Here is a 57,671-nt window from a genome sequence, read left to right on the forward strand (position 1 = left end):
CCATGAAATCGAATGATACGTTCGAATTATGCGTTTATTCCGCTGTCGAATTATCAATATCTTAGCCTGATTAGAACATTAATTTTATAAAACAATCTCACCTAAAACAAACAAGTTGCGACATAAAAATGTCCGCTTATTCTGAAAAAATAATCAAAAATCTGTAAAAGACAAAAAACGTTGCGATAAACAGTGCAATAAGGCTTATCGAATTATTTACTTAGTCTCGCCTTAATGATAAAGTTCTTTAAAGAATAAAGAAGATTCTGTATAAAATAATTAACTTAGGAACTATCAAAATGTTAAAAATATTCAATGTAAACTACAATCTACTGTCTGATAACAGATCCGAAGAGTTATTTACGCTGAGAAAGAAAACATTTAAAGACCGCCTGAACTGGTTAGTTAATTGTGAAAATAATATGGAGTTCGATGAGTATGACAATGCGCATACTAACTACTTATTTGGTGTTTATAAAAACATGGTGATTTGTAGCATTCGATTTATTGAAACTAAGTATCACAATATGATAACCGGAACATTTAAATCTTATTTCAATAATATAGAATTGCCGAAGGGAAACTATGTCGATGCCAGCAGATTATTTATCGATAAGCAGCGCGCCAGGGATCTGGGCATCAGTCAGCAACCGATCAGTACATTACTTTTCTTATCGATGATTAACTACAGTCGGCATGCCGGGCATAAGGGAATTTATGCAATCGTCAGCCACCCGATGTTTATTATATTCAAACGCTCAGGATGGCTTATTTCAGTGGTTGAGAAAGGCTTATCAGAGAAGAATGATACTATTTACTTAATTTTCATGCCGGTAGATGCCAGGAATCAACGCATTCTTATTGAGCGGATAATTAAAGAAAACCCATCATCATTCAATGAGTTAACTTCATGGCCATTATCGTTTAGCGTCGGGCAGCACCGGCCTGATCAGCTGCAACTCAATGCCCAGCCTTATAGCGTGCTTGGCGTTAGTAACACCTAATTTTTTAACAGCATTGCCGATATGGAACTTCACTGTGCTCAGTTTTATCCCAAGGATAAGTGCAATTTCCTGATAGGTTTTGCCCATACTTGCCCAGTAGATAATTTCATTTTCACGCTTTGAAAATATCTCTTTATCTACTTTTTCATTTTCGGCGATGCTGTTCACTTCCTGATAGAGTAACAACAGTTTCTCATGGGCTGTAATTAGCAGCATCTGCAATTCAGATTTGTTCTTAATAATTTTCTCTTCGGTATTATTACCGCTGTGCTTATCGATAATAATAGAGAGTACCACCAGATTATGATTCTGATCGTGCAGCACAAAGGTATAGCCGTTGATAAAATCATAATTGCGTGCCATGTCGAAGATCTTGGGTATTTTCAGACCGGATTTAATGGCAATATTTTCGTCCCATGAAAATGGCGACACTCTGTGCGAGGCAGTGATAAGAACCGGATCGATAAACTGATAATTATTTTCCGTATAAATCTGGAACCATTCCATCCGATTGGAAATGATGGTGAACTGTGCCGGGTTCTTCTTATTCATAATGGCATAGGCGTACTCGATGTTCTGATAGCCATCCAGCTTCCTTTCCAGATAATCCTTTATCGTATTGTTAATAAATTCATTATTGAAGAATAGATTAGACACTCACTCCTCCGCTTATCGCCCATGACAGTCCTTAACAAGGAGGTGGAGTATATCATAAACAAAACTTTAGTATATTAAAAAAATTACATATAATTTGACATGCAATATTTTAAATTAAAATTATATTCATAAAATATATAATCGCACAAAAGTGATTAATTATTACTGGCGAAGAAAAAATACAATTGATATAATTTAATGCCATAATCGTTTAGCTACTCATCCAGCTCACATTGATTAATCGCAAACATTGAAAACAAACTGGACCCGGTTACGCCAGAAAATGATTATCTGCCTTGCGAAGATTTACCTTCTTCAATGCTTGTTCCCTGTCGATTAGCAAGTTGCGGCCAGATTAGCTTTCTGCCCCACTGTGGCGCGCTCCCAACTGACCTGCGCTGAAAGTTTCGGAAGATAATCACATCTGATTCACTTTAATTCGACAATTAAGCAACTTATCAATCCGTCAGCGAAAAAGGATGAAAAAACAAGCAAAACAATGCCACTTCTCCACGTTGAATGGCTGGGTTTATTCTTTATTTTTCAATCACTTGAATGTATCACTTCTCACTCTGTTATTGATCATCGATATTTCCCTTGTGTCAAAATCTCACCGCATTTATAGCTTTTAAGCTTAATACACCGGAAGCAGTTTAATACCTGACTAATCATTTCATATTAAATTGAAGTACCCTCTGATCTATTGCTGCTGTTAATGCTAATTAGTCGCGCACCGTGCACAAATAAAAGTACAGTGCTCACCTATACCTAAGTCCAACTGGTTTTAATCCTTAAGATCATTTAAAGTCTTTACCTATAGACAGCCAGTCAGATTATAAAGCTGCAGGTAATCACCATTGTCAATTTGTCGATGTTGGAGCAGATTGACGGACAAGCCTTCACCAGGGAAATCTTTGTCCATTGTTTTATTTGTCGCTGGTCTGGAGCTGCTGATATAAAGCGTTAACGCTTAAAAAAATATAAAAGCTCCGGACTAACGACCTCTTACTTTGTTGCGTTTTTAATCAATTACTTCATTCTTTTTACTCTCTGTTACATATCACCTACTGCTGACTTCCCCCCTGTACAGCAAACTGGCTCTCCCCCACTGCGGGAAAAGCCAGTATTCCTCTACTTCAAATCAACCTGATAGAAGATATGCTTACCAAAGGGATCAATTTCATAACCTGATACCTCTTTGCGTACCGGCTCGAAGATGGTTGAGTGTGCAATCATCACCGCCGGCATCTGTTCATGCATGATCTTCTGTGCCTGCAAATACAGAGCGGTACGTTTGTTTTGATCCTGCTCTGCACGTGCTTCGGTAATCAGCTGCTCAAAAGGCTGGTAGCACCATTTCGACGAATTTGAACCGCCATTTGCCGATGTGCAGCTAAACAGCGGGCCAAAGAAATTATCCGGATCGCCCGTTGCGGTTGTCCAGCCCATCAGTGCCGCCTGATGTTCACCATTTTTGACTCTTTTCAGGTATTCGCCCCACTCAAAGCTAACGATATTGGCCTTGATACCCACTTTACCCCAGTCCGCCTGGATCATCTCCGCCATCCGGCGCGCATTAGGGTTATAGGGACGCTGCACTGGCATTGCCCAGAGATCGATAGTGGTTCCTTCAGGCAGGCCCGCAGCTTTCAGCAGCGCTTTAGCCTGTCCAGGATCGTAGTCGTAATCTTTCAGACCTTTATCCGCACTCCAGACGCCCGGCGGCAGCAAATTTTTTGCTACCGTGCCGGTTCCCTGAAATACCGCCTCGATAATTGCTGGCTTATTGATCGCCATTGCCAACGCCTGGCGGACTTTAACGTTATCCAGTGGTGGCTTCTGGGTGTTAAACGCGAGGAATCCAGTATTCAGCCCCGCTTTCTGCATCAGCGCAATGTCTTTATTTTGCTCCATGCGCTTCAAATCTGCCGGATTGGGGAATGGCATCACCTGGCACTCATTTTTTTCCAGTTTGGCATAGCGCACCGAGGCATCTGGCGTAATGGAAAACACGATGCGATCCAGCTTCGCCTTGCCCTGCCAATATTCCGGGAAGGCTTTATACAAGATGCGCGAATCTTTCTGATATTGCGCCAGCTGGAATGGTCCGGTACCAATCGGCTCCATATCCACTCTCTCCGGCGTACCGGCTTTCATCATTGCATCAGCATATTCTGCTGAATGAATCGAGGCAAAGTACCAGGCGAGGTCAGCAAGGAAGGGAGCTTCGGCATGCGATAAGGTAAAACGCACCGAATGATCATCCACTTTATCTATGGCGCTAATCAGTGAGCCAAATTCCAGACTTTCAAAGTTGGTGTAAGCACCGCCAGAAATTTTGTGATAGGGGTTGTTCTCATCCTTCTGGCGCATAAAAGAGAAAATCACATCATCAGCATTAAAATCACGCGTTGGCTTAAAGTTTTTATTGCTGTGAAACTTCACGCCCTGGCGCAGATGAAAGGTATAGACCTTACCATCCGGGCTGATATCCCAGCTTTCCGCCAGGCTCGGAGTCAGTTCAGTAGTACCAACTTTAAAATCCACCAGCCGGTTAAACACCGGAACCGCGCTGGCATCAACGCTGGTGCCGGATGTGTAAATTTGTGGATTAAAATTTTCTGGCGATCCTTCCGAACAAAAAACCAGCGTTTTTGCCGAAGCTGTTGACGCCAGCGTCAGCGTCAGTGCCGCCAGCGCAAACCGGCTAACCATTTTTTTCATCATTATCCTCGCTTTTTATTGACTTGAACACGACCTGGTGAGTAAAACAAATTCACATCTGTTTAATAAATAACATGATTTGCTAACATACTGAATAACTCATCGGTTTCACCTGATAAGGAAGCGTTATGAATCACCATCTGGCCAGCCAGTTAACCCAACGTTTTTACCGTTATCTCGCGGTGTCCAGCCAGAGCGACGCCAAAGCGACAGTGCTTCCGAGCACGCCGCAACAACATGACATGGCCAACATGCTGGCTGAAGAGCTGCGCGCACTGGGCATGCAGAATGTGGTGATCGATGAATTTGCTACCGTGACTGCGGTTAAGCCAGGTAATTGCCCTGCCGCACCGCGCATCGGTTTTATCACCCATATTGATACCGTTGATGTTGGTTTATCCCCCGATATACACCCGCAAACGCTGCGCTTTGAAGGTCATGATCTCTGTCTGAATGCGCAGCAGGACATCTGGCTGCGCACAGCAGAACACCCGGAGATCCTCGCCTACCACGGTCAGGAAATTATTTTCAGCGACGGTACCAGCGTGCTGGGTGCAGATAATAAAGCCGCAGTGACAGTAGTGATGACGCTGATGGAAAATCTCAGCGGTGAGCACGGTGATATCGTGGTGGCGTTTGTACCCGATGAAGAAATTGGATTACGTGGCGCAAAAGCTCTGGATTTGAAAAACCGTTTCGACGTCGATTTCGCTTATACCATCGACTGCTGCGAATTGGGGGAAGTGGTGTACGAAAATTTTAACGCGGCTGCGGCAGAGATTCGGCTAACTGGCGTGACCGCTCATCCGATGTCCGGCAAAGGAGTGCTGGTCAATCCGTTACTGATGGCCCATGACTTTATCAGCCATTTCGATCGGCTGGAGACACCGGAGCATACTGAAGGTCGTGAAGGATATATCTGGTTTAACGATCTGATTGCCAACTCTAATGAAGCGCAGCTGAAAGCATCGATTCGTGATTTCGATCTGGAAAGTTTTGCCCGGCGAAAGCAAAAAATTGCCGATGTGGCGGCGATGATTGCCGGGCAGTATCCCACCGGTAAAGTCGAGTTCACCATCACTGATACCTACAGCAATATCAGCAATGCCATTGGCGAGGATCGCCGGGCGATCGATCTGATCTTTACGGCGCTGGCGCAGCTGGACATTGAGCCGAAGGTGATTCCGATGCGCGGCGGTACCGATGGTGCAGCGCTGTCGGCAAAAGGCTTATTGACGCCGAACTTCTTCACTGGCGCGCATAATTTTCATTCTAAGTTTGAATTCTTACCGATACCGTCGTTTGTGAAGTCGTATCTGCTGGCCGAAAAACTCTGCCTGCTGGCAGCGAAATAAACTGATTACGGGCGGCAGTCCATATCTTGCCGCCCCTGCCGATTAATCTCAGAAAGAAACCCACTGATTGCGGCTTTTATCAGCGCCACCAACCTTTAATTGTGCGGATGGCTTACCGATCTCTGGTGTGACTGCGCCCTGGCTGGCTGACAGGCGAAATTTAGCGACTGAACTTTGCAGCTCTTCCGTCTGACGTTCCAGCGCACTGGCAGCAGCAGAGACCTGCTCGACCAGCGATGCATTTTGCTGAGTCACGCTGTCCATCTCAGAGATTGCGGTGCCCACCTGCGAAATACCTTTGCTCTGCTCTTCTGAGGCGGCAGCAATTTGCTTCATGATCTCAGTGACATCCGTTACTGCACTCAGGATTTCACTCATGGTAGCACCCGCCTCATTGACCAGCCGTGAACCGCTGTCTACACGCTGCACCGAATCAGCAATCAGCCCTTCTATCTCTTTAGCTGCGCCCGCACTGCGTTGCGCCAGATTGCGCACTTCGCTGGCGACCACCGCAAACCCCCGGCCTTGTTCGCCAGCACGTGCCGCTTCCACCGCCGCATTAAGTGCCAGAATATTGGTCTGAAAGGCAATACTGTTAATCACATGGGTAATTTCAGCAATTTTATGTGAACTGCCGGAAATTCCCTGCATGGTGGTTACTACATTACTGACCAGCTTGCCGCCTTTTTCGGCGGTAACTGAGGCGTTATCCGCCAACTGGCTGGCCTGACGTGCATTATCGGCGTTAAATTTTACCGTTGCGGTCAGTTGTTCCATACTGGCGGCGGTTTGTTCCAGCGCCGCCGCTTGCTCCTCGGTACGCGACGAGAGATCGTTATTTCCGGCAGAGATCTCAGCCGCGCCGCGCCAGATATTTTCTGTACCGCCGCGAATCGCATCTACCGCATCGCGCAGGCTATCCTGCATTGCCCGCAATAGTGGCACCAGCTTGCCAACGCAGTTACGCCCGATATCACTGACCGGCTGGCTAAGATCGCCTTCAGCAATGATGCGGAAATGCTCACGAATACCATCCAGCGGACGCACCAGCATGGTGACCAGATAGCGATCGGTAAACAGCAGAATCAGCAGCCCGATAATCACGGCGACGACAATAATGATTTTGGTCATAAAGGTCAGACGATCGACGGTTACCCGGGTATCATCCAGCATCTCTGCTGCCGCGAGGTTGAATTTCTCGGCACTGGCACCAAAACTGCGGCTCAGCGCTGGCGTGACATGACGCGATTGCTGACGATAAGCATCCAGTGTCGGCTGCTGCGCGGCCTGCATCTGCGGTTTCACTCCGTTTTCAAGCAGTTGCTGCCAGCTGTCGCTAACCGCCTTCACCACCCCGGCGTCAATCGGTCCCGGTGACAACTGCCGAAAATCGTCCAGCAGCGCACGCATGTTATCGAGGGATTTTTGTACCGAAGCCAGATCGGCAGGGTTATCAGCCACCCCACTCTGCCTGGCATCAATCAACCGCGACAGGCGGGTGATAAAGCGAAAATATTGATCGTTGCCCTTACTCAGCACATTCATCTGGCTGACAATATGCCGATCGACTTCATTACCTTTTGCCAGCGCGCTCAGCGAGTAAACGCTGTACATCGCGACCCCTATCCATAACAAGCAGAACAGGCCGAGAATCCACAGCATCACCGCGCGAATGGTGAAATTTTTTAAAATGTTCATAACTGCTCCAAATCGGTAATTACCGGTTATTTCAGCCCCTGATGAGCGGGCTCGAGTAACCGTTATCGGCAGTTACAGCAGAAAATTTTAGAAAATTATCACGAAAAATTCTTGTGTATCAAAACCTTACTTTCATTGAGGTGTTGAGTAACCTGTTGCTATAAAACAACTTTTTACTAACGGGCATTGATAATTCATTGACTGAATTAATCAATTCAGCCAACGGATGATATTTAATGGAAATAATACTAATTAAGCCGCACCAGCGTGCGCATCATCAGTCGGAAGATTTGCATTCTGCGCTTCATAAAGTCTTTCTCGATACGAATATCTGCCAGATGAAAGTCGCCAAAGCGCAGCGTGCTGTCCCTGGCGGGATGCCACGCCGGCCACGCCACTTCACCGGTAATATGTCGCGAGTGCGGTGTGACATTACGGGCAAAATTTAGCCAGTATTCACTGACCTGCCAGGCAAACTGACGATCGTTAGCGGTAAATGGACGGTCGCTGCCGGCATTCATACTGTTCAGAGTATCCAGCACATACGGCACTTCATTGCCATGCCAGGTGCCATCAGGATAGAGGTCGCGCGCATTTTCGGAAACATAATCAAAATAGTAGCGCCAGCCTGGCACACCTGCACGATGCTGTGCCATCGCCGCCACATAGCCCATAGTGGTAAACGCAATATCACGCGCCACCTGACGTCCAAGCGACTCATCATCAGCCGCCGGATAGAGCCATTTTATCACTCGCCAGGCCAGCTTATGTTGACGACGAATCATCGCGATTGACTGCGCGGCATCAACACCAAAAAATGCCAGTACGCTGGCTTCATCACTGTTGCTGCCGATCATTAACGGACATTTATGCTGACGCGCACGATTAAACGTCTTAAGCGAGGCAACCGGCAGCACCCGATCGCCTGCAATTGGCACCGGGCCAGGCGCGAGTGGATGCTCCAGCGGCCAGAAATTTTCTGCGGGTATTGCACGTAGCTGCTCTGCCGTTGCGCCACTAAGGCTGAAATGGCTGGCAACCGCCTCACCCATCTTCAGCGCTTTGTTACGCGGCATATCCGGTAATGAATAGGCGCTCTGTACAATGCCCTTATGGAATAATCCTTCCGCCAGCGGCGAACAGAATAGCGACAGTACGCTGCGCCCACCGGAAGACTCTCCCATAATGGTGACGTTAGCGCTGTCGCCGCCAAAAGCAGCAATATTACGCTGAACCCATTGCAGCGCGGCAATCTGGTCCAGCAGCGCAAAATTGTTAATCACCTCACCTGAAGCGTATTCCGCATCCAGCGCCGGATGAGCAAAAAAGCCCAGATGACCAAGGCGATAGTTCAGCGTAACCAGCACGACTCCGCGAGAAGCCAGCGGCGCGCCGCTGTAGGGGGCCAGCCCACCGGCACCGATAGTAAAACCACCGCCGTGTATCCAGACCATCACCGGCAGCGGCTGCGTCGGCTGGACATCAGGCGTCCAGACATTCAGATACAGACAATCTTCACTGAATACTCCCGGATCGCCGCCGCCTGCTGCCAGGCAATACTCGCGATTTTGCCAGCTTGAGTTCCCCCACTGTGTCGCATCGCGCAGTTGTTGCCAGGGTTCCACCGCTGCCGGTGCTCGCCAGCGCAGTGGGCCTACTGGCGGGGCCGCGTAAGGTATGCCTCTGAATACCGAAATGTCATCTTCAACACTGCCGCGCAGTTCACCTTCTGCTGTTTTTATGCGTACTCGTGAGTCATTAATCATTAAATTTTCCGTGGCCTTTGCGCATCTGATATGGGCAACTCACCGATATTCTCCACATTCTGTGGCGTCACGCGACTAAAATAGGGTATGAATCAACTTGCTGAATGAGTTAAGCAAGGAAACTGCGTATTATCCAGGCACTACAGTGTCAGGATTCTTCATCACACGAAAAAGGAATAAATCATGTTTAGCGCGATCAATAACGCTTTTACCCGCATTTTTGATCATCCGGACTTAGGGAAGCTGCTTCTGCGACTGACCTTTGGCATTTTATTGCTGTTTCATGGCGAGGCGAAAATTCAGAATGGTGTCGGCTGGATAGCCAATATGCTGGCCGCTCATGGTTTACCTGGATTCATCGCCTGGGGTGCATGGATAGGGGAAATAGTTGCACCGGTGATGGTGATTATCGGTCTGATGACGCGTCCTGCGGCGTTCATTATCGCGGTGAACATGGTGGTAGCAACATTGCTGGTGAAAACCGGCGCTTTCTGGTCACGCACTGATGTTGGCGCGTGGGCACTGGAAACGGAAGCGCTTTTTTTCTTCGGCAGCGTGGTTATCATGCTGCTCGGTGCGGGGAAATATACGTTAATTCGTAACCCGCGCCTGCAATAGTTATCATTAAAAAGGGTCAGTTACTGACTGACCCTGTTAATGCCACGCTATAACAGCCCGCAGCGCAATTTACTTGCACGTTCGCGCAGCGCGTAAAGTTCAATTTCATCATACACCTTCGCGCCCAGCGCCTGCTCGAACTGCTGACGACTGGCCTGCCCCTGCGAGCGCGCTTTACTTTCACTGCCCAGGTTAGACTGGAAAATCCCGGCAGCGCTGACCGGCAAAAAGTCTTCATAGATAATCGGATCGGCTTGCAGTATCCCCTGTGACAGTAAACTTTCAATATCACTGCTGGGGGTTATCGGCTGGTTTTCTCCGGCAGACGTGCGGCGGTACTCAAACCACGCCAGCTGCTGTTGGCGCAGACTGACTTCATCATCCGGGAAGGCGCTGAATATCTCACTGAGATGCTGCTGATGTTGCAGATTATCACTGCCGCTTCCGGCTTGCGCCAGCAGACGATCATACAGCTCGCGCCCCTTATGAGTCAGCGCCACGCCGCGCTGCTCAATCTCGCCAAACCGTGCAGTGTGCGTCCCCTGGTGGCGGTCACGAAAACGCACCGGCTCATCCAGCGCTTTAAAACTGGTCTGGCGTAACAGAATCGGCACCGCACGGCGAGGTGGGCCTTCAATAATGGCTTTTGGCGTAATGCCATTCTGCGGCATCAGGGTCTGCACGCGATCAATATCCAGCGTACGCGGCGTCAGATGATTAATATGGCAACCGGGGAAGCACACCACATCGGCAACCAGCCGATGCTGATCGCTGAGTGCCTGATAAGTCGCACTGTCGACGGTGGTTTGCTGATGCCAGCGAAATGTTTCCAGCGCCTGCTCAACGAACTCTGCCGCCTGTTGCGTATCAAATCCGCCCTGCTGCTGATGCAGCATCACCAGTTGGCGACAGCGTGCGGTAAAAATATCCCGCGCCGCAAGGATCTCGCTCGCCTGCTGGCGCAGCGCCGGATCTTCAATCAGCTCGATACGTAGCAAGGAAGTAAACAGTCGGAACGGGTTACGCCGCAGCGCACTGTCGTCTATCGGGCGAAAGGCAGTGGAATGCACCGGCACGCCGGCCTGCGACAGGTCGTAATAGCCCACCGGGTACATACCCATGATAGCAAACAGCTGGCGCAGCATACTCAGCTCGGCAGCAGTACCGACGCGGATTGCACCATGCCGCTCAACGCTCAGCCGCGCCAGTTCGTCGCTCTCTGTCAGACGCTGTGCCAACAGCGGATCAGCCTGCAATTGCTGCTGATTTACCTCCGCTACCAGCCTGAGCAAGGTGCCATATTGCGGAACTTCCTGCTGATACATCGCCGACATCGCCTGTGAAAAGTGCTCACGGATGCTGTCTGCACTGACCCAACGGTTTTCCATCATCATTACCCTGTTGCCGTATTTACCAGCAAATGTAATGGATTGGCGAGGTTGCGGGGAAAATTATGCAGAATTTGTGATCGACTGCGAGAAAGTCATGGCGGGCGACCAATGTCACCCGCAAATCGGTGGTTATTCTTTACGCTGGTAGCCGAAAACACTTTTGACCAGTAGCATCACCGAGGTCAGCAGCGCCGGAATCGCCAGCAGCAAAAATACCTGAGTAAAGCTCCAGCCTAATGACAACATTTCAGCACCGGCAAAGGCGCTGAGGATTGCACCAATACGCCCCACGCCGTGCATCCAACTGGAACCCGTGGCGCGTGCATGAGTAGGGTAATAGCTGGCAGAAAGTGCATTCATTCCGGTGTTGGCACCGTTCAGGCAAAAACCGCTACAGAAAGCGATGCCGCTCATTACCAGCGCGTCGGCTGGCGCGAAGCCGATCGCCACGGTAAAGATGGCGCCGCAAGCGTAAATCGACGCCAGCGCCAGGTTGGCATTAAAACGGTCCATCAGCCAGCCGGCAAATAGCGAACCAAGGGTGCCACCGGCCTGATACATCGCGGTAACCAGCGCCGCCTGGGTCACCGTCATGCCAATATCTTTTATCAATGATGGCAGCCAGCTGCCAATCAGATAGACCAGAAACAGCCCCATAAAGTAGCTGCCCCACAGCATCAGACTGCCGGTCAGATACTTCCGTGAGATAACCGTACGCATCGCGCCCTGCTGCTGCACCTGCGCAGGTAACAGGAAACGCGCATCGGGCGGCGTACGCCCCGGCATCATCTTCTCGACAATTGCGCGGATTTTTTCCGCTGGCGCACCACGACTTAGCAGAAAGCGCACCGACTCCGGCAGATACTTGAGCAGAAACGGCATGACCAGTAGCGGCAATATTCCACCGAGCAACAGCACCGAATGCCAGCCAAATCGCGGAATTAACCAGGAGGCGGCAAAGCCACCGGCGGCGGCGCCAAAGGTAAAACCGCAAAATACCACGGTAATAAGAAATGAGCGCTTTCGCTCCGGAGAGAACTCCGCCACCAGCGTGCCGACATTTGGCATCGCCGCACCTAATCCCAGACCGGTTAAAAAGCGGAACAGCATCATTTGTTCAAGGTTTTGTGACAATGCGGTAGCCAGCGTCCACAGGCCAAAGAAAAATACGCTGCTAATAATGATGATCCGGCGACCAAAACGATCCGCCAGCGGGCCAGCAAACATCGCTCCCAGTGCCAGGCCGATAAGCGCGGCGCTAATCACGCCACCCAACTGGTGATTCGTGACATCCCATGAGGCTTTCAGCGCCGGGGCGATAAAGCCCATCAGCGCGATATCCATACCATCCAGCGCTACCACGATAAAACAGAGCAGAATAATGCGCTTTTGATAGCCGCTCATTACAGCTGTATTAATAAGCTGGCGAAGATCAATCGCCGGTGTGCTGCTCACGGTATAGCTCCCTGTAACGCCGAAACCTCCCTCACAAACGTCAGTCATAACATTCGTCAGGTTTCATCGAAAAAAAGTGAGCGCTATGATAACGGATTCATATGGACTTTGTCTGGTTCCGTTTTACCCTGTACTCTCTGAGCCGGGCTGAATGGGCTGACACGCTGTTTTACCGCTGAGGGCAAGAGGTTGTATAATAAATGACACAAAAGAGAGCCACGCTGACTGGCCTGATCGCCATCCTGTTATGGAGCGCCATTGTCGGATTGATCCGCAGCGTCAGTGAAGGATTTGGCGCGGTAGGCGGCGCGGCAATGATCTATACGTTAAGTGCTTTACTGCTGCTTTTCACCGTCGGTTTTCCCAGAATCAACACCTTTCCCCGCGCCTATTTATTGATTGGCAGTCTGTTGTTTGTCAGTTATGAACTGTGCCTTTCACTGTCACTGGGTTTCGCCAATACTCACACCCAGGCGATTGAGGTGGGTATGGTCAACTATCTCTGGCCCGCAATCACCGTCGTGCTGTCGATAGTGGTTAACCGGCAAAAGTTCAGCCTGTTGATTATTCCTGGTGTGCTGCTGGCGATTGCGGGTATCTGCCGCGTGCTCGGCGGCGAGCAGGCATTCTCATTCAGCCAGATCGCTGAAAATCTTCACAGCAATCCGTTAAGTTACGGCCTGGCATTTAGCGGTGCAGTCATCTGGGCAATCTATTGCGTTGTCACCCGGCGAATCGCCCAGGGCAGTAACGGCATTACGCTATTTTTTATCCTCACCGCCGTCACATTATGGATAAAATTTCTCTCCGCGCCGCAACCTGAGTTCGCGCTGAGCTCCACGGTGATAATTAATCTGCTGCTGGCAGCGTGCGCCATGGGATTCGGTTATGCCGCCTGGAATACCGGTATTTTGCACGGTAACGTGATGGTGCTGGCGACCGCCTGCTATTTTATTCCGGTGATCTCCTCCCTGCTTTCGGCCTTTATCCTCGACTCCACGCTGACATTATCCTTCTGGCAAGGGGCGGCGATGGTTAGCCTGGGATCCTTACTTTGCTGGTGGTCGACGCGGACCACCAAACCCGCGAAGTTAGCCCGAGAGGCATAAGCTGAAACTATCGTGCCCCTGATGTCGGCGCTATTCGCTTAATGACTTTTCCAGCGTCAGCAATGAGCGATAACCCTCTGCCGCGGTGCTGTGTCGCGGCGGCGTCGCCAGCTGTTCATTGAAAATTTCCAGTGACCAGGGTCCACGGTAGCCGTGTTGATGTAACTGACGGGCAAAACGTGTCAGATCAAAATCGCCCTGGCCAGGAAAACAGCGGTAATGTCTGCTCCAGGTTAATACATCAAGGTTAAGCTGCGGTGCATCGGCAAACTGCACGAAGGTGATTTTCTCCGGCGGCACCCTGTCGAGCTGATTCAGCGTATCGCCACGTGACAGAATATGAAAGCTGTCGAGCACGATACCCAGACTGGGATGATTAACCGCTGCCACCCGCTGCCATGCCTGTTCCCAGCGGTTAACATGCTTGCCCCACGCCAGTGCCTCATAGCCCACTTCAACCTGAAAACTGCCGGCCAGTTCAGCCAACGCATGCAGATCGTCGATTTGCCGCTGCGCATCGCTGCTGCAGCCGTCACTGGCATTACTGCATAACAGCAATTTTTTACAGCCAAGCTCGTTCATCAGCGCCAGTTGCTGCCGTGCACGTGCCAGCTGATCGCCGGTTTCGCCCTCGAAATCGCGAAACGGCTGTAATAAGTCGATGCGCAAACCCCGTGTCTCAACCATCTTGCGCACTTCACTGGCGCTGCGTTTACTGTGAGACAAATCCTCTTCGAACAACTCAATACTGTCGAAGCCAGCTGCGGCAATGGCATCAAGTTTTTGTTCCAGCGTGCCGCTGACGGAAACAGTGGCGATACAACGTTGCATAATTTTTCTCCCTGGTGTGACAAAACATGGCGCGCCATAACGGGAGGTAGCATGTCGCGCTTTCTACTATAAGTTATCGTCATAAATAAGCGGCCCGTCAAATCCTGTCACCTGACGTAACGAGTTAATTCATGGTGATATTTTGTGCAATCAACACAAATGTTAAATAAATTTTGCAATAAGGTTAACAAAATCCACTCATCAGGCTTGCTTCCTTTCTTCAGACCTCACTACCCTGTGGTATGGATAAAAATTACGTTTTTAATCAGCGCATTCGCTTGCGCCATCTACATACCTTTGTCGCGGTTGCACAGCAGGGTACGCTGGGACGTGCGGCAGAGACGCTTAGTCTTAGTCAGCCAGCGTTATCCAAGACGCTGAATGAACTGGAGGAGCTGACCGGCACGCGCCTGTTTGAGCGTGGACGACTGGGCGCGCAGCTCACTACCATGGGTGAGCAGTTTCTTACCCACGCGGTAAAAGTGCTCGACGCCCTGAACCATGCCGGCCAGTCATTTACCAGCGCGGTCAGCGATCAGCCGGTAGTGCTGCGGGTTGGTGCACTGACGACGGCAGCAATGGGTATGCTGCCGTCTATTCTCGACCGTTTTCATCAACTGCAACCACAGGCCACCGTGCAGGTCGCCACCCTGCATAACAATGTGTTAATCGCCGGATTAAAAGCGGGTGAGTTTGACGTTGGCATTGGCCGCATGGCCGACAGCGATATGATGGCAGGTTTAACCTACGAACTGCTGTTTCTAGAATCTTTACGTCTGGTCGTACGTCCGGACCATCCACTGTTAAGTGACAACGTCACGCTATCAAAAGCGCTGCAATGGCCGGTGGTGATCTCTCCGGAGGGGACGGCACCGCGTCGCATTGCTCAGGCGATGATGGATGAACAAGGCTGTACGTTACCCGCTAACTGTATCGAAACCTCTTCGACTTCGCTGGCGCGCCAGCTGGCGCAACGTTATGACTACGTGTGGTTTGTGCCCTCCGGCGCGATCAAGGAAGATTTGCTGCATCACTCTCTGGCAGCACTCCCCATTGCTTCACATGGCCCCGGGGAACCGGTGGGAATAATGACGCGTTCTGGTAGCCAGCATTGCCTGAGTACTGAAATACTGCTGGCGACCATTCGCAAGTGTCATTCAGGTTGATTTAATCCGCCAACAGGTTTTATTGCCTCAGGATTGACAGGGAAACTCAACAACCACTTTTCCTTTCGCATGCCCCCTGGCAAGCCAGGCAAGTGCAGCACGACTGTCGGAAAATGAGAATTTCCGGTCAATCACGGCGGTGATTTGTTTTGCATCAACCAGTGCGGCAATCTTTGCCAGGCGCTCGCCGTCAGGATGGACAAAAAGAAACGAATATCTGACCTGACGGCGAGCGGCCTGCGCGTTGACTTTGCGGCTCATCAGCCAGAACAGCGATTTCAACAGCAAATTCATTTTACGCTGCCGCGCAAACGGTAAATCCGGAGGGCCGACCAGCGAGACCACTTCTCCTCCAGGTTTGACAATATTCAACGCTTTTTCGATACCATCGCCTCGCACGGTGCCGAGCACCATATCGTAGTCGGAAAGTATCGATGCAAAATCCTGTTGCTGATAATCAATGATGTTACTGGCGCCCAGCCCCCTAACCAGCACGCTATTAGCCGCGCTGGTGGTAGTAGCCACCGTGGCCCCCAGATGCACGGCGAGCTGAATCGCCAGAGTACCGATACCGCCTGAGCCAGCCGGGATAAACACCTTCTGCCCGGGTCTCAGCTTTGCCCTTTCAAAAGCCTGCCATGAGGTAAGGCTAACCATGGGAAGCGCAGCGGCCTCTGCGAAGTCGAGACTATCAGGCTTCAGTGCCGCAGCTGATTCCGGAACCGCCACGTATTCAGCCAATGAGCCCTTATCCATATCAAATACGCTGGCATAAACCGCATCACCGACCCGGAAACGGGTGATGTTTTTACCGGTTTCCACCACCACGCCAGCAAGATCACTGCCCAACACTGCCGGAAGCGTAAAATTAAGAATGGGTTTAAAAGTTCCTTTGGGAATCATACAGTCAATCTGGTTAAGGCCTGCGGCGCGTACCTGAACCAGAATCTCATTATCTTTAATCAACGGCCTCGGGATATCGGCGAAATCCAGCTGACCGGATTTGCTGTAACTTTTCAGCACTAGCGCTTTCATCGGTGTCATCCTTTCATGGTGCTCGGTGGCAGTCTGCCAGATATCAGCCAGCAGTATCCGTAAGGCTGACTGATATCTCTCTGTTTTATCAGTTAAACAGGCGCAACAACTAGTTCAGTGAGGCCAGGTCCTCGGCGCGGAAGCCGTGTAAATCTGCTGCCCGACCCGTGCGAACTTTCTGAACCCAGCCCGGGTCAGAGAGCAGCGCACGCCCTACCGCTATCAGGTCAAACTCCTCACGCTCCATGCGGGTGTAGAGGTTATCCAGCGCGGCAGTGCCGGAGCCTTGCCCACCAAAGGCTCCAAAGAAATCCCCGGACAGCCCGACAGAGCCCACGCTGATGGTGGCAGCACCGGTCAGCTTCTTCGCCCAGCCGGCGAAATTCAGACCTTCGTTACCGTCCTGCTCAGGAAACTCCGGCTCCCAGAACCGGCGCTGAGAACAGTGCAGAATATCAACACCGGCCTCAACCAGCGGAGCCAGCCACTCCGTCATTTCCTGAGGCGTATTGGCCAGACGCGCAGCATATTCCTGCTGCTTCCACTGGCTGACGCGCAGTATCAGCGGAAAATCTGCCCCGACGGCGTTACGCACCGCACGGACGATTTCTGCGGCAAAACGTGAGCGCTGTGCGATGGTGCTGCCGCCGAAAGCGTCAGTGCGCTGATTGGTCGCCGCCCAGAAAAACTGATCAATAAGATAACCGTGTGCGCCATGAAGCTCTACGGTGTCAAATCCGAGGCGTTTAGCATCTGCCGCAGCCTGGGCAAACGCCGCGACGGTATCGGCAATGTCCTCTTCGCTCATGGCTACGCCGCGCGCATCACCAGGCCCGACCAGCCCAGAGGGACTTTCTACCGGTGCTTCCGGTTGCCACTCTCCGCCACGGGTGGAGCCGGTATGCCAGATTTGCGGGCCGATTCGGCCACCCGCGCGGTGTACGACATCAGCAACCTGTTTCCAGCCTGCCAGCGACTCTTCACCGTGGAAAAACGGAATGCCCGGCATGTTACGTGATGCAGGACGATCCACCACCGTTCCTTCGGTCAGAATAAGCCCGGCTTCCCCTTCCGCGCGGCGGCGATAGTAATCTGCATTGGCTTCACCTGGCACGCCTGCCGGGGCCATACCCCGAGTCATCGGAGCCATTACGATACGGTTTGCCAGGGTCAGCCCCTTCAGGGTGAAGGGACTAAAAAGAATGTTGTCAGACATAAAAAACTTTCCTCAAAAATCAGACAGAAAATTATCCGCAGCGGCCTCGCTGGCTGGCGCTGCGAAAGGAGTTTACTCGGAACTGTTGCGATAGCGTGGCGCAGGATGCTGCTGGCTAAATCCTGGCAGCATCGCCTGCCGGGATTGCTCATTAACGGTCCACTGATGTTCATCGTAAAGAGGTGGAATTGTAACCGGCTCGCCACGGTCATAACCGACCAGGGCAGCGTCAACCAGCTCGTCAGCGTCCATCACGCCACTCATTGCATTGACATCCACCCCTGAACGCTGCCAGATTTCCGTGCGAGTAGCGGCCGGCAGTACGGCCTGCACGTACACACCTTGCGGCCCCAACTCAATACTCAATCCCTGTGACAAAAATAGAATGAAGGCTTTGGTCGCGCCATAAACCGTCATGCCAAACTCAGGTGCCAGACCGACCACCGAACTAAGATTAATAATGCTGCCCTTTCCCGCCGCCGCAAGGCGCGGTGCCACGGCGTGTGCAAGGGTCAGCGCCGCTGACAGGTTCAGCGCGACCATGCGGTTTATATCAGCCGATGTCTGGCTGATAAAAGAGCCTGACAGGCTCATGCCGGCGTTATTAACCAGAACGCCAATCCGCCGGTCGTCACGCAAACGCTGAGCCACCGCGTCCAGCTCTCCGGCTTGCGTGAGATCAGCCAGAATAATCTCTGCTTCGACGCCGTACTGTGCCTGGAGTTTTTTAGCCAGCGCTTCAAGACGGACAGCATCGCGCGCAACCAGAACCAGGTTGTGTCCACGGCTGGCAAAGCGATCTGCATATATAGCGCCAATACCGGTGGATGCGCCGGTTATCAGAACGGTAACGTTATCAGTCATATTTGTTCCTCAGATGAAAAAAAACGCGGAATGTGTTTTTTAAATGATGCTCGACATCTATAATAAATGTCAATCGACATTTAATTAATCATTGAGTCACTCTGCGCCAGACAACATTTGATGCAATAAGTCCCCGTCGTACCCTCAGATACGGAGCACAGGGGTTCGGCGCTGGATATGTTAAGATCACGTCGCCACGGGCTTTACCGGGCGCCAGTTTTAAATTTATAGGGAGGAGAAAATGGGTCGGGTATCAAAAGAGCAGATGGAGCGCAATCGCGACAACATTATCAAAACTTCTGCGCAGCTGTTCCGTGAACGTGGACTTGATGGCGTCAGCGTTAACGATATTATGGCGGCTGTCGGGCTGACGCACGGCGGGTTCTACGGCCATTTCAGCTCTAAAGATGAGCTTGAGGCGCTGGCCTGCCAGCAGGCGTTCGCCAACACCAGTGCACTGCTTGCACAACGTGATATAAACAGTTTTCAACAGCTGGTTGAATACTATCTTTCGCCCGTGCACAGAGACGATGCAGGCAACGGATGTGCCGTTACCGCACTGGCTTCAGATGTGCTGCGCAAGACGCCAGAAAAACCGGTGCGGGAAGTCTACACATCAGGCGTCAAGAAAATGGCGGCGCGTCTGGCCGCAGTGCCGGATAACGAACCGAGTCATCCGCCTTCCCGTCGTCATCTTGCCCAGCTTGCGCTGATGACCGGCGCGCTGATGCTGGCCAGAGCGACCGAAGGCGATGATATTTCTGAGCAGTTCCTCTCGGCAGCAAAACACTGTTTACTGGATTCGGATCTTAGCTAGTCAGCGATGCTGGCATTACGGTGAACGCCAGAGAAAATATCTCCTGTGGTGATAAAACGGCAGTTAACCCTTATTCATCCCAGTGACGCCTGCTATCGGCTGCGTTTAGCATGCCTTTCGCGGTTATCGTTGCGCGCCTGCTCGGTTTTACGCATGCCGACGTACAGCGCGCCACTGCCGCCATGCTGAGGTTGTGCCACGCAATACGCCTGCACATCGTCCAACTGCTGTAACCAGCGCGCGATATAGCTACGGATAATATTGGCGTGTGCGCGGTCATCGCGCCCTTTACCGTGGATAATCAAAAGATTGCGCAGATTTTCCTTACGCGCTTCCAGCATAAATTTAAACAGCAACTGGCGACAACTCGCTACCGGCTGGCGGAGTAAATTCAGGCTGGCATCCAGCTGATATTTACCCAGCCGCAGCTTATCGACCACCCCCTGCTGAATACCTTCGGCCGTAAACTCCAGCGGCTGACCAAGTGGTATCACATCGATAAAACCCTCGATAAGAAAGTTATCCGGCGTTTCCGGCTGTTGCTGACGCACGGATTTTGTCCCCGGCGTGTGCAGCCAGTGAATCGTGGCACACTCTTTCAGTGGCGTGACATCTTCCATGGCGTGTTTAAACAGATCGTTATCGTCAAGGTTCATCGTCACTCCTCAGCATACGGCGGCGGTAATAAGCTTAAAATGAAAAAAATAGACCTTCTGGCGGGATGCGACAAGCCCTTTTCACCTTCGCAACAGGTAATAGATGTTCCAACGTCCGGCAGGTTGCGGGCAAACTGGATGGCAATCAGATCATGCCAATTGATAAGAAAATCTTAATTGATGGTTAAGCCGGTGATTATAAGGTTTTATTTCACCTGAAATTTACATCTGGCTGAATAATGTTATCCGGGCGCGCGCCCCAACAACCCTCTGATTTATTCAAAAAAGCTAAAACGGCAAGAAATTAATCGGCATTAATTTCAAAAAAAACACACATTTCGAAAATCGTTGTTATAATTAAATTCGAATTCACAAATGTATAAATGAGGATAGTTAAATGAAAAAATTATCAGGAATCATTCTTGTCGGTTCATTATTAATCCCCGCCATTGGATCCGCAGCAACCCACTCAACCCCAGTTAATAAGTGGACTTGTGAAGACTTTCTTGCTCTCGACGCTTCATTCCAGCCAACAGCAGTAGGATTTGCAGAAGCACTGAACAGCAAAGATAAACCTGAAGATGCCGTTCTTGATGTAGACGGTATTGAAACTGTCACTCCTGCTGTAATCCAGGCGTGCACCGCAGATAAGAGCGCCAGCTTCAAAACTAAAGTTGATGATGAGTGGAAAAAAGTCAAAAAACATCTTTAATCAAACAACATCATTAGTCAATTAAAATTTTTTACAGGAGTGATTTGCTATTGTCACTCCTGTCTGTTTTTCCTCTTTTTCATATCATAACTCTATCAATTATTATTATCTGCCTGGTGATTTCATTTACAGCCGCGTGTAATAAATAATTTTTTAAATGCAAAAGGCCCACGATTAATGCCTGTCGTGAGCGATGAAGACTGGATTTATGGATGTAGTGAAAATAACGTGCCGCACTCTTATCTGACTAAAACGCCCTCGCTCATACCACGTCCTTTACAGCCTCTGATAAACAAACTCTTCAGCATATTATGTTTTGGCTGACAATATCTCAGCAAGCTAATGACCACATAAGTACGGCCCCTGTCCGTGGGGCCGTGCATTAAAGGCTTAAACATCGACTAAGCGATAAAACCCGGACTTACACGATTAATGCACCACCAGGTCCTGGAGTTTGTTTCTGAACTCATACACGGGTTTTTCTTTATTTTTTTCACAAAAATCAACAATCTGAGGGACGCTGACGTTAACTTTCTCTTTCAAAGAGACCGTATCACCGCCCTTGTAAGTGGTTTTGTCGCTCAGCATCCAGAAAGCTACCGGAGCCATGGCTTTAGGATTCAGGTTAACAAACTCGTCGCATTTCATATCTTCAGGAGTCCGCTCAGCAGCCTGAACGCTTGTCACTGACAGCAATAATAAACCTACAGCGAATACGATTTTTCCTGACACTGATTTTGTAGCCTTCATACAACACCTCTCTTTTCTGTCATAAAACTACGTTAATAACGGGTTATTCTTCGATTGCTCGTTTTTTAAAATTGAAATTTAACTGATCCCGGATGACCGGTTTATTACGTTAATCTATTTCTCTGCGACGGCGATTTTTCTTCAACTCTTACGGCAGGTTCACGCGGCGCACTTTAGTTCAGAATGCATCGAGGTAAGTATGTTAGTGATTATATTTTACCTGCGAGCCTGATTACGGGATGATAAAAATCATCATCGCTTGATAATTGATAAAGCAATGCCATATTCTTATGAAATTGCGCCGCTGGCAATATTTTACCCACCAGATCTTTACATTCGTTTATAAAACATTGAGGATTTACGCCCGGCATTCGAATCAGGCATTCAACAATATCAACAGACAAGACGCTTTATAGCGATAGATCTCCCGGCTGCCATTGAATTAGAGTATGCTTAAGCCTGCTTACCTGGTTCAGCGTAAATTGCACAAAATCGTCATATCTGCACCCAATAAGCTACACCTGATAAATGACACTCATATTACTTCACACCGTATTAACACTTGAGAGCATTGGGGTTTATCAGCAATAACATTACAGTAATCACTTATGCGTACCCTACCCTCTTTGAATCAGGAATGAATATTAAAACCTGGCGACTGGCAGCTAAACTTAAGATAGTCTCTAATGACATATTTGCAATATTAAATCGCCTGAAAAGAGATAGTAGTCTCAATATGGAGAACAAAAGCCTGAGCTTTACTGTCATATAGCAGTGCCATAAATGGTTAATTTTATTATTAAAGAAGGGAATTTTTGAGCGGGTGTTTTGGCAGGAATATGATAAAAATTATTTATGCAAGGCCACCCTGAGGTGGCCGGAAAAGTATCAGAATAATTAGCGGCGGCGCGTCGCCAGATTGACCGAGGCAGACCAGTTAAAGTCACCCACTTCACTGGCGCTGAGATTTTTTGCCCGGGTTTTACGCGGCGTTTTCGCTGGCGTGGCTTTTTCTTTTGCCAACCGCGCTTTCATTACCAGACGTTTGGCTTCCTTAGTAAACTCCTTCAGTTGCTTCTCACCCGGCGTTTGGCCCGATTTAGCAATCAGAGTTTTAACTTGCTGATCGATAGCGATTTTTTCGTTGTCTGTAAACGCATCAATCGATATTTCCTTTTCATTTTTCATTCTGCTGCTCCGCCAGAAATCACTGTAACAAGTATGGAGGTTGTCCATACGGGGTTGCCAGTCACATCACAGACTGGCAAATCTTTGCACTGTCGCTAACATAACTCTGTTGCCGATCGGTTGCTATGACTTCCGCGACATTTAATCCTTGTCGCAACGACCCGCATGCTGTGAGGAATTTGCAGCATAAATTCACTAACGATGCCCAAGCGGGCAGATCGCCTGGAATGGATAACCGTTCGAAAATCATGATGACATTACTGGAAGACACTATCCCGACCCCACTTGGACAGCTGACCATCATCAGTGATGAACAGCAAAACCTGCGCGCCGTCGAATGGCAAGAGTACCGGGATCGTATGCGGCGCCTGCTGAATATTCATTACGGCACGCAAGGTTTTCGTCTGCGCCAGCTGGAGAACGCGGGTGGCCTCAGCGCTCAACTTACCCGCTATTTTGACGGCGACCTTACCGTGATTCGTCAGCTGGCGGTGGCGACGAATGGCACTGATTTTCAGCGCTCAGTATGGAATATGCTACGTGAGATCCCCTGTGGCAGCGTATTGCGCTATGGCGAAATGGCGGCCATGCTGGGCCGGGCTGGCGCGGCCCGGGCAGTTGGAGCAGCGAATGGCTCTAACCCGATTAGTATCGTCGTGCCCTGCCATCGGGTCATCGGTGCAAACGGCACCCTGACCGGTTATGCCGGCGGAGTACAGCGTAAACAGTGGTTGCTGAAGCATGAAGGTTATTTGCTGCTGTAGCTTATTTGCGGCGCATTTGGACAACAATTGACGCGTGGGTTAACGCTGTCTGACGGGGTAAGCCAACCAGTACAAGCCGCCAGAAACAGACAGAAAGGCAGAGATAAGGACTATCCAGCAGCAACAATGCTGGATAAAACGTCGCGATGTGAAAATAGTCTAGTTTTTTCAACGGGATGTGAATGGATGCTCGCATCCCTAATCTTTATGTGCCCTAAACTGCTCAGATGAGTTTCTTTTTGTAACTCAAGAATGTTAAAATTGACCGCAATCAATTATCGTCAGAGCGTATATTATGATTCCAGAAAAACGCGTTGTTCGTCGAATCCAATCTGGTGGCTGTGCGATTCACTGTCAGGATTGCAGCATCAGCCAGCTTTGTATCCCGTTCACGCTCAATGAACACGAGCTGGATCAGTTAGACAACATCATTGAACGCAAAAAACCCATTCAGAAAAGTCAGACGCTGTTTAAAGCGGGAGATGAACTGAAATCTCTCTACGCCATTCGTTCCGGTACGATCAAAAGCTATACCATTACTGAACAAGGCGATGAGCAAATTACCGGCTTCCATCTTGCCGGAGATTTAGTCGGCTTTGACGCCATCAGTTCTGCCCACCATCCAAGCTTTGCCCAGGCGCTGGAAACTTCCATGGTGTGCGAAATTCCTTTTGAAACTCTTGATGACCTCTCCGGCAAAATGCCCAGCCTGCGTCAACAGATGATGCGTCTGATGAGCGGTGAAATCAAAGGCGATCAGGATATGATCCTGCTGCTGTCAAAGAAAAATGCCGAAGAGCGTCTGGCGGCGTTTATCTGGAACCTGTCGCGTCGTTTTGGCCAGCGCGGCTTCTCACAGCGTGAGTTTCGCCTGACCATGACCCGTGGCGATATCGGTAACTATCTGGGTTTAACCGTTGAAACTATCAGCCGTTTACTCGGCCGTTTCCAGAAAAGCGGAATGCTGGCGGTTAAAGGCAAATATATCACCATTGAGAATCACGACCTGCTTTCAGAGCTTGCCGGTCAGAGTCACTGATTGCTGTAAGCTTACGCCGGATCAATATTTGTTATTTTATTGATCCGGCTACAACTTTTTTGCTTCTTCCCTGCACGCTATTGGGCTATCTTTAATCTGACACCTCGTCGTGTAAGGAGACCCCAGTATGGTTAAGTATCAAAACATCCTTGTAGCGATCGATCCTCAACAGGATGACCAGCCTGCGCTGCGCCGTGCGGTGTATCTCAATCAACAGATTGGCGGCAAAATCAAAGCCTTCCTGCCTATTTATGATTTCTCCTACGAAATGACTACCCTGCTGTCGCCAGACGAACGCACCAATATGCGTAAAGGCGTCATCAGTCAGCGTACCGAATGGATTCGTGAACAGGCTAATGCTTATCTTGAAGCCGGCGTCGACATCGAGATAAAAGTGGTCTGGCATAATCGTCCGTTTGAAGCCATTATCCAGGAAGTGCTGACGAGCAAACACGATCTGGTACTGAAAATGGCCCATCAACACGATCGGCTGGAAGCGGTGATTTTCACCCCAACTGACTGGCATCTGTTACGCAAATGTCCAAGCCCGGTATGGATGGTAAAGGATCAGCCATGGCCTGAGGGAGGTAAAGCGCTGGTAGCGGTCAATTTAGCCAGTGAAGAGCCGCATCACGATTTGCTCAATCAAAAACTGGTAAAAGAAACCCGCGAACTGGCGGATATGGTTAACCACACCGAGGTCCATCTGGTGGGTGCATATCCGGTTACGCCTATTAATATTGCCATCGAACTGCCCGATTTTGATCCCAGCGTGTATAACGACGCAATTCGTGGGCAGCACCTGGTGGCAATGAAAGCCCTGCGGCAAAAATTTGCTATGGATGAAAGATTCACCCACGTCGAAAAAGGGTTACCGGAAGAGGTTATTCCCGATCTGGCTGAACATCTGGATGCCGGTATAGTGGTGCTGGGAACCATCGGGCGCACCGGCATTTCTGCGGCCTTTTTAGGCAACACCGCAGAGCAGGTTATCGACCACTTGCGCTGTGATCTGCTGGTGATTAAACCAGATGGTTTTGCTACCCCAGTCGAACTGGATGATGATGAGGATGATTAAGGCAAAAGCGGCCTGAATCAATCCCTCGGGTAATAAAATCTAAAAACAAAAAACCGGTAAGAGATAAAGTCTCAGCCGGTTTTTTATTACCAGTAAAAATAAACGCTTTATTTATTCTGAAATACCCTTACGGAATGTCCCGATAAATTTTATCCCTTCATCGCCTACTCGCCTCTCTTTACCCTTGATTTATAATCATTTTTTTATGCCAGCAGCGCAATAGTTAAATTATTTGAATATTTATTGGTGCATTCAGCTTAGTGAGACTAATCTTACAAAGGCTGATAAAGGTCAGATGAAATGCAACTCAGTTAAGTGTGCTATCGCACCTTTTCTTTGCTGTTTTATGAAAAGTAAACTTCGGCGATAAATGGAGATATCCTCATGAATGAAAACTCAGCTAACGTGACTGGAAATTACAATGATAATTTAGTTGCACCGGTCAGAGGCACACCATTAAAACGTATTTCCTGGAGCGCCATTTTTGCTGGCGTCATTATTTCAATGGTGGTTTATCTTTTACTGGCGATTCTGGGCACCGCTATCGGTGCCAGTACCATTGATCCCCTGAAAGAGCAAAATCCGCTGGATGGTATAGGGACCGGAGCGGCAATCTGGACCGGCGCCAGTATGCTGATTTCCATCGCTGCCGGTGCATACGCCAGCGGACGCCTTGCACAGCGTGAAGGCGCGCTGCATGGTCTGCTGATGTTTGGCGTTAACACGCTGATCTGCACCTGGTTCCTGATTGTGGTGGTGAATAATACCTTGACCGGCGCTGGCAACATCATCGGTTCAGGCTTACAGACGCTGGGCAGTGGAATTTCAGCCATTGCGCCACCGGCCACCCAGATGGTTAAAGATAAACTGGCAGAAAATAATATTAACCTCGACAGCTTACAAAATGAGCTTGAAACGACTTTACGCCAGAGCGGTAAAGCCGAGTTACAGCCGGAGAATCTGGAAAATAAAGCACAGAATGAAGTGAATAATGCGCAAAATCAGGCATCAGCTACGGCCAATGCGCCGCAAAATGCTGATACCGATCTTGCAGGATTTATTCGTGGGCTGATTGATCGCAATGAAAGTACATTCCAGGCCGCCGACCGTGATGCGCTGAAAAATATTATTAAAGCGCGTACCGGTAAAAGTGACCAGGAAGTTGAGCAGATGGTTGACCAGGCTGAACAAAGTTATCAGCAGGCACGAGCTAAATATGAAGAACTGAAACAGCAAGCTGAGCAAAAAGCGCGTGAAGCCGGTGAGAAAGCCGCCGCCGCCACCGCTAAAGCAAGCTGGTTCGCCTTCTTTATGTTGATTGTTGAAGCCGTACTGGCTGGTGCAATGGGTATGCTGGGTCGCCGCACACAGCCGCATCCATTAGCTCATCATCAGCGTTAGTAGCCGATAGATCTGACGGGCCCACAGACCACTGTGGGCCCGTTTTTTTTGACCTGACAACTTAATGCAGCAACTGCGCACGATTGATAATCCCCTTCCCCTGATTTTTTTCCACCACCGAACCGCTAACCTGATATCAGCAATCACAAAATTCATAAGTTGGGAGATCGACAGAGGATATTTACCGCGGTGAGCATGGCACAATGACCTATTGCTCGGGCAAATATTAGCCCCTCCCAAACCACAAGAGGGGCCAAATTATTACAGCGCTTTCAGAATGGCTTCCACGCTGGCTTTGGCATCACCAAATAACATCTGGGTGTTGTCTTTGAAGAACAGCGGGTTCTGCACCCCGGCGTAGCCGGTATTCATTGAACGCTTAAACACCACCACATTCTGCGCTTTCCACACTTCCAGCACCGGCATTCCGGCGATTGGGCTGCGAGGATCTTCCTGTGCCGCAGGGTTAACGGTGTCATTCGCCCCAATCACCAGTACGGTATCGGTATCTGCGAAATCGTCGTTGATCTCATCCATTTCCAGCACCACGTCATACGGCACGCGCGCTTCAGCCAGCAGCACGTTCATATGGCCCGGCAGACGCCCGGCAACCGGATGAATACCGAAACGCACCTTCACACCGCGAGCGCGCAGCTTCTCGGTGATCTCTGCCACCGGATACTGCGCCTGCGCCACCGCCATACCGTAGCCTGGGGTAATAATCACTGATGAGGAGTTTTTCAGCATTTCTGCCGTCTCTTCCGCACTGATTTCACGATGCTCTCCAGCCTCTTCCGTTTCACCCGTCGAGCTGCTGTCCGTACCGAAGCCACCAGCAATCACGCTGATAAATGAGCGGTTCATCGCCTTACACATAATGTAAGAGAGAATTGCACCGGAGGAACCGACCAGCGCACCGGTCACGATCAGCAGATCGTTGCTCAGCATAAAGCCTGCCGCCGCAGCTGCCCAACCGGAATAAGAGTTAAGCATCGATACCACTACCGGCATATCAGCACCGCCGATAGAAGCCACCAGGTGCCAGCCAAATGCCAGCGCAATAATGGTCATGATCAACAGCGCGAAGACCTGCACGCCGACACTGTCCGAGCGAACAAACATCAGCAGCAGCAGGAACGACACCACCAGCGCCAGCAGATTCAGCTTATGACGATGCGGCAGCATCAGCGGGCGTGATGAGATTTTGCCGCGCAGTTTGCCAAACGCCACAATCGAGCCGGTGAAGGTCACCGCACCGATAAAGATGCCGAGAAACACTTCGGTCAGATGGATATTTTCCATCACCGGCAGCAGGCCAGGCGCATGGTCGATGTAGCTGTTAAAACCAACCAATACCGCAGCAAGACCGACAAAGCTGTGCAGCACCGCCACCAGTTCTGGCATCTCAGTCATCTCGACCTTTTTCGCCAGACGAATACCAATCGTGCCACCAATCACCATTGCGACCAGGATCCAGCCGACATTGCCGCTATCCGGTCCGAGAATGGTGGCAATCAGCGCGATAGCCATACCGCTCATGCCAAAAATATTGCCCCGCTTCGAGGTCTCATGCTTTGACAGCCCGGCAAGGCTGCAAATAAACAGAATTGCGGCAACAATGTATGCTGCAGTCACTAATCCGCCAGACATATTGTTAGTCCTCAGTTCTTACGGAACATTTTCAGCATGCGCTGAGTCACGGTGAAACCACCGAAAATATTGATGCTGGCAATCAGCACCGCCACAAAGGAGAAGAACGTCACCCAGCCGCCGTGACCGATCTGCAACACCGCGCCGACCACGATAATCCCGGAAATCGCATTGGTAACCGACATCAGCGGAGTATGCAACGCATGGCTGACATTCCACACCACGTAATAGCCGACCACACAAGAGAGTGCGAACACGGTAAAGTGCGACAGGAACTCCGGCGGTGCGACATTTGCCAGGCAGGCAAACAGCACGATAGCCAGCGCAATCAGCAGATACTTACGCAGCGGTGAGGCGGGTTTTTCCGGCTCTTTCGCCGCCGTTTTCACTTCAGGCTGCGCGGCTTTTGGCGCGGCTGAAACCTGAATCGGTGGCGCAGGCCAGGTGACTTCGCCGTCACGAATCACCGTCACGCCGCGCACCACCACGTCATCGAAATCAATGGCGATTTCGCCATTTTTCTCTTTGCACAGCAGTTTCAGCAGGTTAACGAGGTTCGTTCCGTACAGCTGCGAAGACTGCGTCGGCAGACGACTTGGCAAATCGGTGTAGCCGATAATCTTCACACCGTTATCGGTGGTGGTCACGGTATCCGCTACCGTCAGCTCACAGTTACCGCCAGTTTGTGCTGCCAGATCGACGATCACACTGCCCGGTTTCATTGAGGCCACCATTTCGCGGGTGATCAATTTCGGTGCCGGACGTCCCGGAATCAGCGCGGTGGTGACAATAATGTCCACTTCCTGCGCCTGTGCGGCAAACAGTTCCATCTCGGCCTTAATAAAGGCTTCTGACATCACTTTGGCATAGCCATCGCCGCTGCCGGCTTCCTCTTCAAAGTCCAGTTCAAGGAACTCGGCGCCCATACTCTGCACCTGCTCCTTCACTTCCGGGCGAGTATCAAAGGCACGAACGATCGCGCCAAGGCTGCCTGCCGCACCAATCGCCGCCAGCCCGGCAACGCCCGCTCCGATCACCATCACTTTGGCCGGCGGTACTTTGCCTGCTGCAGTGATCTGACCGGTAAAGAAACGACCAAACTCATGGGCTGCTTCGACAATTGCACGGTAACCGGCAATATTCGCCATCGAGCTGAGTGCATCAAGAGACTGAGCGCGTGAAATACGCGGCACGGCATCCATCGACATCACGGTAACCTTACGCGCCGCCAGCTTTTCCAGCAGCGCCGGGTTTTGCGCAGGCCAGATAAAGCTCACCAGCGTGCTGCCTTCTCGCGTCAGCGCAATTTCGTCATCGGTTGGCGCATTCACTTTTAGCACGATATCGGACTGCCAGACATTTACCGCATCGGTAATGCTGGCACCTGCGGCCTCAAAAGCCGCATCATCAAAGCTGGCCAGCTTACCCGCGCCGCTTTCGACCGCCACCGTAAAGCCGAGTTTTAACAGCTGCTCGACGGTTTTCGGCGTGGCAGCGACTCGCGCTTCATTGGGCAGCCGCTCTTTCGGTACTCCAATTAACATAGTATTCCCTTTCATCGGTTATCTCCTCGGCCATTAACACCTTAAACGTTAACTGTCCGGGTAGAGTCAGGATGGTTTGTATTCACTCGCTCCGGCCCTTATGACCGAAACTGACTTGTTTCAAACTATTTATAACCTACTGAAAATATGTCTCTCGATCCACTCGCCGCGTGCTATAGCTGACACTTTCACATAAAAATTCAGAGACAAGTGGGAAAAACACTATTTTGGCACTGAATTTAACAGTAAATTACGCATAATCTGCTATGCAAAATCGGTTCATAACAAATTTATTAACTGTAAAAACCATTAATTAACAAAGCGTTAACTAATTAACTAATATCTATAACCAGCATAAGTGGTAAACAACTCGCTGTGCGTCCAGTTTTATACTTATTTTGACTTAACAGAATATTGCCTGATATCGATGCAAGGAAATGGCATAAATTGCCTGAGACAGCAGCCATTATTACATGCAATAATCGACAGCTAATCTGTTACACATCAAGAGTCCAGCACGTTTTCGTACTCATTTTTTGCGTAAGGCGAAGGATTATTTTTATGAAGCTGAAGAACACCATTCTGGCGACGACCCTGTTGTCTGTCACGACACTATCCGCTTACGCGGCAGAGGAATTGTCGCCAGAAAAAGCGGCCTCGTTAAAGCCATTTGATCGAATCTCAATTAACGGCCGTTTTAATGCGATTAACGACGCCAGCGCAGCCATCTCCAAACGCGCCGACGAAATGGGCGCTGCCTCTTACTATATCCAGGGCATTAGTGATAATAACGGTAATGGCGGCAACTGGCGCGTTACTGCCGATCTTTATCACGCCGATGCGCCTGCTGCGGCAAATACCACCGAATACCGCGTATTCAACGGCGTGAAAGAGCTGCCAAAAGGCGAAGCTTTCCAGCTGGAACCTTTCGATACCGTTTCGGTTAGCGGTTTCTATCGCAGCCAGCCGGACGTCAATGACGCGATTTCCAAAGCAGCAAAACAAAAAGGTGCCGCATCATTCTTTATCGTCCGTCAGGTTGATGCCAATAATGGCGGTAATCAGTACATCACGGCGTATGTGTATAAAGCCGATGCGGCAAAACGCCAGGTGCAGAGCCCGAACCTGATCCCTGCCGACTCTGAGGCCGGTAAAGCCGCACTGGCTGCTGGCGGTGCCGCGGCGAAGCAGGTCGAAATTCCGGGCGTCGCTTCCTCCGAAACCCCAAGCAATCAGGTGGGTAATTTCTACCAGACGCAAAGCTCAACCGGTCAGCGTTACACCGTTAAACTGTCTGACGGCAAATCTGTTCAGGAGCTGAACAACATTACTGCCGCACAGATGCAGCCGTTTGACTCGGTAACCTTTACCGGACATTTCAGTACCCCAACTGAAGTTTCCCATGAAGTGGCCAAGCGTGCGGCGGCTAAAGGTGCCAAGTATTATCATGTAACCCGTCAGTGGCAGAACCAGAGTGGTGGTAACCTCACCGTTTCGGCAGATCTGTTCAAATAAGCATCATTTCGGGCAGCATTTTGCTGCCCGCTGTCTTTCTGAATAATCTGTAGCAGTTTTTGCATAGTCAGTCATTGCACTCCGCTTTTCCTCTCCGTAAAATCGGCCGCCAGTTTTAGGGGTTTCGGTCGAACACATTCGTCTTTCATTGCGTAAAATTCGTTCGTTAGCCCGTCCATTAGTTATTTATGCTGTAGTCAGGACACATTCTTGGATAAAAAATTAGGTCTAACCGCCCTCACCGCTCTGGTGCTTAGCTCCATGCTGGGTGCTGGCGTTTTTAGTCTGCCGCAAAATATGGCGGCGGTTGCCAGCCCGGCGGCGCTGCTGATTGGCTGGCTGATTACCGGCACCGGGATTATTTTTCTCGCGTTGGCGATGCTATTACTGACGCGTCTGAAACCGGAACTGGACGGCGGAATCTTCACCTACGCGCGCGCCGGATTTGGCGATCTGGTCGGCTTCTGCTCCGCCTGGGGCTACTGGCTGTGTGCGGTGATTGCCAACGTCTCATATCTGGTGATTGTCTTCTCAGCCCTGAGTTTCTTCACCGATTCGCCGGATCGGGTGGTGTTTGGCGACGGCAATACCTGGCAGGCGGTTTTGGGCGCTTCCATTCTGCTGTGGCTGGTGCACTGGCTGGTACTGCGTGGCGTACAGACTGCCGCCAGCATTAATCTGGTTGCCACCTTGGGTAAGCTACTGCCGCTCGGCCTGTTTGTGTTACTGGCAATTGCGGCGTTTAACTTCGACCGCTTTAAATTTGATTTCACCGGCGTGGCGCTGGGTAAACCGGTCTGGGAGCAGGTAAAACAGACGATGCTAATCACCCTGTGGGTGTTTATTGGCGTCGAAGGCGCGGTGGTGGTTTCTGCCCGTGCGCGAAATAAAAAAGATGTCGGCCGCGCCACGCTGCTGGCAGTGATTGCCGCGCTGTGCGTCTATCTGCTGGTGACGCTGCTGTCGCTGGGTGTTGTGCCCCGCGCTGAGCTGGCAGAAATGCGCAATCCTTCAATGGCGGGTCTTATGACGCGTCTAATCGGTTCGTGGGGCGATGTGGTGATCGCCGTCGGTCTGATTGTATCGGTGTGCGGCGCTTACCTCAGCTGGACCATTATGGCGGCTGAAGTGCCGTTTATTGCCGCGCAACAGGGGGCTTTTCCGCGTTCGCTCAGTAAGCAGAATGCACGCAGTGCGCCATCGGCTTCGCTATGGCTGACCAACGGCAGCGTCCAGCTGTGTCTGATTCTGATCTGGCTGACGCAATCCGATTACAACACCCTGCTGACTATCGCTTCTGAAATGATCCTCGTCCCCTATTTCCTGGTAGGCGCCTATCTGTATCAGGTGGCGCGCAAGCTGAATAAACCGGGTATTACGCTGGTGGCGCTGGGTGCCTGCATTTATGGCTTATGGCTGCTGTACGCTTCTGGTCCGCTACACTTAATGTTGTCAGTGGTGTTGTATGCGCCAGGCCTGCTGCTGTTTTTGTTCGCCCGTCGCGGTGGACGCGCAGCGCAGGGTTTAAGCCGCGTGGAATGCAGTGCGATTGTTGTGCTGATGGTGGCGGCCTTACCGGCGATGTGGATGCTGGTAAAGTAACGCGCTGACTGGACCTTCAGGCAAAAGTCTGAAGGTTCACACTCGGTTAATGCGCGGTGGTTGGAAAATGGATGCTCAGACGATCTTCATGCTGGGTGAGATTGAGCGGTTTGCGATATTCCAGCTGAATGGTTTCCAGCTGCTGCGCAGAAAGTGTATAAGGCAACAGGATATCCAGCTGATTAATCTGCTGCTGTTCAGCCAGCGTAATCAGCCGTGCGATGTTAATTTCGTCGCTGACCTGGGTTGAAATGATTTGCAACGCTAATTCTTTCAGCCGTTCGGACGAGGCTGGCTGATGATGAGCGGGATTGCGCGTCACCATCCCAAAGATGGGTAGCACGCCATAAATAGCGTCAACAAAGCTCCAGCGTTTCTTGCACGAGGCGGAGAGAAAATCCATATAATTGAAGCAGATGCGGTCACTGTATCCGGCTGACGCCAGTTCTTTCTCAGACACCCTCGCTCTCCTCCCGATGGAAAATACTGTAAAACAGCCCTGGGAATATAATCGCATATTTTGTAGGGGTAGTTCTATACATCTTGAGTTATTTAACGTGGGTTCATAGTTGTTATCCGCAAGACAGGATATGCTGCTCTCCCCCGCATACAGACGTACAGCATGATGAGCAAAATAGTATTTGTTGAAGACGATCAGGACGTTGGCGAATTAATCGCCGCTTATCTCGGCCGCCATGGTATCGATGTCTTAGTCGAAAGTCGCGGCGATCGCGCAGAAGCGGTGATCGCCGCCAACCGGCCCGACCTGGTGATGCTGGATATCATGTTACCCGGTAAAGATGGCATGACGTTGTGCCGCGATCTCCGTGCCAGCTGGTCCGGCCCGATTGTACTGCTCACCTCACTCGACAGTGATATGAACCATATTCTGTCGCTGGAGATGGGCGCTAATGACTATATCCTGAAAACTACGCCGCCCGCAGTACTGCTGGCGCGCCTGCGACTTCATTTGCGGCAGTCAGGAGGCGGTAACAGCAATGAAGAGATTGCGCCGGCGCTGTCGGGCCATAAAGCACTGCGTTTCGGCACGCTGTTCATCGACCCGCTTAATCGCCAGGTTGCGCTGTCTGACGAAAATATTCCGCTATCCACTGCCGACTTCGATCTGCTGTGGGAGCTGGCAACCCACGCAGGGCAAACTCTCAATCGTGACGCGCTGCTGAAAACCCTGCGCGGCGTCAGCTATGATGGTCTTGACCGCAGTATCGATGTCGCCATCTCGCGGCTGCGGAAAAAATTAAATGACAGTGCTACCGAGCCTTACCGGATTAAAACTATCCGTAATAAGGGCTATCTGTTTGCTCCGCATGCCTGGGAAATTAACAACGCATGAGAAAGCTTTTTATCCAGTTCTACCTGCTGCTGTTTGTCTGCTTTCTGGTGATGGCGCTGCTGGTAGGCCTGGTGTACAAATTCACCGCAGAGCGCTCCGGCCGTCAGTCGATGGATGATCTGATGAAAAGCTCGCTGTATCTGATGGGCAGCGAGTTGCGCGGCATCCCGCCACGCGACTGGAATAAGACCATCAATAACCTCGACCTGAACCTCTCCTTTAAAATGCATATCCGCCCGCTTAATAAGATTAAGCTTGAGCCAGCGGACATGCGACGCTTGCGCGCCGGAGAGATCGTCACGCTGGATGATGAATATAGCTTTTTGCAGCATATCCCTCGCAGCCACTATGTACTGGTGGTCGGCCCGATTCCCTACCTGTTCTTTTTGCATCAGATGCGCCTGCTGGATATCGCACTGCTGGCTTTTATTGGCCTGTCGCTGGCGTTTCCGGTGTTTATCTGGATGCGACCGCACTGGAAAGATATGCTGAAACTGGAGTCAGCCGCTCAGCGTTTTGGCCAGGGACATCTGGATGAGCGTATCCATTTTGACAGCGCGTCCAGTCTGATACGCCTTGGCGTTGCCTTTAATCAGATGGCAGATAACATCAATACGCTGGTTGCCAGCAAAAAACAGCTCATTGACGGCATTGCTCACGAGCTGCGTACGCCGCTGGTGCGCCTGCGCTACCGGCTGGAGATGAGTGATAACCTGACGGACGCTGAATCTGCTGCGCTGAACCGCGATATCGGCCAGCTGGAAGCACTGATTGAAGAGCTGCTGACCTACGCACGGCTCGATCGCCCTGAAGTTGGCCTTAATTTGCAGAAAATCGACCTGGCCCACTGGTTGCAGGAAAGGCTGGACGATATCCGCATCCTCCATCCTGATCATCTTATCAGCCTGGATACGCCAGAACGCGACAATATCGCCGTTGCTGATGCAAGGCTGATGGAACGGGTGCTGGATAATCTGGTGAATAATGCGCTGCGCTATGCCGATCGGCAGCTGCGGGTCGGGCTATGGTTTGATGGCAATATTGCCTGTTTACAGGTCGAGGATGATGGCCCCGGCATTCCGCTTGCCGAACGTCAGCGCGTGTTTGAGCCTTTCGTCCGTCTCGATCCCAGCCGCGATCGCGCGACCGGCGGTTGCGGTTTAGGACTGGCAATTGTGCATTCAATTGCGCTGGCGCTCGGCGGCCATGTCATTATTGACAGCAGCCCGCTTGGCGGTGCCAGCGTTCGCTTTTGCTGGCCGGTTGATTTACCCTTGCCGACAACCCAGGCGCCTGATTGACTTTCAGGTCGGGCTGCCGGCCCTTTTGTGCTCAAGGAGACATCACGTGACATCTGCATATCAACATCTGACAAAAACATTCCAGCGCCTGTCGCGTTTCGGCCATCTCTCCGCCATTGCCGGCTGGGATATGCAAACCATGATGCCAGCAGGCGGCAGCCGCGCGCGTGGCGAAGCACTGGCCGAGCTGAGCGTATTGCAGCATGAAATCTTAACCGCTAAACCCATCGCTGGCTGGCTGGATCAGGCGGAGCAGGAATCGCTGAATGACGTTGAGCGCGCAAACCTGTTTGAAATGCGCCGCGCCTGGCAACAGGCCGCCCTGCTGCCGGCGTCGCTGGTCGAGGCTAAGTCGATTGCCGGTTCACGCTGCGAGCACGCCTGGCGTCAGCAGCGTCCGGCAAATGACTGGCAGGGTTTCGCCAGCAACTTAAAAGAAGTGGTCAGACTGAGCCGCGAAGAGGCAGAAATTCGCGCCCAGGCGAACGGCTGCTCGCGTTATGATGCGCTGCTCGATGTGTTTGAACCGGGTATGACCAGCGCTAAGCTGGACAGCACCTTTGGCGATCTGAAACAGTGGCTGCCGCAGCTGCTGCAACGCATTGTCGACAAGCAGGCGCAGGAGAAAGTTGAGCGTCCGGTCGGGCCTTTTGCGATTGAGTCTCAGCGTCAGCTCGGCCTCAGCGTAATGCAGCAGCTTGGTTTCGATTTTAATGCCGGTCGTCTCGACGTCAGTGCGCATCCGTTCTGCGGCGGCGTGCCGGAAGATGTGCGCATCACCACCCGTTACAATGAAACTGAGTTTCTCAGCGCCATGATGGGGGTGATCCACGAAACCGGCCATGCGCGTTATGAGCAAAATTTGCCAAAGCAGTGGCTCGACCAGCCGGTAGCCCATGCACGCTCCACCGCCATTCACGAATCACAAAGCCTGTTCTTCGAGATGCAGCTGGCACGCAGCGCTGAATTCCTGCAGCTGATTCTGCCGCAGGTCGCTATACATATGGGCGATCAGAGTGCATTGCAGGCGGATAATTTTGTGCGCCTTAATCAGCGTGTCAAAGCAGGGTTTATCCGCGTGGATGCTGATGAGGTCAGCTATCCGGCCCACGTCATTCTGCGCTATGAGATTGAACGTGCACTGATTAGTGGCGATATTGAAGTCGATGATATTCCGGCCATCTGGCAGGAAAAAATGCAGGCTTACCTCGGTATTGATACCAGTGGAAATTATCGTGATGGCTGTATGCAGGATATTCACTGGACCGACGGTGCTTTCGGTTACTTCCCGACTTACACGCTTGGCGCCATGTATGCCGCGCAGCTATTCCAGGCGCTGAAGCGCGCGCTGCCGCAGGTTGAAACACAGATTCGTGAAGGCGACTTGCAGCCCATTTTTGACTGGTTACAGCAGAATATCTGGCAGCACGGCAGCCGTTTCAGCACCCGCCAGCTGATGTCTAACGCCACCGGAGAAGATCTTAATCCGGCCTATTTCCGTCAGCATCTGGAAAATCGCTATCTGAATAACTGACATCCGCAGATACGGGCGGTGAACCCCGCCCGTACGCCAGCCTCAGTTGTACATTCGGTTACACGCCGATACCAATCACTCACGGAAACTCCCCTCGCGATTACTTATAGTGATTTCACCGGCCCCGCAATGGGCTTACAGATGAAAACATTCGAGGGTTTGATAATGAAAAAATTAGTTTCTTTGGTTGTTGCTGCTGCTATGGGTCTGTCTTCCGTTGCTTTTGCTGCTGAAACGACTGCGGCTCCGGCTACCATGCATACCGCGGCACCAGCCAAAGCCACCGCGCATAAAACCGTGCATCATAAAAAAGAGCACAAAGCGGCAGTGCAGAAAGCACAAGCAGCAAAAAAGCACCATAAAAAAGCCACCAAACCTGTCGCACAGAAAGCGCAAGCAGCTAAAAAGCATCACAAGAAAGCCACTAAACCTGTAGAGCAAAAAGCACAGGCGGCACATAAGCATCATAAAAAAGCCGCAAAACCTGTCGCGCAGAAAGCGCAGGCTGCCAAAAAACATCACAAAAAAGTCGCTAAGAAAACCGCTGCTGCGCCTGCAGCATAACAGTGTCGCAGGTTAACCTGCGACAGCCGGTCTGACTATGATAAACACCCGGTTCTTCCGGGTGTTTTCTTCCTGGAGTAACGGAAATGGTGCGTCGCTATTTATTCGAAATCATCCTCGTTACGATGATTATCTGCGGTATCATTACCGTCAGTTTCTGGCTTTAAATGCTGTAGCGTGCTGATATTACGAATTAAACTCCCTTTTTTCCCGCTTACCGTCTATAGTTAACTCTTCACGCGTGATAATGACTATTTAACAGTTCTCACCCTTCCTGAGAGTGATATGCGCATAACGGCCGTGGTATTAATGGGATTGCTGTCGCTGGCATTTTATTCCCATGCTGATGAAGATTCGCTCAGCGAAGACGACACTCAGACCCTGTTTTTTGGTAAAGACGATCGCCAAGCGGTGGACGATACCGCCAGCGTACCGTGGGAAGCTATCGGCCAACTGGAAACCGCCAGCGGTAACCTGTGCAGCGCTACCCTGATCTCTTCGCATCTGGCCCTGACCGCTGGCCACTGCCTGCTGACGCCACCCGGTAAACTGGATAAACCGGTAGCATTACGTTTTATCGCTAATGATAAAGGCTGGCGCTATGAGATTCACGATATCGAAGCGCGGGTTGATCCGGCGCTGGGTAAAAAACTTAAGGCAGATGGTGACGGCTGGATCGTTCCTTCCGCAGCAGCGCCTTATGATTATGGCCTGATTGTACTGCGTAACCCGCCGGCCGGCATTACGCCGATCCCCCTGTTTTCCGGTTCACGCAGTGAGCTGACCGCAGCCCTGAAAGCGACAGGACGTAAGGTGACACAGGCGGGTTATCCGGAAGATCATCTGGAAACACTCTATTCCCATCGCGACTGTCTGATCACTGGCTGGGCGCAGCGTTCAGTGTTATCGCATCAGTGCGATACGCTGCCGGGCGACAGCGGTTCGCCACTGCTGTTAAAAGTCGGTGATGGCTGGCAGTTAATTGCAGTGCAAAGCTCCGCTCCGGCGGCGAAAGACCGCTATCGCGCAGATAACCGCGCCATTGCGGTTACCGCGTTTCGCGATCAGCTGGAAGAGTTGGCGCTGTAAAAATTATCAGGGCGGCGAAAACGTCGCCCTGATGCCGACCTGTTACTGTGCAATCTGCTCCATCGCCTGCAAAATACGCTTATCGGAAATCGGATACGGCGTTCCCAGCTGCTGAGCAAAGTAGCTGACGCGCAGCTCCTCAATCATCCAGCGTATATCCTGCACATCCTCATCATCCTGACGCGTCGGCGGCAGTTTGTTAAACCAGCGGCTCCATGCCTGCTGCACCTGCTCAACTTTCAGCATACGCGCGCGATCGCTGTGTGGATCAACCGGTAATTTTTCCAGACGGCGCTCAATAGCGTGCAGATAACGCAGGGTATCCGGCAGATGTTTCCAGCCGTTTTGAGTAACAAAGCCGCGATATACCAGACCGTTCATTTGCGCTTTAATGTCCGACAGCCCCAGCGCCATGGTCATATCCACGCGCCCTTTCAGGCGTTTATTGATAGTAAATACCGAGGTAAGAATCTGCTCGACCAGCCTGGCAATCTCGACCACCGTCTCATTCAGCTCCGCGCGCACTTTATCATGCAGGCGGGTAAAGTCGGCCTCCAGCCAGCTCGGACCGCCAAATTCTGCGATCAGTTTATCTACGCCGCAGGCAATGCAGTCATCGATAAGCTCCAGCACCTTGCCATAAGGGTTAAAGTACAGTCCGAGTTTGGCCTTGTTCGGCAATTTTTCATGCAGATATTTGACTGGCGACGGGATATTCAGCAGCAGCAATCGCCGCTGGCCACGCCACATCATCTTCTGCTGCTCGTGCTGACTGTCGAACAGGCGAATCGCCACGCTGTCCTTTTCATCAACCAGTGCTGGCCAGGCTTTCACGCTGTAATTACCGCGTTTCTGCTCAAAGTGGTCCGGCAGATCGCCGAAACTCCACAGATGCAGCCCACTCTGCTCCAGCCCGTCATCGGCCACCAGCGACAGCGTCTCCTGTACCTTGCCTTTCAACCCGGCACGCAAGGCGCTCAGATCTTTACCTTCCTTCAACTTTTTGTTGTGTTCATCGACCACGCGGAAGGTCATTTTCAGATGATCGGGCACCTGATCCCACTGCCATGCGTCACGCTCAATTGTGACGCCGGACATGCGGCGGAATTCGCGCTCCAGCGCTTCGAGCAGCGGGGTTTCCTGCGGAGTAGCACGCCCAAGAAAAGCTTCAGCGTAGTTCGGCGCGGGCACAAAATTGCGTCGCAGCGGTTTTGGCAGCGATTTAATCAGCGCGATAATTAATTCCCGACGCACACCGGGGATTTGCCACTCAAAACCGGTTTCTCCGACCTGATTCAGCAGCGGCAACGGGATATGCACCGTGACGCCATCAGCATCGGTGCCGGGTTCAAACTGATAGCTGAGCGGCAACTTCAGATTGCCCTGATGCCAGAAGTTTGGATAATCCAGTTTACTGACATTACCCGCGCCCTCTTTAATCAGCATCTCTTTGGCAAAATTCAGCAATTCCGGCGTCTGCTGACTGACCTTTTTCCACCAGTTATCAAAATGACGCGCTGAAACCACCTCGTGACCAATGCGCTGATCGTAAAAAGCAAACAGCGTTTCATCATCCACCAGAATGTCGCGACGGCGGGATTTATGCTCCAGCTCCTCTATTTCATTGCGCAATTTCAGGTTGGCTTTAAAAAACGCGTGGCGCGTCTGCCAGTCACCTTCTACCAGCGCATGGCGAATAAACAGCTCGCGCGAAAGTGTTGGATCAATTTTGCCGTAGTTAACTTTACGCGCGGCGACAATGGGCAGACCATACAGCGTGACTTTTTCACTGGCCATCACCGCACCCTGGGCTTTCTCCCAGTGCGGCTCGCTGTAGCTGCGTTTCAGCAGATGCTGAGCAATTGGCTCGATCCATTCTGGTTCGATGCGTGCCGCAATGCGCCCCCACAGGCGGCTGGTTTCCACCAGCTCGGCAACCATCGTCCATTTCGGCGGCTTCTTAAATAAACCCGAGCCAGGGAAGATGGCAAATCGGGCATTGCGCGCGCCGGTAAATTCCTGCTTATCCGCATCTTTCTGACCAATATGTGACAGCAACCCGTTGAGTAGCGCCAGATGGATTTCACGGAATTCCGCCGGCTCGCTGTTGACCGGCAGCCCTAATTCACGCACCACCTGACGCAGCTGGGTATAAATATCCTGCCACTCACGCACCCGCAGATAGTTGAGATAATCGGTTTTGCACTGGCGGCGGAAATGACTGGATGACAGCGCTTTTTGCTGCTCTTTCAAATAGTCCCACAGATTCACAAACGCCATAAAATCGGAGTCTTTATCCGCAAAGCGCCGATGCTTCTCATCCGACGCCTGCTGTTTTTCCACCGGGCGTTCACGCGGATCCTGAATCGACAGCGCGGCGGTGATGATCATCACTTCACGCACGCAGCCGTATTGCTGTGCCGCCAGCACCATTCGCGCCAGTCGGGGATCAACCGGCAACTGCGCCAGTTGACGACCGGATGCGGTCAGCTGATAGCGCTGGCCTTCATGCTGGGTAATCGCTCCCAGCTCTTCCAGCAGGCGCACGCCATCCTGAATATTGCGTTTATCCGGCGCTTCGACAAACGGAAAAGCGCTGATATCACCGAGACCGAGCGCGGTCATCTGCAGAATCACCGACGCGAGGTTCGTGCGCAGAATTTCCGGATCGGTAAACTCAGGGCGATTATTAAAATCGTCCTCCGCGTACAGACGAATGCAAATACCTTCCGAAACGCGGCCGCAGCGCCCTTTACGCTGGTTAGCCGAAGCCTGCGAAATCGGCTCAATTGGCAGACGCTGAACCTTGGTGCGGTAACTGTAGCGACTGATACGCGCAGTTCCCGGGTCGATAACATATTTAATTCCCGGTACCGTCAGCGAGGTTTCCGCTACGTTAGTTGCCAGCACGATGCGGCGGCCGGTGTGCGAGTGAAACACCCGGTTCTGCTCGGCATTCGACAGGCGCGCATACAGCGGCAGCACTTCGGTGTGCGGTAAGTCGCGCTTGATCAGCGCATCGGCGGTATCGCGGATCTCACGCTCTCCGCTCATAAAGATCAGAATGTCGCCGCGACTCTCTTCGCCCAGTTCATCAACCGCATCGAAAATCGCCTGTAGCTGATCGCGTTCGCTGTCATCCACATCTTCGGAAACCGGGCGATAGCGCACCTCAACCGGATAGGTTCGGCCAGAAACTTCAATAATCGGGGCGTGGTTGAAGTGACGGGAAAACCGCTCAGGATCGATGGTCGCGGAGGTAATTATAATTTTCAGGTCCGGGCGACGTGGCAGCAGTTCACGCAGGTAGCCCAGCAGAAAATCGATATTCAGACTGCGTTCGTGCGCTTCATCGATAATGATGGTGTCGTACTGCATCAGCAGGCGATCCTGCTGGATTTCGGCCAGCAGGATCCCGTCGGTCATCAGTTTTACCTGAGTGGTATCGCCAACCTGATCGTTAAAACGCACTTTATAGCCGACACAGCCACCGAGCGTGGTCTCCAGCTCTTCCGCAATGCGATTCGCTACGGTACGTGCCGCCAGACGACGCGGTTGAGTATGCCCTATCAGCCCTTTAATACCGCGCCCCAGCTCCATGCAAATCTTTGGTAGCTGGGTGGTCTTGCCTGAGCCGGTTTCACCGGCAACAATCACCACCTGATGGTCGCGGATCGCCTCAGCGATTGCTTGTTTTTTCTGGCTGACCGGCAAATTTTCCGGATAGCTAATTTTTGGCATTGCCGCCAGACGCTGCGCCACGCGCTGCTCGGCTACGGCAATCTCCTGACTCAGATCATCGACAATGCCCTGCTGAGCCGCCGGATTTTTCACTTTCTTCGCGCCCTGTATCCGGCGCTGCAAGCGCTGGCGATCGCGCAGCATCAGTGCGTCCAGACGGGGATAAAGTGCCGTCAGCGGCGAGTTATTGGTGTTTTCAGACATGTTGGTTCAGTACCCGTTTAGCGCAGCGACGGTTAATTATCAGAGGAAGTGTCGCCCTGCTGGCGTTAATAAAATTCTTCAGTTGTCGGCGCGCAGTTTAGCACAGCGTAATAAGTGTCGGCGTCATCTCTCTGTATGCTTGTTCAATAATTTCGAACATAGCTCTCGAAATATTGCGCTATCACTCCTTAAAAAATATCCCTAAAGTGTAAATCATTGAGCGGACAGCCTTCCGCATTAACAGACAGGAAAAGATCATGAGCAAAGTATTAGTTCTTAAATCCAGTATTCTCGCCGGTTACTCACAATCAGGCCAGCTGGCTGACTTCTACGTTGAGCAAGCTAAATCAGCAGGTGACGACGTTACCGTCCGTGACTTAGCGGCAAACCCAATTCCGGTGCTGGATGGCGAGCTGGTGGGAGCACTGCGCCCTTCCGAAGCGCCACTGACTCCACGTCAGCAGGAAGCGCTGGCACTGTCTGACGAACTGATTGCTGAGCTGCAAGCACACGACACCGTGGTTATTGCGGCGCCAATGTACAATTTCAACATCCCAACTCAGCTTAAAAACTACTTCGACCTGATTGCCCGTGCCGGTGTGACGTTCCGTTATACCGAAGCAGGCCCGGAAGGCCTGGTGAAAAATAAGCGTGCGGTGATCATCTCCAGCCGTGGCGGCATTCATAAAGATACTCCTACCGACCTGCTGACCCCTTACGTCAAACTGTTCCTCGGCTTTATCGGCATCACCGACGTAAACTTTGTCTTTGCAGAAGGTATTGCTTACGGTCCGGAAGTGGCGACCAAAGCATCGACCGAAGCGAAAGATGCTATCAAGCAGATCGTTGCGGCTTAACAGCTAATCGTGGGGGTGGCACTTTTGCCGCTCGTGCTGAGTGAACATCCAGCATATCATCAGGACGGGAGCTGATAACGGCTCCCCTACATAAATCCGCAATCTGGTGGCTTACTACTTTTTCTGCAGCCACATTCCATTGATGCCGCGCACATACTCTCCTGACTCGGCGCGCTGTACCAGTTTTTCTCCGGCAATACGCGCCACCTGCGCGGTGGACATACCATTGCGCTGCGCCAGCTGCTGATACTGCTGTTCACGCCCCTGATTGATCCGCTCGACCAGCGCCAGCGTTGCGCTGTCCTGCTTCACCGGCGCAATATAGCCGCTCAGGGTCTCGCCTACCCGCCCCTGTTGCCGCGCCTCATCCAGCGACAGCGCCCAGGCCGACGGAGATAACAGCATGCCAGCCAGCATCAGCCAGAGTAACTTTTTCATGCCCGCCTCCTTATCAGAACAGATCGCTTTGATTTTTCAGTAAAGCTTCCACATCTTTATCCACTTTAATATGAATCTCATGTTCAATTTTCACATTCATATTGATGGTGATCGGCTCTTTGGGTGCCGCGACTTCAATGCGTGGAACGCAACCCGCCAGCAGTACCCACGCCGGTGACAGCACCAGCAGTTTAGTTGTCAGTGTCATGACGTTTTTTTTCCTTCTGCAACGGCAAGCTGGCATTCTCTTCAAGCCATGTTTGTAAATTATCGCCAAAGCGCAGACTGCGCCAGAGCTGAAAAAGATTCTCTTGCTGGGTGTAGTTCAATGCCACCCGCTGATTTTTATCGCGAAAACGGCTGCTGCCATCGACCTGAGCCCTCATGGTTAGCTCGCCTAAATTGTCGAGATTAATGGTCGCCCACGAACGCGTTATTTCCATATAGCGCAGCCAGTCTATCGCTGCACCGGCAGCAATATTATTGCTGGCGATAGCATCCGCCATCTGTTTATCCAGTCGCAAAGTCAGATTGCCGCTGTTGGCTATCCAGCCATCCTTTATCAGCCACTGCGAATGATTCAGCCACAGCGGCAGTGCGCCGTTAATCCGCCCCGACATGGCAATCTGTTTGGGTTTAATCGCGGTTATCAGCTCACTCAGGTCAATTCCCTGCAGGCGCACCGTCGCCGCCTGATGCTGGGGTAGCGCCAGCTGCGCCATACTGAGCTGACCGCCAAGAACTTCGACGCTGACATTGCTCAACGTCAGTGGCTGCCGTTCACTCCACGGGTAATTTCCCTGCAGGTCGGCGGTGATATTATGCATCGCAAACTGATTTTTAATCTCTTTAATCCGCAACGATACCGGGCCGCGCGAGCCAAAATACCACTTATGCGCCTGCAGCCGGAACGGCAGCGAAAAATCGATACCGTTAATTTCGTTGTCCGGCATGCGCACGCTGCCCTGGTTAACCACCCAGTGGCCGCCCGCCTCAAAGCCCTGTCCGGCAGCCGCCGAGAACGCGACCTGCGCTTTCAGCATGCCCGATTGAATATTTATTTTCAGATCGTTACTTAACAGCGGCTGAAACACCGTCAGCGACTGTTCCGGCCACCAGGCCTGGCCACGCAGCCGCTCGCCATCCCAACGCCCGTTGACTCTTACCGGGCCAATCGCTTCTGCTTTCAGCGTGCCATTGAATAAAAAGTCAGCAGGATCGCGTCCGTTCACCGCCAGCTTCAGGTTTGACGACGGCAGGAAACCGCCAGAACTGAAACTGGTTTCACGTGCCGTCAGCTGCAATTCACCTTTGAAAGCGGGTTTATCCGCCGCACGTTGCCAGCGCAGCGGTGAAGTCAGCGTCAGTCGCGGTGTTCTCATCGTGACCGAGCCATAGCTCAGGCGATCAAAACCGGTCGACAGCGTATCCAGTTCAATGGTGGAGTCCTGCCAGCTACCGGTACCGGCAACGTCCCATTTGGCGGACAGCGGTGCCATATATCCGGTTCCCCAGTAACGCCAGTTCCAGCGCCCTTTATCCGGCCAGAAGTCGGCTGCGCGGCCATCAAGGTGCAGAGCAAAGCGCCCCATACTCGGATCGTGTGCTTGCAGGATCGCCTGTAAACGGCCGTCGATGCCCGCTGATGAGACTTTTATCCCTGCCAGCGGCCAGCGTGCCTCATCAACTTCCAGCGTCGACAATAAACGGCCACGCATCCGCAGCAGCGCGCCAGGCTGCAGAATCACCTGAGGATCAAGCAGCGAGCCACTGATCATCCCCGGCATGCTGGTATAGAACTGCAAATTTTCCAGCTTACTGGTGCCGGTTAGCTGGAAAGGCAGCTGGCTGTTGAGCATATCCAGGTGGCCCGGCCCGACACTCAACACCACGTTGCCTTTGCCCCCGCGTCCCTCGGTCAGCACATTGAGCCGCGCGACAATTTCAGTTGCTGCCAGCCCCTGCTGCCAATGGCTTAACGTCAGCGAGACGCCGCCGGATACCGGCTGCATCGCATAAGGCCAGCGCCATGTTCCCTGTTTGATCTCAATCTGCTGCGGCGATACCGCCCAGGGCAGTGTCACCAGCGGTTGAGCATCGCCCTGCTGTTTGACCTGCAATTCACCCTGCTGCTGCTGCCAGTTAAGTTGCAGGTTAAGCGGTTGCGGCACTCCCTTTAAATTGAGGTCGCCATGCAGCTGGCCCGCTTGCGGTAAACCATCAGGAAAGGTGGGTAAGGTTAACTCTCCCGACAGTTCAACAGGCTGTGCCAGCGCCGGATGATTAACCCTGAACTGGCGGATATCGAGCTGTTGCCCCTGTAACATTCCGCTGACGCGCAGGTTATCGCCCTGGTAATCCAGCTGTTGGCTTGCGGAAGAGAAAGAGAGCTGAAGCTTACCGGCGTATTCCTGATAAGGGGCAATCGACAATTGACTGATGCTGACATCGGCATCCGGCAGCATTGCCTGCCAGTCGGCCAGTGAACGTGGCGCAGCACTGTTATCGCCTTGCGGCAATTTGCTCAGACAGGCGCTGTTTAAACTGACGTTATCCGCACCTGCCTGCCAGCGGCGCGCCTGATAGCTCAGCGAAACATTGGTTAGCATCGCCAGCTGGCAATCACCAGCGTAATACTGCACGCCGGGTAGCCACAATCCGCCGTTGCGCCAGCGTGGGCTGCCGTCCAGCGCGATAGTGGTATCCTGCGGCAACCAGATGCCTGCCAGCCGCGGCAGCCATTGGGTGACGGTCAGCATCATCCCGGTCAACAGCAGAACTAAAGCCAGCACCGCAGCACAGAAAATGTAAAAGCCCCGAGTCATGGTACTGAATATCCGTTCTGTCCGTGAAGTTATTAGGTTAAATGATGGCACGTAACGGCATATCGGTGAAGTTTTTATCTGCAAATCAAACAATTCATCATCAGAAAATGTCGTCATGGCAACGAGATTTTAACAGCCTGTTGGGAATAGTTGTTATGATGAAAAGAGAATCAACTTAATCGCCTTGAGGCAGGAGAGGAATGATGAAACTTGCGGTATACAGCACCAAACAATATGACCGGAAATACCTTGAGCACGTTAATGAAAGCTACGGTTTTGAGCTGGAGTTTTTTGACTTCCTGTTAAATGAGCATACCGCTAAAACCGCCGTTGATTGTGATGGCGTCTGTCTGTTCGTTAACGATGACGGTGGGCGTGTGGTGCTGGAAGAGCTGGCTGGGCTGGGCGTAAAATTTGTCGCTCTGCGCTGCGCCGGCTTTAACAATGTCGATCTTGATGCGGCTAAACAGCTGGGTATTCGCGTGGTACGCGTTCCGGCTTATTCGCCGGAAGCAGTAGCGGAACACGCCATTGGCATGATGATGACGCTCAACCGCCATATTCATCGCGCTTATCAACGCACCCGCGAAGCTAATTTCTCACTGGAAGGACTGATTGGTTTCAATATGCACGGCCGCACGGCTGGTGTCGTGGGCACCGGTAAAATCGGTATTGCTGCGCTGCGGATTCTGAAGGGATTTGGCATGCGCCTGCTGGCGTTTGATCCTTATCCAAACCCGCAGGCACTGGAACTGGGCGTCGAGTATGTCGACATCAATACGCTGTTTAAACAGTCGGATGTGATTAGCCTGCACTGCCCACTGACGCCGGAAAACCATCACCTGCTTGATGCCAGCGCCTTCAGCCAGATGAAAGATGGCGTTATGATCATTAACACCAGTCGGGGTGGATTAATTGATTCTCAGGCAGCTATTGAGGCGCTGAAAAAACAGAAGATTGGTTCACTGGGAATGGACGTGTATGAAAACGAACGCGACCTGTTCTTCGAAGACAAATCCAATGACGTGATTCAGGATGATGTGTTCCGCCGCTTGTCGGCCTGCCACAACGTGCTGTTTACCGGCCACCAGGCATTTTTAACCGCCGAAGCCTTAACCAGCATTGCACAAACCACACTGGCCAATTTAAGCCAGCTGGAAAAAGGCGAAACCTGCGCCAATGAATTAACCGTGTAACAATGGACGGGTCACTGTAAGGTGACCCGTCTTATCGCTCAACGCTGACCATTAAAATCTGGCGCAGGTGCCACTCAGCAAGGCGCTTTCCCCGCAGCGACGCCCATTGGCAAGCTGACACATGCCTGTCGAGCTACCGTCTAACTGTCGCGAAAACGCCAGAGTGCCACCGGCGCTGGCGCAGTTGGATGCGGCTAACTCAGACATATTCACTCTGGCAGGTACGTGGGCGGCAGTTGCCTGCTGCGGCGGTTCATTGTCGACGTTGCTGCTGCATGCTGATAACAGCAACGCAGCGCCGGCAAGCAGAAAGGTCGCTGCTTTCATGTATCGGGCTCCGGGATAATATGGGGAAAAGCTTTGTCAGCTTATGTCACGATCTATCCAAGGTCGAGAGCAGAATTGAAAATCAGAGAAATTAAATTAGCGAAATAGCAATAGCAAAATTCTTGTTTACCACCAGAATGGTCTGTACGAATTCTCTCTGAAAAATTAATTTCAAATTATTCAATCGATTATATTTTCTTCTTTCATCGCTACCACTCCGCTCGGCACATGGAACCTCAGCAGCCCCCTTCAATTAAAAACTAACCACCTTTGCTGTGCGGTGCTGTTCGCCTTAACAGCACACTAAAGTCAAAATTGCCCGATCCGCCATTTGCTAAACTACAGCAATACCCCCTGTCTTTGTGCGGTACAAACTTTATCCCTAAGGGCTGACTATGATAACTATTGACGGTAACGGGGCTGTTGCCTCTGTCGCTTTTCGCACCAGCGAAGTGATTGCTATCTACCCAATTACCCCCAGTTCCACCATGGCCGAGTTAGCCGATGCCTGGTCTGGTGATGGCCGTAAAAATATCTGGGGCGATGTCCCGCGCGTGGTGGAGATGCAGTCGGAAGCCGGAGCCATTGCCACGGTGCATGGCGCACTGCAAACGGGCGCCCTCTCCACCTCTTTCACCTCATCTCAGGGTTTACTGTTGATGATCCCGACGCTGTACAAACTGGCCGGTCAGCTAACGCCATTTGTCCTGCACGTCGCGGCTCGCACCGTTGCCACCCACGCGTTATCAATTTTTGGCGATCACTCGGATGTGATGGCCGTGCGCCAGACCGGCTGCGCGATGCTGTGCGCCAGCAGCGTGCAGGAAGCGCAGGATTTTGCGCTGATTGCGCAAATGGCGTCACTGAACAGCCGGATTCCATTTATTCACTTTTTTGATGGCTTCCGCACGTCCCATGAAATCAACAAAATTGCACCGATTTCCGATAACACGCTGCAAAATCTGATGCCACAAAGCGCTATCGATGCCCATCGCCAGCGAGCATTATCACCGGATCATCCAATTATTCGCGGCACCTCCGCTAACCCGGATACTTACTTCCAGTCGCGCGAGGCCACCAATCCCTGGTATAACGCCACCTGCGGTCATGTGGAAAAGGCGATGAATGATTTCGCCGCCGAAACCGGCCGTCAGTATCAGCCGTTTGAGTATTACGGTCATCCACAGGCCGATCGCGTTATCGTGATCATGGGTTCTGCGGCCGGTACTTGCGAAGAGGTGATTGACGAACTGTTGCAACGTGGCGAGCGCGTCGGTGTGGTGAAAGTGCGCTTGTATCGGCCGTTTTCTGCCAAACACCTGCTACAGGCAATTCCTCTTAGCGCCAAAAATATTGCGGTGCTGGACCGCACTAAAGAGCCGGGCGCTGTGGCTGAACCGCTGTATCTGGATGTAATGACGTCAATCGCGGAAGCGTTCAGCCGCGGTGAACGTCAACAAATGCCACGGGTGACGGGCGGACGCTACGGTTTATCATCGAAAGAATTTGGCCCGTCCTGCGTGCTGGCGATTTACCGCACACTGGCGACGGACAACCCACCAGCGCGCTTTACCGTTGGCATTTACGACGATGTCACCCACCTTTCATTGCCGCTGCCGGAAAACAGCCTGCCAAACCATGCCAAACTTGAAGCACTGTTTTACGGCCTCGGCAGCGACGGCACCGTCTCTGCAACTAAAAACAATATTAAAATTATTGGCAACAGCACGCCGTTAAACGTGCAGGGCTACTTTGTCTATGATTCGAAAAAAGCGGGCGGATTAACCGTATCCCATCTGCGCGTCAGTGAACGACCGATCCACTCTGCCTACCTGGTCGATAAGGCAGATTTTATTGGCTGCCACCAGCTACAGTTTATTGATAAATACCAGATGGTTGAGCGACTTAAACCGGGCGGCACCTTCCTGCTGAATACCCCGTATAGCGCCACAGAAGTCTGGTCACGCTTACCGCAGGAAGTCCAGGCGCTGCTGCGGCAGAAACAGGCGCATTTTTATGTCATTAACGCGGCGAAAATTGCCCGCGACTGCCAGCTGGGTGCGCGTATTAACACCGTGATGCAGATGGCCTTCTTCCAGCTGAGCCAAATTTTATCCGGCGACAGTGCGTTAATTGAACTGCAGAACGCCATTGCCCGCAGCTACAGCAGCAAAGGCCAGCAGCTGGTTGAACGTAACTGGCAGGCGCTGGCAGTAGCGCAGCAGGCTATACAGCATGTGCCGTTACAGCCGGTCGATGCCAACAGTCCGCTGCGCCCGCCGGTGGTTTCCGATGCGGCACCCGATTTTGTGAAAACGGTCACCGCCGCAATGCTGGCCGGACTGGGCGATGCGCTGCCGGTATCCGCTCTGCCGCCAGATGGCAGCTGGCCAACCGGCACCACCCGATGGGAAAAACGCAATATCGCGGAAGAAGTGCCAATCTGGAAACCTGAACTGTGCACTCAGTGTAATCATTGCGTCGCCGCCTGCCCGCATTCGGCAATCCGCGCCAAAGTCGTGGCGCCAGAAGCACTTGACTCAGCACCTGAACAGTTACAGTCAATGGATGTGAAAGCGCGCGACATGCGCGGTCAGAAGTATGTCTTACAGGTGGCACCAGAAGATTGTACCGGCTGTAATCTCTGCGTCGAAGTCTGCCCGGCGAAAGACCGTCAGCAGCCGTCGATCAAGGCGATTAATATGATGTCGCGTCTTGAACACGTGGAAGAAGAAAAACAGAATTATGACTTCTTTCTTCAGTTGCCAGAAATCGATCCGGCCCAGCTTGAGCGCATTGATATCCGCACCTCGCAGCTCATTTCGCCGCTGTTTGAATACTCAGGTGCTTGTTCAGGCTGTGGGGAAACGCCGTACATTAAATTGCTGACGCAGCTGTACGGTGACCGCCTGCTGATCGCCAATGCCACCGGCTGCTCATCGATTTATGGCGGTAACCTGCCGTCAACGCCTTACACCACCAATGCTGAAGGACGTGGGCCGGCGTGGGCCAATTCGCTGTTTGAGGATAATGCCGAGTTTGGTCTGGGCTTTCGTTTAACCGTCGACCAACACCGACAGCGCGTCAATCGTCTGCTGGAGCACTACCGCAATCAACTGCCAGAGCAGTTGGCAGACGAGCTTAAAAGTGACAGTGTCACCATAGCGCAGCGGCGGCAGCAGATTTCCGCCCTGCGCGATGCCCTACAGCATATTGATGAAGACGATGCCCGGCAGTTAATCAGCGATGCTGATGCACTGGTGGAAAAATCAATCTGGCTGATTGGCGGGGATGGCTGGGCGTATGATATCGGTTTTGGCGGTCTTGACCATGTGCTGAGCCTGACGGAGAACGTCAATATCCTGGTACTTGATACGCAGGGCTACTCCAATACCGGCGGTCAGGCATCCAAAGCTACACCGATGGGTGCGGTAACTAAATTCGGTGAACACGGTAAGCGTAAGGCGCGCAAAGATCTGGGCGTCAGTATGATGATGTATGGCCATGTGTATGTGGCGCAGATTTCGCTTGGCGCACAGCTGAATCAGACGGTAAAAGCGATTCAGGAAGCGGAAGCTTATCCAGGGCCTTCACTGATTATCGCCTACAGTCCCTGTGAGGATCACGGCTATGATTTAGCCAGCAGCCACGACCAGATGCGGCTGCTGACCTCCAGTGGCTTCTGGCCGCTGTATCGTTTTGATCCGCGCCGTACTGAGCAAGGCAAGTTACCGCTGGCGCTGGATTCACGCCCCCCGACCAGCGAACTGGAACAGGCACTAATGAATGAGCAACGTTTCCGCCGTCTTTACACGCAACAACCTGAAGTTGCGCGCCAGCTGTGGCATGATGCCAGTGAGGATCTGCAACGCCGCTATCAAATGCTGGCACGGATGGCTGGTAAAGAGGAAACAAACGAGTCGTAACCCTGAGGGCGACATGCATGTCGCTCCGATAACAACAAAACAGGAGAACAGCTATGAGTAATAAAAGTCTGATGATTGTGGCTAAATTCGTTGCACAACCGGGTAAAGCCGATGAGCTGAAAAAAGTATTAAGCGCCTGCATTGCACCAAGCCGCGCCGAGTCCGGATGTGTGCATTACGATCTTTATCGCAGCGTTGAAGACGGCAACGTGTTTCTGTTTCATGAAACCTGGCAGGATGAAGCCGCTATCGCCGAACATGGTGAACAGCCGCATTTTAAAAAGCTGCTGGCCGGCTGCGAGAATCTGCTGAAATCCCCGCCGGAAATCATTAAACACTGATTATCGATGACCGCCAAAGCACGCCGACTGCGGCCTTGGCGGATCGTTGCTTACTTCAGCAAGCGTGCGCGGCAGGTTTTACCTTTGATTTTGCCCTGCTGCAGCTGTTTCATTGCCTGGCGTGCGGCATCATGGCGGATCGCCACGTAAGCGTGGGTTGGCGTAATATCGATTTTGCCAATCAGCTCAGCCTTTAATCCGGCATCACCGGTCAATGCGCCGAGAATATCGCCCGGACGAATTTTCGCTTTGCGCCCACCATCAATACACAGCGTCGCCATCTCCGCATCCAGCGGTTTAATCGCAACCGATTTCAGTGCGCTGCCTGACTGCCAGTTTAGCTTCATTTGCAGATAATCTTCCAGCGCATGGGCGCGCACCATCTCATCCGGGGCAACGAAACTCACCGCCTTACCCTGCTGACCGGCGCGCGCGGTACGGCCAATACGGTGCACGTGCACTTCTGGATCGAAAGACAGCTGGTAGTTAACCACCATTGCCAGCTCTTTAATATCCAGACCGCGCGCCGCGACATCGGTCGCCACCAGCACCCGGCAGCTGCCGTTGGCAAAACGAATCAGCACCTGATCGCGGTCGCGCTGCTCTAAATCGCCGTGCAGTGCCATGGCGCTGATCTGGCTGCCCTCCAGCGCCTGCGCGATATCGTCGCATTCACGTTTGGTATTACAAAACACCACGCAGGACTTCGGCTGCTGCTCACTCAGCAGGCCCATCAGCATCGGCAGCTTATCGCGGTTACTGCCTTCCCAAAAACTTTGCTCAATCGCCGGCAGTTCAGAAACATCATCCGTTTCTACCGTCAGCGGATCGCGCTGAATACGATTACTGATCTGAGCGATACCCTGCGGCCAGGTGGCAGAAAACAGCAGGGTCTGACGTGACGGCGTGCTGTAGCCGATAATCGCATCGATATCATCACGGAACCCCATCTCCAGCATCCGATCGGCTTCATCCAGCACCAGCGTGGCGATGCTGCCAATATTCAGCGTTTCACGCTTAAGATGGTCGAGAATGCGCCCTGGCGTGCCCACTACGATATGCGGGGCATGTTGCAGCGAGTCACGCTGCACACCGATCGGCTGCCCACCGCACAGCGTCAGAATTTTAATATTCTGGGTAAATCTCGCCAGACGGCGGAGCTCTTTGGTCACCTGATCCGCCAGTTCGCGCGTCGGGCACAGCACCAACGACTGAGTGGTGTACTGCGTCGGGTCGATACGCTGCAGCACGCCAAGGCCGAACGCAGCGGTTTTGCCACTGCCGGTTTTAGCTTGCGCACGCACATCGCGGCCAGCAAGGATGTCAGGCAGTGCAGCCGCCTGGATCGGCGTCATCGCCAGATAGCCCATCTCTTCAAGATTGGTCAGCTGGCTGGCGGGTAATTGCGTCAGGGTTGAAAAAGCGGTCACGTAAACTCTCTGCAGAAATCGGGCGGGTTAATGGCGCGTAGTTTAGCAGAAAAGATCCTGCAGTATCTCACAAGAGTTGGCGAACTCGCTGCCAGCCAGCAGAGCTTGAGGTATAAGACTAAATGTCAGGCAGGGTTCATCATCAGCAAAGGGAGGAATACAGCCTCTCGCTGAAAATGTCACCCGGTGACTATGCAATTACCAAACCTCATGCTAAATTATACCTATATGGGTATAATCCGACGAATGGATACGCGGATGAAAACACTATATTGGATCAACAGTAGTAAAAAAGATCTTCAGTCGTTACCTGAGAAGGATCAGGACACCTTCGGCTTTGCCCTGCATCTGGCGCAGTGTGGCGATAAACATGTGCAGTCTAAGCCATTAAAAGGATTTGGCGGTGCCGGTGTACTGGAAGTTGTTGAGGACTTTTTTAGTGACACTTACCGGGCGGTGTATACCGTTAATTTTAATGATGCTGTGTACGTCCTGCACGCTTTTCAGAAAAAATCTTCATCCGGTATGGTGACGCCAAAGCCGGACATGGACAAAATTCGTGAAAGGCTGAAAACCGCAGAAAACCATGTTAAAGGAGTTTACCATGAGTCATGATATTGAAATCAGCAGCGGCAATGTGTACGCCGACATCGGCCTGAATGATGCCGAAGAGATGCAGGTAAAAGCTCAGCTTGCTACCGCTATTGGCAATATTATTAAAAGCCGTCGCCTGACCCAGGAACAGGCAGCCAAGCTGCTCGGAATAAGCCAGCCTAAACTGTCTACGCTGTTGCGTGGGCAGTTCCGCGGGATCAGCGAAGCCAAAATGCTTGATTGCCTGACTCGCTTAGGCCGTGATATCGAGATTGTGGTCAGCAAACCGCGCTGCACCCCCGGCAGCTTGAAAGTTGTATTTGCCTGATACCCAGACAGCCTGACTTATCAGGCTGTCTGCAAGCCCGCTTTGCTGATAATCGCTATCATCGGGTCTCGTTCAGCAGGCGCAGATTGGCATGTCGCCGTAAAACGCGCTGGCATTCGCCGCCGGAATCCGTACCATATGTAGCCCGCCATGCCCCTCTGGTGCCCATTTTAGAGTCAGAGCCTTAATAAAATGCAACAAAATCAAGAAAACACCAAGAAAGAGCAGTATAACCTGAACAAGCTGCAAAAACGCCTGCGCCGCAACGTCGGTGAAGCGATTGCCGATTATAATATGATAGAAGATGGCGATCGCATCATGGTCTGTCTCTCGGGCGGTAAAGACAGCTACACCATGCTGGAGATGCTGAGCAGCCTGCAGAAAAGCGCGCCAATCTCCTTCTCGCTGGTGGCGGTGAATCTTGACCAGAAGCAACCGGGATTCCCGGCGCATATTCTGCCGCAATATCTGGAAACGCTGGGCGTTGAATATCAGATCGTTAATGAAGACACTTATTCGATCGTTAAAGATAAGATCCCGGAAGGCAAAACCACCTGCTCACTGTGCTCTCGTCTGCGTCGCGGTATCCTCTACCGTACCGCCAGCGAGCTGGGTGCGACCAAAATCGCGCTCGGTCACCATCGCGATGACATCCTGCAAACGCTGTTCCTGAATATGTTCTACGGCGGCAAGATGAAAGGTATGCCACCGAAACTGATGAGCGATGATGGTAAACATATCGTTATCCGTCCACTGGCCTACTGCCGTGAGAAAGATATCGAGCGTTTTGCCATCGCGCGCCAGTACCCTATCATTCCATGCAACCTGTGTGGTTCACAGCCTAACCTGCAACGCCAGGTGATTGCCGATATGCTGCGCGACTGGGATAAACGCTATCCAGGACGCATTGAAACCATGTTCAGCGCCATGCAGAACGTGGTGCCATCGCACATGGCCGACCACGCTTTGTTTGATTTCAAAGGCATTCAGCACGGTAGTGAAGTCGTTGACGGTGGCGATCTGGCGTTTGACCGTGAATCAGTGCCCGCACAGCCGGTCGGCTGGCAGCCAGAGGATGACGACGAGCAGCAGCCGTTACAACGTCTCGACGTGTTAGAAATCAAATAATCATAGCCAGATTATCAAGGGCGGCAGATTCTGCCGCCTTTTTTTATACGTGTGGCGGTGGATCAATGATTGGATGCGGGTTTGGCTCGTCAGGTGGCGGATCGGGCATCGGTTGTGGCCGTGGAATCGGTTCGGGAATCGGTATCGGATCGGTGGGAACCGGGTCAGAAGCCTGCGGACGTTCAGCATAATCACGGGTAGACATGCGTTGCTCCTTCGTTAGGCATGGAGTTTAAGCATAGGAAGGATCGCTCTGGCTGGCAAACAAGCAAAAAAAAACCGGCGAGTAGCCGGCGTCGTACGAATCAATTAGTGCTATGCGTTAATTCGAAAAAGGAAGTGAGACAATATGGAGCGCAACGTCCATCGCTTGACGTTACATTCACCTGCGGGAAAGATTGTGCCGCGACAGCGCCATCAATTTATTGATATCGATCAGCTTTAGCCGCCCTTTTTACGAGTTATTGCTCATTTTCACAGCCAGTTACGTCGTTTTAACCACCAGGCAACGCCGAGTACCAGCACGACTAACATCAGGCAGAAAACGCTGAAGCCAAACCGCCAGTCGCCACCCGGAATACCGCCAAGATTGACGCCAAACAGTCCGGTCAGGAAAGTGGTTGGCAGAAAGACCATCGCCAGCAGTGACATGGTATAGGTCCGACGATTCATCGCGTCCGCCATTACCGTGGTGATTTCGTCAGCCAGTACCGCGGTACGCGCCACACTGGCATCCAGATCATCCAGCCCGCGACCCAGCCGGTCAGAGATTTCCTGCATCCGGCGGCGCTGATCGTCGTCCATCCAGCCCAGACGTTCGCTGGCCAATCGGGCATAAACATCACGCTGCGGTGCCATATAGCGGCGCATCACAATAATCTGCTTACGA

General features: G+C 51.9%; 49 protein-coding genes (1 of these 49 cut by a window edge). 25 read left to right on the forward strand and 24 right to left on the reverse strand.

From position 1 onward, the window contains the following. Window positions 1-299 precede the first annotated feature (299 nt). Window positions 300-1,004, forward strand: a complete 705-nt coding sequence (locus tag RIN69_RS11875) for an acyl-homoserine-lactone synthase (protein ID WP_313852038.1) — start codon at window positions 300-302, stop codon at window positions 1,002-1,004. Here RIN69_RS11875 and RIN69_RS11880 read toward each other — a convergent pair. Both RIN69_RS11880 and RIN69_RS11885 read right to left on the reverse strand, forming a co-directional pair. Next, entirely contained in the window at window positions 918-1,661 is a 744-nt protein-coding gene (locus RIN69_RS11880; protein ID WP_313852039.1) for a helix-turn-helix transcriptional regulator, read from the reverse strand. The genes RIN69_RS11875 and RIN69_RS11880 overlap by 87 nt on opposite strands. A 1,131-nt stretch (window positions 1,662-2,792) precedes the next feature. Next, window positions 2,793-4,385, reverse strand: a complete 1,593-nt coding sequence (locus RIN69_RS11885; RefSeq protein ID WP_313857722.1) for an ABC transporter substrate-binding protein — start codon at window positions 4,383-4,385, stop codon at window positions 2,793-2,795. Between the two features lie 128 nt (window positions 4,386-4,513). Between RIN69_RS11885 and pepT the strand changes: the two genes are divergently transcribed. Continuing rightward, window positions 4,514-5,740 carry a peptidase T gene (gene pepT, locus RIN69_RS11890; RefSeq protein WP_313852040.1) on the forward strand — a complete coding sequence of 409 codons (1,227 nt, stop codon included), beginning with the start codon at window positions 4,514-4,516 and terminating at the stop codon, window positions 5,738-5,740. Window positions 5,741-5,788: 48 nt separating this feature from the next. Here pepT and RIN69_RS11895 read toward each other — a convergent pair whose 3' ends face one another. Together RIN69_RS11895 and RIN69_RS11900 are read right to left on the reverse strand one after the other, a co-directional pair. After that, window positions 5,789-7,438, reverse strand: a complete 1,650-nt coding sequence (locus RIN69_RS11895) for a methyl-accepting chemotaxis protein (RefSeq protein WP_313852041.1) — start codon at window positions 7,436-7,438, stop codon at window positions 5,789-5,791. A 248-nt stretch (window positions 7,439-7,686) separates the two neighbouring features. Then, window positions 7,687-9,204 carry a carboxylesterase/lipase family protein gene (locus RIN69_RS11900; protein WP_313852042.1) on the reverse strand — a complete coding sequence of 506 codons (1,518 nt, stop codon included), beginning with the start codon at window positions 9,202-9,204 and terminating at the stop codon, window positions 7,687-7,689. Window positions 9,205-9,387: 183 nt separating this feature from the next. Between RIN69_RS11900 and RIN69_RS11905 the strand changes: the two genes are divergently transcribed. After that, a complete protein-coding gene (locus RIN69_RS11905; RefSeq protein ID WP_313852043.1) occupies window positions 9,388-9,822 on the forward strand; it encodes a DoxX family protein in 435 nt (144 codons plus the stop codon). Between the two features lie 47 nt (window positions 9,823-9,869). Here RIN69_RS11905 and hglS read toward each other — a convergent pair whose 3' ends face one another. Together hglS and RIN69_RS11915 are read right to left on the reverse strand one after the other, a co-directional pair. Continuing rightward, window positions 9,870-11,210: a 2-oxoadipate dioxygenase/decarboxylase HglS gene (gene hglS / locus RIN69_RS11910; RefSeq protein ID WP_313857724.1), complete on the reverse strand. Its 1,341-nt coding sequence runs from the start codon at window positions 11,208-11,210 to the stop codon at window positions 9,870-9,872. Between the two features lie 132 nt (window positions 11,211-11,342). Beyond that, window positions 11,343-12,668: an MFS transporter gene (locus RIN69_RS11915; RefSeq protein ID WP_313852044.1), complete on the reverse strand. Its 1,326-nt coding sequence runs from the start codon at window positions 12,666-12,668 to the stop codon at window positions 11,343-11,345. Window positions 12,669-12,868: 200 nt separating this feature from the next. On the opposite strand from RIN69_RS11915, the gene yddG reads away from it, so the two are divergent. Further along, complete coding sequence (gene yddG, locus RIN69_RS11920; RefSeq protein ID WP_313852046.1) at window positions 12,869-13,777, forward strand: aromatic amino acid DMT transporter YddG; 909 nt, start codon at window positions 12,869-12,871, stop codon at window positions 13,775-13,777. A 30-nt stretch (window positions 13,778-13,807) separates the two neighbouring features. Here the strand turns inward: yddG and RIN69_RS11925 are convergent, their stop codons facing one another. Continuing rightward, window positions 13,808-14,608 carry a sugar phosphate isomerase/epimerase family protein gene (locus RIN69_RS11925; protein WP_313852048.1) on the reverse strand — a complete coding sequence of 267 codons (801 nt, stop codon included), beginning with the start codon at window positions 14,606-14,608 and terminating at the stop codon, window positions 13,808-13,810. Between the two features lie 242 nt (window positions 14,609-14,850). Between RIN69_RS11925 and RIN69_RS11930 the strand changes: the two genes are divergently transcribed. Further along, window positions 14,851-15,774, forward strand: coding sequence for a LysR substrate-binding domain-containing protein (locus RIN69_RS11930; RefSeq protein WP_313852050.1), 924 nt, complete (start codon window positions 14,851-14,853; stop codon window positions 15,772-15,774). Between the two features lie 27 nt (window positions 15,775-15,801). On the opposite strand, the gene RIN69_RS11935 is transcribed toward RIN69_RS11930, so the two are convergent. The 3 genes from RIN69_RS11935 to RIN69_RS11945 all read right to left on the reverse strand — a co-directional run bounded on the left by RIN69_RS11935 (window position 15,802) and on the right by RIN69_RS11945 (window position 18,889). After that, on the reverse strand, window positions 15,802-16,809 hold the full coding sequence (locus RIN69_RS11935) for an NADP-dependent oxidoreductase (RefSeq protein ID WP_313852052.1): 1,008 nt from the start codon (window positions 16,807-16,809) through the stop codon (window positions 15,802-15,804). Window positions 16,810-16,918: 109 nt separating this feature from the next. Beyond that, complete coding sequence (locus tag RIN69_RS11940; RefSeq protein WP_313852054.1) at window positions 16,919-18,025, reverse strand: NADH:flavin oxidoreductase; 1,107 nt, start codon at window positions 18,023-18,025, stop codon at window positions 16,919-16,921. Between the two features lie 72 nt (window positions 18,026-18,097). Then, a complete protein-coding gene (locus tag RIN69_RS11945) occupies window positions 18,098-18,889 on the reverse strand; it encodes an SDR family NAD(P)-dependent oxidoreductase (protein WP_313852056.1) in 792 nt (263 codons plus the stop codon). Window positions 18,890-19,130: 241 nt separating this feature from the next. Here RIN69_RS11945 and RIN69_RS11950 point away from each other — a divergent pair, with 241 nt between their 5' ends. Further along, window positions 19,131-19,706 carry a TetR/AcrR family transcriptional regulator gene (locus tag RIN69_RS11950; protein ID WP_313852058.1) on the forward strand — a complete coding sequence of 192 codons (576 nt, stop codon included), beginning with the start codon at window positions 19,131-19,133 and terminating at the stop codon, window positions 19,704-19,706. Between the two features lie 92 nt (window positions 19,707-19,798). On the opposite strand, the gene smrA is transcribed toward RIN69_RS11950, so the two are convergent. Next, on the reverse strand, window positions 19,799-20,362 hold the full coding sequence (smrA, locus tag RIN69_RS11955; protein ID WP_313852060.1) for a DNA endonuclease SmrA: 564 nt from the start codon (window positions 20,360-20,362) through the stop codon (window positions 19,799-19,801). A 397-nt stretch (window positions 20,363-20,759) separates the two neighbouring features. Between smrA and hdeA the strand changes: the two genes are divergently transcribed. After that, on the forward strand, window positions 20,760-21,074 hold the full coding sequence (gene hdeA, locus RIN69_RS11960; RefSeq protein WP_313852062.1) for an acid-activated periplasmic chaperone HdeA: 315 nt from the start codon (window positions 20,760-20,762) through the stop codon (window positions 21,072-21,074). Between the two features lie 429 nt (window positions 21,075-21,503). Here the strand turns inward: hdeA and RIN69_RS11965 are convergent, their stop codons facing one another. Together RIN69_RS11965 and RIN69_RS11970 are read right to left on the reverse strand one after the other, a co-directional pair. Further along, entirely contained in the window at window positions 21,504-21,824 is a 321-nt protein-coding gene (locus RIN69_RS11965) for an HdeA/HdeB family chaperone (protein WP_313852064.1), read from the reverse strand. A gap of 897 nt (window positions 21,825-22,721) precedes the next feature. Further along, on the reverse strand, window positions 22,722-23,012 hold the full coding sequence (locus RIN69_RS11970) for a hypothetical protein (RefSeq protein WP_313852066.1): 291 nt from the start codon (window positions 23,010-23,012) through the stop codon (window positions 22,722-22,724). 248 nt (window positions 23,013-23,260) lie between these two features. Between RIN69_RS11970 and ogt the strand changes: the two genes are divergently transcribed. The 4 genes from ogt (at window position 23,261) to RIN69_RS11990 (ending at window position 27,294) form a co-directional block, all read left to right on the forward strand. After that, a complete protein-coding gene (gene ogt / locus RIN69_RS11975) occupies window positions 23,261-23,776 on the forward strand; it encodes a methylated-DNA--[protein]-cysteine S-methyltransferase (protein WP_313857726.1) in 516 nt (171 codons plus the stop codon). Between the two features lie 295 nt (window positions 23,777-24,071). Continuing rightward, on the forward strand, window positions 24,072-24,815 hold the full coding sequence (locus RIN69_RS11980; protein ID WP_313852068.1) for an FNR family transcription factor: 744 nt from the start codon (window positions 24,072-24,074) through the stop codon (window positions 24,813-24,815). A gap of 127 nt (window positions 24,816-24,942) precedes the next feature. After that, entirely contained in the window at window positions 24,943-25,893 is a 951-nt protein-coding gene (gene uspE / locus RIN69_RS11985; RefSeq protein ID WP_313852070.1) for a universal stress protein UspE, read from the forward strand. A 384-nt stretch (window positions 25,894-26,277) separates the two neighbouring features. Continuing rightward, entirely contained in the window at window positions 26,278-27,294 is a 1,017-nt protein-coding gene (locus RIN69_RS11990; RefSeq protein WP_313852071.1) for a hypothetical protein, read from the forward strand. Window positions 27,295-27,555: 261 nt separating this feature from the next. Here RIN69_RS11990 and pntB read toward each other — a convergent pair whose 3' ends face one another. Both pntB and pntA read right to left on the reverse strand, forming a co-directional pair. Beyond that, window positions 27,556-28,944: a Re/Si-specific NAD(P)(+) transhydrogenase subunit beta gene (gene pntB, locus RIN69_RS11995; RefSeq protein ID WP_313852072.1), complete on the reverse strand. Its 1,389-nt coding sequence runs from the start codon at window positions 28,942-28,944 to the stop codon at window positions 27,556-27,558. A gap of 11 nt (window positions 28,945-28,955) precedes the next feature. After that, the gene (pntA, locus tag RIN69_RS12000) at window positions 28,956-30,488 is read right to left on the reverse strand and encodes a Re/Si-specific NAD(P)(+) transhydrogenase subunit alpha (RefSeq protein ID WP_313857727.1); all 1,533 of its coding nucleotides are present in this window, start codon (window positions 30,486-30,488) and stop codon (window positions 28,956-28,958) included. Window positions 30,489-31,049: 561 nt separating this feature from the next. On the opposite strand from pntA, the gene ydgH reads away from it, so the two are divergent. After that, the gene (ydgH, locus tag RIN69_RS12005) at window positions 31,050-32,003 is read left to right on the forward strand and encodes a DUF1471 family protein YdgH (RefSeq protein ID WP_313852073.1); all 954 of its coding nucleotides are present in this window, start codon (window positions 31,050-31,052) and stop codon (window positions 32,001-32,003) included. A 210-nt stretch (window positions 32,004-32,213) separates the two neighbouring features. Further along, window positions 32,214-33,605 carry an amino acid permease gene (locus tag RIN69_RS12010; protein ID WP_313852074.1) on the forward strand — a complete coding sequence of 464 codons (1,392 nt, stop codon included), beginning with the start codon at window positions 32,214-32,216 and terminating at the stop codon, window positions 33,603-33,605. Between the two features lie 46 nt (window positions 33,606-33,651). Here the strand turns inward: RIN69_RS12010 and RIN69_RS12015 are convergent, their stop codons facing one another. Next, on the reverse strand, window positions 33,652-34,065 hold the full coding sequence (locus RIN69_RS12015) for a hypothetical protein (RefSeq protein ID WP_313852075.1): 414 nt from the start codon (window positions 34,063-34,065) through the stop codon (window positions 33,652-33,654). 165 nt (window positions 34,066-34,230) lie between these two features. Between RIN69_RS12015 and rstA the strand changes: the two genes are divergently transcribed. The 5 genes from rstA (at window position 34,231) to RIN69_RS12040 (ending at window position 39,447) form a co-directional block, all read left to right on the forward strand. Continuing rightward, window positions 34,231-34,959 (forward strand): two-component system response regulator RstA, encoded by a 729-nt coding sequence (gene rstA / locus RIN69_RS12020; protein WP_313857728.1) that lies wholly within the window; start codon window positions 34,231-34,233, stop codon window positions 34,957-34,959. Then, the gene (rstB, locus tag RIN69_RS12025; RefSeq protein ID WP_313852076.1) at window positions 34,956-36,260 is read left to right on the forward strand and encodes a two-component system sensor histidine kinase RstB; all 1,305 of its coding nucleotides are present in this window, start codon (window positions 34,956-34,958) and stop codon (window positions 36,258-36,260) included. Before rstA ends, rstB begins: the two co-directional genes overlap by 4 nt. A gap of 46 nt (window positions 36,261-36,306) precedes the next feature. Next, window positions 36,307-37,794, forward strand: coding sequence for a carboxypeptidase M32 (locus RIN69_RS12030; protein WP_313852077.1), 1,488 nt, complete (start codon window positions 36,307-36,309; stop codon window positions 37,792-37,794). Window positions 37,795-37,959: 165 nt separating this feature from the next. Further along, window positions 37,960-38,358: an acid resistance repetitive basic protein Asr gene (asr, locus tag RIN69_RS12035; protein WP_313852078.1), complete on the forward strand. Its 399-nt coding sequence runs from the start codon at window positions 37,960-37,962 to the stop codon at window positions 38,356-38,358. Window positions 38,359-38,643: 285 nt separating this feature from the next. Further along, window positions 38,644-39,447, forward strand: a complete 804-nt coding sequence (locus tag RIN69_RS12040; protein ID WP_313852079.1) for a trypsin-like serine peptidase — start codon at window positions 38,644-38,646, stop codon at window positions 39,445-39,447. 42 nt (window positions 39,448-39,489) lie between these two features. Here the strand turns inward: RIN69_RS12040 and hrpA are convergent, their stop codons facing one another. Beyond that, a complete protein-coding gene (gene hrpA, locus RIN69_RS12045; protein WP_313852080.1) occupies window positions 39,490-43,392 on the reverse strand; it encodes an ATP-dependent RNA helicase HrpA in 3,903 nt (1,300 codons plus the stop codon). A gap of 257 nt (window positions 43,393-43,649) precedes the next feature. Between hrpA and azoR the strand changes: the two genes are divergently transcribed. Continuing rightward, on the forward strand, window positions 43,650-44,249 hold the full coding sequence (gene azoR / locus RIN69_RS12050) for an FMN-dependent NADH-azoreductase (protein WP_313852081.1): 600 nt from the start codon (window positions 43,650-43,652) through the stop codon (window positions 44,247-44,249). A 114-nt stretch (window positions 44,250-44,363) separates the two neighbouring features. Here the strand turns inward: azoR and RIN69_RS12055 are convergent, their stop codons facing one another. Genes RIN69_RS12055 through RIN69_RS12065 form a run of 3 tightly spaced genes read right to left on the reverse strand, consistent with a single transcriptional unit; the run spans window position 44,364 to window position 47,512 of the window. Next, complete coding sequence (locus RIN69_RS12055) at window positions 44,364-44,687, reverse strand: YdbL family protein (protein ID WP_313852082.1); 324 nt, start codon at window positions 44,685-44,687, stop codon at window positions 44,364-44,366. Window positions 44,688-44,700: 13 nt separating this feature from the next. Further along, window positions 44,701-44,895 carry a YnbE family lipoprotein gene (locus RIN69_RS12060; RefSeq protein WP_390902363.1) on the reverse strand — a complete coding sequence of 65 codons (195 nt, stop codon included), beginning with the start codon at window positions 44,893-44,895 and terminating at the stop codon, window positions 44,701-44,703. Continuing rightward, the gene (locus RIN69_RS12065; protein WP_313852083.1) at window positions 44,879-47,512 is read right to left on the reverse strand and encodes a YdbH family protein; all 2,634 of its coding nucleotides are present in this window, start codon (window positions 47,510-47,512) and stop codon (window positions 44,879-44,881) included. The genes RIN69_RS12060 and RIN69_RS12065 overlap by 17 nt, the downstream gene beginning before the upstream one ends. Before the next feature lie 203 nt (window positions 47,513-47,715). On the opposite strand from RIN69_RS12065, the gene RIN69_RS12070 reads away from it, so the two are divergent. After that, window positions 47,716-48,708, forward strand: a complete 993-nt coding sequence (locus tag RIN69_RS12070) for a 2-hydroxyacid dehydrogenase (RefSeq protein WP_313857730.1) — start codon at window positions 47,716-47,718, stop codon at window positions 48,706-48,708. Window positions 48,709-48,759: 51 nt separating this feature from the next. Here the strand turns inward: RIN69_RS12070 and RIN69_RS12075 are convergent, their stop codons facing one another. Further along, window positions 48,760-49,035 (reverse strand): putative hemolysin, encoded by a 276-nt coding sequence (locus RIN69_RS12075; RefSeq protein WP_313852084.1) that lies wholly within the window; start codon window positions 49,033-49,035, stop codon window positions 48,760-48,762. Between the two features lie 395 nt (window positions 49,036-49,430). Between RIN69_RS12075 and nifJ the strand changes: the two genes are divergently transcribed. Then, window positions 49,431-52,961, forward strand: a complete 3,531-nt coding sequence (gene nifJ / locus RIN69_RS12080) for a pyruvate:ferredoxin (flavodoxin) oxidoreductase (RefSeq protein WP_313852085.1) — start codon at window positions 49,431-49,433, stop codon at window positions 52,959-52,961. A 53-nt stretch (window positions 52,962-53,014) separates the two neighbouring features. Next, window positions 53,015-53,302, forward strand: a complete 288-nt coding sequence (locus tag RIN69_RS12085) for a putative quinol monooxygenase (protein WP_313852086.1) — start codon at window positions 53,015-53,017, stop codon at window positions 53,300-53,302. Window positions 53,303-53,352: 50 nt separating this feature from the next. Here RIN69_RS12085 and dbpA read toward each other — a convergent pair whose 3' ends face one another. Further along, window positions 53,353-54,732 (reverse strand): ATP-dependent RNA helicase DbpA, encoded by a 1,380-nt coding sequence (dbpA, locus tag RIN69_RS12090; protein WP_313852087.1) that lies wholly within the window; start codon window positions 54,730-54,732, stop codon window positions 53,353-53,355. A 258-nt stretch (window positions 54,733-54,990) separates the two neighbouring features. On the opposite strand from dbpA, the gene RIN69_RS12095 reads away from it, so the two are divergent. The 3 genes from RIN69_RS12095 (at window position 54,991) to ttcA (ending at window position 56,782) form a co-directional block, all read left to right on the forward strand. Beyond that, window positions 54,991-55,347 carry a type II toxin-antitoxin system RelE/ParE family toxin gene (locus tag RIN69_RS12095; protein ID WP_313852088.1) on the forward strand — a complete coding sequence of 119 codons (357 nt, stop codon included), beginning with the start codon at window positions 54,991-54,993 and terminating at the stop codon, window positions 55,345-55,347. Then, window positions 55,337-55,654, forward strand: coding sequence for a helix-turn-helix domain-containing protein (locus tag RIN69_RS12100; RefSeq protein ID WP_313852089.1), 318 nt, complete (start codon window positions 55,337-55,339; stop codon window positions 55,652-55,654). Before RIN69_RS12095 ends, RIN69_RS12100 begins: the two co-directional genes overlap by 11 nt. 192 nt (window positions 55,655-55,846) lie before the next feature. Next, the gene (gene ttcA / locus RIN69_RS12105) at window positions 55,847-56,782 is read left to right on the forward strand and encodes a tRNA 2-thiocytidine(32) synthetase TtcA (protein WP_313852090.1); all 936 of its coding nucleotides are present in this window, start codon (window positions 55,847-55,849) and stop codon (window positions 56,780-56,782) included. Window positions 56,783-56,825: 43 nt separating this feature from the next. On the opposite strand, the gene ynaL is transcribed toward ttcA, so the two are convergent. Then, a complete protein-coding gene (ynaL, locus tag RIN69_RS12110) occupies window positions 56,826-56,987 on the reverse strand; it encodes a proline-rich small protein YnaL (RefSeq protein ID WP_313852091.1) in 162 nt (53 codons plus the stop codon). Between the two features lie 269 nt (window positions 56,988-57,256). Continuing rightward, window positions 57,257-57,671: the 3' portion of a zinc transporter ZntB gene (gene zntB, locus RIN69_RS12115; RefSeq protein ID WP_313852092.1), read on the reverse strand. The gene runs 569 nt beyond the window's last position; only the last 415 of its 984 coding nucleotides appear in the window; its start codon lies off the right edge, out of view — the gene reads right to left on this strand; the stop codon is at window positions 57,257-57,259.

The organism is Winslowiella toletana, assembly GCF_032164335.1.
Taxonomy (GTDB): domain Bacteria; phylum Pseudomonadota; class Gammaproteobacteria; order Enterobacterales; family Enterobacteriaceae; genus Erwinia; species Erwinia toletana_A.

Bases quoted from the DNA above. Each gene is read 5' to 3' on its own strand.
- RIN69_RS11875 (WP_313852038.1), top strand. From the start codon at position 300: ATGTTAAAAATATTCAATGTAAACTACAATCTACTGTCTGATAACAGA.
- RIN69_RS11885 (WP_313857722.1), bottom strand. From the start codon at position 4,385: ATGAAAAAAATGGTTAGCCGGTTTGCGCTGGCGGCACTGACGCTGACG.
- pepT (WP_313852040.1), top strand. From the start codon at position 4,514: ATGAATCACCATCTGGCCAGCCAGTTAACCCAACGTTTTTACCGTTAT.
- RIN69_RS11895 (WP_313852041.1), bottom strand. From the start codon at position 7,438: ATGAACATTTTAAAAAATTTCACCATTCGCGCGGTGATGCTGTGGATT.
- RIN69_RS11900 (WP_313852042.1), bottom strand. From the start codon at position 9,204: ATGATTAATGACTCACGAGTACGCATAAAAACAGCAGAAGGTGAACTG.
- RIN69_RS11905 (WP_313852043.1), top strand. From the start codon at position 9,388: ATGTTTAGCGCGATCAATAACGCTTTTACCCGCATTTTTGATCATCCG.
- hglS (WP_313857724.1), bottom strand. From the start codon at position 11,210: ATGGAAAACCGTTGGGTCAGTGCAGACAGCATCCGTGAGCACTTTTCA.
- yddG (WP_313852046.1), top strand. From the start codon at position 12,869: ATGACACAAAAGAGAGCCACGCTGACTGGCCTGATCGCCATCCTGTTA.
- RIN69_RS11925 (WP_313852048.1), bottom strand. From the start codon at position 14,608: ATGCAACGTTGTATCGCCACTGTTTCCGTCAGCGGCACGCTGGAACAA.
- RIN69_RS11930 (WP_313852050.1), top strand. From the start codon at position 14,851: ATGGATAAAAATTACGTTTTTAATCAGCGCATTCGCTTGCGCCATCTA.
- RIN69_RS11935 (WP_313852052.1), bottom strand. From the start codon at position 16,809: ATGAAAGCGCTAGTGCTGAAAAGTTACAGCAAATCCGGTCAGCTGGAT.
- RIN69_RS11940 (WP_313852054.1), bottom strand. From the start codon at position 18,025: ATGTCTGACAACATTCTTTTTAGTCCCTTCACCCTGAAGGGGCTGACC.
- RIN69_RS11945 (WP_313852056.1), bottom strand. From the start codon at position 18,889: ATGACTGATAACGTTACCGTTCTGATAACCGGCGCATCCACCGGTATT.
- RIN69_RS11950 (WP_313852058.1), top strand. From the start codon at position 19,131: ATGGGTCGGGTATCAAAAGAGCAGATGGAGCGCAATCGCGACAACATT.
- smrA (WP_313852060.1), bottom strand. From the start codon at position 20,362: ATGAACCTTGACGATAACGATCTGTTTAAACACGCCATGGAAGATGTC.
- hdeA (WP_313852062.1), top strand. From the start codon at position 20,760: ATGAAAAAATTATCAGGAATCATTCTTGTCGGTTCATTATTAATCCCC.
- RIN69_RS11965 (WP_313852064.1), bottom strand. From the start codon at position 21,824: ATGAAGGCTACAAAATCAGTGTCAGGAAAAATCGTATTCGCTGTAGGT.
- RIN69_RS11970 (WP_313852066.1), bottom strand. From the start codon at position 23,012: ATGAAAAATGAAAAGGAAATATCGATTGATGCGTTTACAGACAACGAA.
- ogt (WP_313857726.1), top strand. From the start codon at position 23,261: ATGATGACATTACTGGAAGACACTATCCCGACCCCACTTGGACAGCTG.
- RIN69_RS11980 (WP_313852068.1), top strand. From the start codon at position 24,072: ATGATTCCAGAAAAACGCGTTGTTCGTCGAATCCAATCTGGTGGCTGT.
- uspE (WP_313852070.1), top strand. From the start codon at position 24,943: ATGGTTAAGTATCAAAACATCCTTGTAGCGATCGATCCTCAACAGGAT.
- RIN69_RS11990 (WP_313852071.1), top strand. From the start codon at position 26,278: ATGAATGAAAACTCAGCTAACGTGACTGGAAATTACAATGATAATTTA.
- pntB (WP_313852072.1), bottom strand. From the start codon at position 28,944: ATGTCTGGCGGATTAGTGACTGCAGCATACATTGTTGCCGCAATTCTG.
- pntA (WP_313857727.1), bottom strand. From the start codon at position 30,488: ATGTTAATTGGAGTACCGAAAGAGCGGCTGCCCAATGAAGCGCGAGTC.
- ydgH (WP_313852073.1), top strand. From the start codon at position 31,050: ATGAAGCTGAAGAACACCATTCTGGCGACGACCCTGTTGTCTGTCACG.
- rstA (WP_313857728.1), top strand. From the start codon at position 34,231: ATGAGCAAAATAGTATTTGTTGAAGACGATCAGGACGTTGGCGAATTA.
- rstB (WP_313852076.1), top strand. From the start codon at position 34,956: ATGAGAAAGCTTTTTATCCAGTTCTACCTGCTGCTGTTTGTCTGCTTT.
- asr (WP_313852078.1), top strand. From the start codon at position 37,960: ATGAAAAAATTAGTTTCTTTGGTTGTTGCTGCTGCTATGGGTCTGTCT.
- RIN69_RS12040 (WP_313852079.1), top strand. From the start codon at position 38,644: ATGCGCATAACGGCCGTGGTATTAATGGGATTGCTGTCGCTGGCATTT.
- hrpA (WP_313852080.1), bottom strand. From the start codon at position 43,392: ATGTCTGAAAACACCAATAACTCGCCGCTGACGGCACTTTATCCCCGT.
- azoR (WP_313852081.1), top strand. From the start codon at position 43,650: ATGAGCAAAGTATTAGTTCTTAAATCCAGTATTCTCGCCGGTTACTCA.
- RIN69_RS12055 (WP_313852082.1), bottom strand. From the start codon at position 44,687: ATGAAAAAGTTACTCTGGCTGATGCTGGCTGGCATGCTGTTATCTCCG.
- RIN69_RS12060 (WP_390902363.1), bottom strand. From the start codon at position 44,895: ATGACACTGACAACTAAACTGCTGGTGCTGTCACCGGCGTGGGTACTG.
- RIN69_RS12065 (WP_313852083.1), bottom strand. From the start codon at position 47,512: ATGACTCGGGGCTTTTACATTTTCTGTGCTGCGGTGCTGGCTTTAGTT.
- RIN69_RS12070 (WP_313857730.1), top strand. From the start codon at position 47,716: ATGAAACTTGCGGTATACAGCACCAAACAATATGACCGGAAATACCTT.
- RIN69_RS12075 (WP_313852084.1), bottom strand. From the start codon at position 49,035: ATGAAAGCAGCGACCTTTCTGCTTGCCGGCGCTGCGTTGCTGTTATCA.
- nifJ (WP_313852085.1), top strand. From the start codon at position 49,431: ATGATAACTATTGACGGTAACGGGGCTGTTGCCTCTGTCGCTTTTCGC.
- RIN69_RS12085 (WP_313852086.1), top strand. From the start codon at position 53,015: ATGAGTAATAAAAGTCTGATGATTGTGGCTAAATTCGTTGCACAACCG.
- RIN69_RS12095 (WP_313852088.1), top strand. From the start codon at position 54,991: ATGAAAACACTATATTGGATCAACAGTAGTAAAAAAGATCTTCAGTCG.
- RIN69_RS12100 (WP_313852089.1), top strand. From the start codon at position 55,337: ATGAGTCATGATATTGAAATCAGCAGCGGCAATGTGTACGCCGACATC.
- ttcA (WP_313852090.1), top strand. From the start codon at position 55,847: ATGCAACAAAATCAAGAAAACACCAAGAAAGAGCAGTATAACCTGAAC.
- ynaL (WP_313852091.1), bottom strand. From the start codon at position 56,987: ATGTCTACCCGTGATTATGCTGAACGTCCGCAGGCTTCTGACCCGGTT.